Source organism: Sulfitobacter sp. 1A13368 (assembly GCF_043557275.1).
Lineage (GTDB): Bacteria > Pseudomonadota > Alphaproteobacteria > Rhodobacterales > Rhodobacteraceae > Sulfitobacter > Sulfitobacter faviae.
Genome location: NZ_JBIFFR010000002.1, coordinates 1 through 55376, shown reverse-complemented (window position 1 = coordinate 55376; position 55376 = coordinate 1). Strand labels below are relative to the sequence as shown.

The 55376-nt window shown below is 63.9% G+C and carries 52 protein-coding genes and 1 tRNA gene (1 of these 53 running past the window's edge); 25 read left to right on the top strand and 28 right to left on the bottom strand.

What is annotated here, in order from left to right; all coding sequences use genetic code 11:
• The 4 genes in view from ACGYK4_RS03800 to ACGYK4_RS03785 are tightly spaced (at most 46 nt apart) and all read right to left on the bottom strand, a layout consistent with a single transcriptional unit that may run on beyond the window.
• Positions 1-367 carry the 5' portion of a periplasmic heavy metal sensor gene (locus ACGYK4_RS03800; protein ID WP_394455166.1) on the bottom strand. It extends 152 nt beyond the left edge of the window, so only the first 367 of its 519 coding nucleotides appear in the window; its start codon is at positions 365-367; its stop codon lies beyond the left edge, outside the window.
• A gap of 1 nt (position 368) precedes the next feature.
• Positions 369-725: a hypothetical protein gene (locus tag ACGYK4_RS03795; protein WP_271691757.1), complete on the bottom strand. Its 357-nt coding sequence runs from the start codon at positions 723-725 to the stop codon at positions 369-371.
• A complete protein-coding gene (locus ACGYK4_RS03790) occupies positions 718-1314 on the bottom strand; it encodes an RNA polymerase sigma factor (RefSeq protein ID WP_394455164.1) in 597 nt (198 codons plus the stop codon). The genes ACGYK4_RS03795 and ACGYK4_RS03790 overlap by 8 nt, the downstream gene beginning before the upstream one ends.
• A 46-nt stretch (positions 1315-1360) precedes the next feature.
• The gene (locus tag ACGYK4_RS03785; protein WP_394455163.1) at positions 1361-1972 is read right to left on the bottom strand and encodes a calcium sensor EFh; all 612 of its coding nucleotides are present in this window, start codon (positions 1970-1972) and stop codon (positions 1361-1363) included.
• Positions 1973-2190: 218 nt separating this feature from the next.
• Here ACGYK4_RS03785 and ACGYK4_RS03780 point away from each other — a divergent pair, with 218 nt between their 5' ends.
• Both ACGYK4_RS03780 and ACGYK4_RS03775 read left to right on the top strand, forming a co-directional pair.
• Positions 2191-2607, top strand: coding sequence for a DUF983 domain-containing protein (locus ACGYK4_RS03780; RefSeq protein ID WP_067264746.1), 417 nt, complete (start codon positions 2191-2193; stop codon positions 2605-2607).
• A 42-nt stretch (positions 2608-2649) separates the two neighbouring features.
• Complete coding sequence (locus tag ACGYK4_RS03775) at positions 2650-3345, top strand: DNA mismatch repair protein MutT (RefSeq protein WP_394433393.1); 696 nt, start codon at positions 2650-2652, stop codon at positions 3343-3345.
• Here ACGYK4_RS03775 and ACGYK4_RS03770 read toward each other — a convergent pair.
• The 3 genes from ACGYK4_RS03770 to ACGYK4_RS03760 are packed head-to-tail and all read right to left on the bottom strand — an operon-like array spanning position 3342 to position 5891.
• Positions 3342-4262: an EamA family transporter gene (locus tag ACGYK4_RS03770; protein ID WP_394433391.1), complete on the bottom strand. Its 921-nt coding sequence runs from the start codon at positions 4260-4262 to the stop codon at positions 3342-3344. The genes ACGYK4_RS03775 and ACGYK4_RS03770 overlap by 4 nt on opposite strands.
• 40 nt (positions 4263-4302) lie before the next feature.
• Positions 4303-4809 (bottom strand): lipocalin family protein, encoded by a 507-nt coding sequence (locus tag ACGYK4_RS03765; RefSeq protein WP_394433389.1) that lies wholly within the window; start codon positions 4807-4809, stop codon positions 4303-4305.
• Positions 4810-4847: 38 nt separating this feature from the next.
• On the bottom strand, positions 4848-5891 hold the full coding sequence (locus ACGYK4_RS03760; protein ID WP_394433387.1) for an aldo/keto reductase: 1044 nt from the start codon (positions 5889-5891) through the stop codon (positions 4848-4850).
• Positions 5892-6045: 154 nt separating this feature from the next.
• On the opposite strand from ACGYK4_RS03760, the gene ACGYK4_RS03755 reads away from it, so the two are divergent.
• Together ACGYK4_RS03755 and metG are read left to right on the top strand one after the other, a co-directional pair.
• Positions 6046-7269 carry an MFS transporter gene (locus ACGYK4_RS03755; protein ID WP_394455161.1) on the top strand — a complete coding sequence of 408 codons (1224 nt, stop codon included), beginning with the start codon at positions 6046-6048 and terminating at the stop codon, positions 7267-7269.
• A gap of 70 nt (positions 7270-7339) precedes the next feature.
• Positions 7340-9052: a methionine--tRNA ligase gene (metG, locus tag ACGYK4_RS03750; protein WP_394455159.1), complete on the top strand. Its 1713-nt coding sequence runs from the start codon at positions 7340-7342 to the stop codon at positions 9050-9052.
• 66 nt (positions 9053-9118) lie between these two features.
• Here metG and ACGYK4_RS03745 read toward each other — a convergent pair whose 3' ends face one another.
• Complete coding sequence (locus ACGYK4_RS03745; RefSeq protein WP_394455158.1) at positions 9119-9709, bottom strand: PAS domain-containing protein; 591 nt, start codon at positions 9707-9709, stop codon at positions 9119-9121.
• 311 nt (positions 9710-10020) lie between these two features.
• Here ACGYK4_RS03745 and ACGYK4_RS03740 point away from each other — a divergent pair, with 311 nt between their 5' ends.
• Positions 10021-11562, top strand: coding sequence for an MHYT domain-containing protein (locus tag ACGYK4_RS03740; RefSeq protein ID WP_394433379.1), 1542 nt, complete (start codon positions 10021-10023; stop codon positions 11560-11562).
• 14 nt (positions 11563-11576) lie between these two features.
• Here the strand turns inward: ACGYK4_RS03740 and ACGYK4_RS03735 are convergent.
• A tRNA-Leu gene (locus ACGYK4_RS03735) sits at positions 11577-11663 on the bottom strand.
• Between the two features lie 78 nt (positions 11664-11741).
• Entirely contained in the window at positions 11742-12218 is a 477-nt protein-coding gene (locus tag ACGYK4_RS03730) for an Lrp/AsnC family transcriptional regulator (protein ID WP_067267484.1), read from the bottom strand.
• A 107-nt stretch (positions 12219-12325) separates the two neighbouring features.
• Here ACGYK4_RS03730 and putA point away from each other — a divergent pair, with 107 nt between their 5' ends.
• The 4 genes from putA to ACGYK4_RS03710 all read left to right on the top strand — a co-directional run bounded on the left by putA (position 12326) and on the right by ACGYK4_RS03710 (position 18130).
• Positions 12326-15742 (top strand): bifunctional proline dehydrogenase/L-glutamate gamma-semialdehyde dehydrogenase PutA, encoded by a 3417-nt coding sequence (gene putA / locus ACGYK4_RS03725; RefSeq protein ID WP_394455157.1) that lies wholly within the window; start codon positions 12326-12328, stop codon positions 15740-15742.
• 27 nt (positions 15743-15769) lie between these two features.
• Positions 15770-16921 carry an amidohydrolase gene (locus ACGYK4_RS03720; protein WP_394433375.1) on the top strand — a complete coding sequence of 384 codons (1152 nt, stop codon included), beginning with the start codon at positions 15770-15772 and terminating at the stop codon, positions 16919-16921.
• Positions 16922-17003: 82 nt separating this feature from the next.
• Positions 17004-17747, top strand: coding sequence for a rhomboid family intramembrane serine protease (locus tag ACGYK4_RS03715; RefSeq protein ID WP_394455155.1), 744 nt, complete (start codon positions 17004-17006; stop codon positions 17745-17747).
• The gene (locus tag ACGYK4_RS03710) at positions 17744-18130 is read left to right on the top strand and encodes a GFA family protein (RefSeq protein ID WP_394455154.1); all 387 of its coding nucleotides are present in this window, start codon (positions 17744-17746) and stop codon (positions 18128-18130) included. Before ACGYK4_RS03715 ends, ACGYK4_RS03710 begins: the two co-directional genes overlap by 4 nt.
• Here ACGYK4_RS03710 and ACGYK4_RS03705 read toward each other — a convergent pair.
• The 3 genes from ACGYK4_RS03705 to ACGYK4_RS03695 form a co-directional block, all read right to left on the bottom strand.
• Entirely contained in the window at positions 18103-19218 is a 1116-nt protein-coding gene (locus tag ACGYK4_RS03705) for a DUF2235 domain-containing protein (RefSeq protein WP_394455153.1), read from the bottom strand. The genes ACGYK4_RS03710 and ACGYK4_RS03705 overlap by 28 nt on opposite strands.
• Positions 19196-21493, bottom strand: a complete 2298-nt coding sequence (locus ACGYK4_RS03700) for a xanthine dehydrogenase family protein molybdopterin-binding subunit (RefSeq protein ID WP_394455151.1) — start codon at positions 21491-21493, stop codon at positions 19196-19198. Before ACGYK4_RS03700 ends, ACGYK4_RS03705 begins: the two co-directional genes overlap by 23 nt.
• A gap of 70 nt (positions 21494-21563) precedes the next feature.
• On the bottom strand, positions 21564-22724 hold the full coding sequence (locus ACGYK4_RS03695) for a type III PLP-dependent enzyme (protein ID WP_394455149.1): 1161 nt from the start codon (positions 22722-22724) through the stop codon (positions 21564-21566).
• 100 nt (positions 22725-22824) lie between these two features.
• Here ACGYK4_RS03695 and ACGYK4_RS03690 point away from each other — a divergent pair, with 100 nt between their 5' ends.
• Together ACGYK4_RS03690 and ACGYK4_RS03685 are read left to right on the top strand one after the other, a co-directional pair.
• The gene (locus ACGYK4_RS03690) at positions 22825-23265 is read left to right on the top strand and encodes an Lrp/AsnC family transcriptional regulator (RefSeq protein ID WP_394455147.1); all 441 of its coding nucleotides are present in this window, start codon (positions 22825-22827) and stop codon (positions 23263-23265) included.
• Between the two features lie 89 nt (positions 23266-23354).
• Positions 23355-26540, top strand: coding sequence for a valine--tRNA ligase (locus ACGYK4_RS03685; RefSeq protein WP_394455145.1), 3186 nt, complete (start codon positions 23355-23357; stop codon positions 26538-26540).
• 199 nt (positions 26541-26739) lie between these two features.
• On the opposite strand, the gene ACGYK4_RS03680 is transcribed toward ACGYK4_RS03685, so the two are convergent.
• Complete coding sequence (locus ACGYK4_RS03680; RefSeq protein ID WP_394455144.1) at positions 26740-27531, bottom strand: crotonase/enoyl-CoA hydratase family protein; 792 nt, start codon at positions 27529-27531, stop codon at positions 26740-26742.
• Positions 27532-27650: 119 nt separating this feature from the next.
• Here ACGYK4_RS03680 and ACGYK4_RS03675 point away from each other — a divergent pair, with 119 nt between their 5' ends.
• Positions 27651-28754 (top strand): pyridoxal phosphate-dependent aminotransferase, encoded by a 1104-nt coding sequence (locus ACGYK4_RS03675; RefSeq protein ID WP_394455142.1) that lies wholly within the window; start codon positions 27651-27653, stop codon positions 28752-28754.
• Here the strand turns inward: ACGYK4_RS03675 and ACGYK4_RS03670 are convergent.
• Positions 28751-29959: a pyridoxal-phosphate-dependent aminotransferase family protein gene (locus tag ACGYK4_RS03670; protein WP_394433353.1), complete on the bottom strand. Its 1209-nt coding sequence runs from the start codon at positions 29957-29959 to the stop codon at positions 28751-28753. The genes ACGYK4_RS03675 and ACGYK4_RS03670 overlap by 4 nt on opposite strands.
• A gap of 233 nt (positions 29960-30192) precedes the next feature.
• Here ACGYK4_RS03670 and ACGYK4_RS03665 point away from each other — a divergent pair, with 233 nt between their 5' ends.
• Entirely contained in the window at positions 30193-32049 is a 1857-nt protein-coding gene (locus ACGYK4_RS03665) for an ABC transporter ATP-binding protein (protein ID WP_067265149.1), read from the top strand.
• Positions 32050-32081: 32 nt separating this feature from the next.
• On the opposite strand, the gene ACGYK4_RS03660 is transcribed toward ACGYK4_RS03665, so the two are convergent.
• Complete coding sequence (locus ACGYK4_RS03660; RefSeq protein ID WP_394433351.1) at positions 32082-32765, bottom strand: TIGR04283 family arsenosugar biosynthesis glycosyltransferase; 684 nt, start codon at positions 32763-32765, stop codon at positions 32082-32084.
• Positions 32766-32829: 64 nt separating this feature from the next.
• Here ACGYK4_RS03660 and ACGYK4_RS03655 point away from each other — a divergent pair, with 64 nt between their 5' ends.
• On the top strand, positions 32830-33576 hold the full coding sequence (locus ACGYK4_RS03655) for a YgfZ/GcvT domain-containing protein (protein ID WP_394433348.1): 747 nt from the start codon (positions 32830-32832) through the stop codon (positions 33574-33576).
• Positions 33577-33661: 85 nt separating this feature from the next.
• On the opposite strand, the gene efp is transcribed toward ACGYK4_RS03655, so the two are convergent.
• Positions 33662-34225, bottom strand: a complete 564-nt coding sequence (gene efp / locus ACGYK4_RS03650) for an elongation factor P (protein ID WP_067265157.1) — start codon at positions 34223-34225, stop codon at positions 33662-33664.
• A gap of 221 nt (positions 34226-34446) precedes the next feature.
• Here efp and ACGYK4_RS03645 point away from each other — a divergent pair, with 221 nt between their 5' ends.
• Together ACGYK4_RS03645 and ACGYK4_RS03640 are read left to right on the top strand one after the other, a co-directional pair.
• The gene (locus tag ACGYK4_RS03645; protein WP_007120494.1) at positions 34447-34767 is read left to right on the top strand and encodes a DUF6280 family protein; all 321 of its coding nucleotides are present in this window, start codon (positions 34447-34449) and stop codon (positions 34765-34767) included.
• 128 nt (positions 34768-34895) lie between these two features.
• Complete coding sequence (locus tag ACGYK4_RS03640) at positions 34896-36353, top strand: cobyric acid synthase (protein WP_394455140.1); 1458 nt, start codon at positions 34896-34898, stop codon at positions 36351-36353.
• A gap of 32 nt (positions 36354-36385) precedes the next feature.
• Here ACGYK4_RS03640 and ACGYK4_RS03635 read toward each other — a convergent pair whose 3' ends face one another.
• Together ACGYK4_RS03635 and ACGYK4_RS03630 are read right to left on the bottom strand one after the other, a co-directional pair.
• A complete protein-coding gene (locus ACGYK4_RS03635; protein WP_271689939.1) occupies positions 36386-37498 on the bottom strand; it encodes an S-(hydroxymethyl)glutathione dehydrogenase/class III alcohol dehydrogenase in 1113 nt (370 codons plus the stop codon).
• 90 nt (positions 37499-37588) lie between these two features.
• Positions 37589-38050: an Lrp/AsnC family transcriptional regulator gene (locus ACGYK4_RS03630; protein ID WP_067629340.1), complete on the bottom strand. Its 462-nt coding sequence runs from the start codon at positions 38048-38050 to the stop codon at positions 37589-37591.
• A gap of 124 nt (positions 38051-38174) precedes the next feature.
• Between ACGYK4_RS03630 and ACGYK4_RS03625 the strand changes: the two genes are divergently transcribed.
• Positions 38175-41576, top strand: a complete 3402-nt coding sequence (locus ACGYK4_RS03625) for an indolepyruvate ferredoxin oxidoreductase family protein (protein ID WP_394455139.1) — start codon at positions 38175-38177, stop codon at positions 41574-41576.
• Here ACGYK4_RS03625 and ACGYK4_RS03620 read toward each other — a convergent pair.
• A complete protein-coding gene (locus ACGYK4_RS03620) occupies positions 41568-42665 on the bottom strand; it encodes a cupin domain-containing protein (protein WP_394455137.1) in 1098 nt (365 codons plus the stop codon). The two genes, ACGYK4_RS03625 and ACGYK4_RS03620, sit on opposite strands and share 9 nt — an antisense overlap.
• 440 nt (positions 42666-43105) lie before the next feature.
• Here ACGYK4_RS03620 and ACGYK4_RS03615 point away from each other — a divergent pair, with 440 nt between their 5' ends.
• Positions 43106-44083, top strand: a complete 978-nt coding sequence (locus ACGYK4_RS03615) for a PleD family two-component system response regulator (RefSeq protein WP_394455136.1) — start codon at positions 43106-43108, stop codon at positions 44081-44083.
• 52 nt (positions 44084-44135) lie between these two features.
• Here the strand turns inward: ACGYK4_RS03615 and ACGYK4_RS03610 are convergent, their stop codons facing one another.
• Together ACGYK4_RS03610 and ACGYK4_RS03605 are read right to left on the bottom strand one after the other, a co-directional pair.
• Positions 44136-44504 (bottom strand): hypothetical protein, encoded by a 369-nt coding sequence (locus ACGYK4_RS03610; RefSeq protein WP_394455134.1) that lies wholly within the window; start codon positions 44502-44504, stop codon positions 44136-44138.
• A 1-nt stretch (position 44505) separates the two neighbouring features.
• Positions 44506-44745, bottom strand: a complete 240-nt coding sequence (locus ACGYK4_RS03605) for an Lrp/AsnC family transcriptional regulator (protein ID WP_007120503.1) — start codon at positions 44743-44745, stop codon at positions 44506-44508.
• Between the two features lie 159 nt (positions 44746-44904).
• On the opposite strand from ACGYK4_RS03605, the gene hisB reads away from it, so the two are divergent.
• Both hisB and hisH read left to right on the top strand, forming a co-directional pair.
• Positions 44905-45492 carry an imidazoleglycerol-phosphate dehydratase HisB gene (gene hisB, locus ACGYK4_RS03600; RefSeq protein ID WP_394433334.1) on the top strand — a complete coding sequence of 196 codons (588 nt, stop codon included), beginning with the start codon at positions 44905-44907 and terminating at the stop codon, positions 45490-45492.
• A gap of 4 nt (positions 45493-45496) precedes the next feature.
• Positions 45497-46135: an imidazole glycerol phosphate synthase subunit HisH gene (hisH, locus tag ACGYK4_RS03595; RefSeq protein WP_394433332.1), complete on the top strand. Its 639-nt coding sequence runs from the start codon at positions 45497-45499 to the stop codon at positions 46133-46135.
• Between the two features lie 180 nt (positions 46136-46315).
• Here the strand turns inward: hisH and ACGYK4_RS03590 are convergent, their stop codons facing one another.
• Positions 46316-46705 carry a DUF2147 domain-containing protein gene (locus ACGYK4_RS03590; protein ID WP_394433330.1) on the bottom strand — a complete coding sequence of 130 codons (390 nt, stop codon included), beginning with the start codon at positions 46703-46705 and terminating at the stop codon, positions 46316-46318.
• 129 nt (positions 46706-46834) lie between these two features.
• Here ACGYK4_RS03590 and hisA point away from each other — a divergent pair, with 129 nt between their 5' ends.
• The 3 genes from hisA to ACGYK4_RS03575 are packed head-to-tail and all read left to right on the top strand — an operon-like array spanning position 46835 to position 48624.
• Positions 46835-47554 (top strand): 1-(5-phosphoribosyl)-5-[(5-phosphoribosylamino)methylideneamino]imidazole-4-carboxamide isomerase, encoded by a 720-nt coding sequence (hisA, locus tag ACGYK4_RS03585; RefSeq protein WP_394433328.1) that lies wholly within the window; start codon positions 46835-46837, stop codon positions 47552-47554.
• Positions 47555-47557: 3 nt separating this feature from the next.
• A complete protein-coding gene (hisF, locus tag ACGYK4_RS03580) occupies positions 47558-48319 on the top strand; it encodes an imidazole glycerol phosphate synthase subunit HisF (protein ID WP_067265192.1) in 762 nt (253 codons plus the stop codon).
• Complete coding sequence (locus ACGYK4_RS03575; protein ID WP_394433326.1) at positions 48316-48624, top strand: phosphoribosyl-ATP diphosphatase; 309 nt, start codon at positions 48316-48318, stop codon at positions 48622-48624. Before hisF ends, ACGYK4_RS03575 begins: the two co-directional genes overlap by 4 nt.
• On the opposite strand, the gene ACGYK4_RS03570 is transcribed toward ACGYK4_RS03575, so the two are convergent.
• Positions 48625-49038, bottom strand: coding sequence for a CoA-binding protein (locus ACGYK4_RS03570; RefSeq protein WP_394419186.1), 414 nt, complete (start codon positions 49036-49038; stop codon positions 48625-48627).
• 173 nt (positions 49039-49211) lie between these two features.
• On the opposite strand from ACGYK4_RS03570, the gene ACGYK4_RS03565 reads away from it, so the two are divergent.
• Both ACGYK4_RS03565 and ACGYK4_RS03560 read left to right on the top strand, forming a co-directional pair.
• On the top strand, positions 49212-50486 hold the full coding sequence (locus ACGYK4_RS03565; RefSeq protein ID WP_394433324.1) for an acyl-CoA dehydrogenase family protein: 1275 nt from the start codon (positions 49212-49214) through the stop codon (positions 50484-50486).
• Position 50487: 1 nt separating this feature from the next.
• Positions 50488-51264, top strand: a complete 777-nt coding sequence (locus ACGYK4_RS03560) for an SDR family oxidoreductase (RefSeq protein WP_394455133.1) — start codon at positions 50488-50490, stop codon at positions 51262-51264.
• Between the two features lie 6 nt (positions 51265-51270).
• Here the strand turns inward: ACGYK4_RS03560 and ACGYK4_RS03555 are convergent, their stop codons facing one another.
• The 4 genes from ACGYK4_RS03555 to ACGYK4_RS03540 all read right to left on the bottom strand — a co-directional run bounded on the left by ACGYK4_RS03555 (position 51271) and on the right by ACGYK4_RS03540 (position 55107).
• Positions 51271-52146 carry an acyl-CoA thioesterase gene (locus ACGYK4_RS03555; protein WP_394455131.1) on the bottom strand — a complete coding sequence of 292 codons (876 nt, stop codon included), beginning with the start codon at positions 52144-52146 and terminating at the stop codon, positions 51271-51273.
• Between the two features lie 85 nt (positions 52147-52231).
• Positions 52232-53266, bottom strand: a complete 1035-nt coding sequence (locus ACGYK4_RS03550; protein ID WP_394455130.1) for a phosphotransferase family protein — start codon at positions 53264-53266, stop codon at positions 52232-52234.
• Entirely contained in the window at positions 53263-54255 is a 993-nt protein-coding gene (locus ACGYK4_RS03545) for an NAD(P)H-dependent flavin oxidoreductase (RefSeq protein WP_394455129.1), read from the bottom strand. Before ACGYK4_RS03545 ends, ACGYK4_RS03550 begins: the two co-directional genes overlap by 4 nt.
• A gap of 33 nt (positions 54256-54288) precedes the next feature.
• Positions 54289-55107: an SDR family oxidoreductase gene (locus ACGYK4_RS03540; RefSeq protein ID WP_394433316.1), complete on the bottom strand. Its 819-nt coding sequence runs from the start codon at positions 55105-55107 to the stop codon at positions 54289-54291.
• Positions 55108-55376: the final 269 nt, after the last annotated feature.

The window sequence follows — 55376 nt, the reverse complement described above, 5'->3', positions numbered from 1 at the left end:
TTGCTGCGGCCTCGCCTTGGGCGGCAAGCACCGCCGCGGCGACATCGGCCTGAAACGGCTCGGCCCGAAGCGCGGCGAGCATTTCGTCATAAAGCGCGCGGCGCGCATCCCGATCAAGGTGATGCGCTTTGCCGCTGGCGCGCATTTTGCCATGCAGCCCGCGCCGTGCCTCGGGCGGCAGCGCCTGCACATAGGGCGAGGCATAGCTGCGCAGCCCCGGCAAATCACCCCCGCCATGCGGCCCCGGCCCGCCATGACGCCACATCGCCCCGCCAAGCGCGCCGAGGATCATCACGTTCAGCGCCAGTGACAGGCCAAGGGCCACCCGCATGAGGCGCCTGCGCCGCGGTGTCGGTTCCTGTGTCATCTCAACTTTCCTCCATGTCCCAGCCAAATCCACCGAATTCGCTGCCTGTGTCAGCCGCCGTGAGGTCCGAAGTCTCGGTCTCCCATGTGCCGGTCACGAACTGCCCGGCCAAATCCGGCATGCCCTCGGGCGGTGCCACGCCGACCCAAACCCCGACAGCCGCAGCAGTGGCAAGACCGCTCAGCCCCGCCGCACCGCCCAAGAGTTGCCAGAGCGCTTGATGCCACGGCTGGCGCGGTGCTTTGGGCATATGCGCTTCGGCATCGGCCAGAACGCGGGCCTGCAAATCGGCCGAGACCTGTGGCGGATTGGCCCGGGCCGCGGCAAAGAAATCTTCCAGATCGTCGACGTCACTCATTTTCAAACCCCAATGCGTCCCGTTGTGCCGACAGTTGCGCGGCCAATGCCCGTTTGCCCCGCGCGGTCAGGCTTTCCACCGCTTCGACCCCGATGCCCAGCACCTCGGCGATCTCGGGATTGGCCATACCGTCGATATGGCGCAATACCACCGCTTGGCGCTGGCGGTCGGGCAAAGTGGCCAGCGCCTGTTGCAGGGCGTCCACACGGGCGGCCTGCTGCATCTGCTGCGCGGCACCGGGGGTCGGATCGGCAGGTTCCGCCACATCATCGAGCCCGGACACCCCCGAACCCCGGCGGCGCAGACGATCGGTGCAGAGGTTGGCCACGACACGGTAGAGCCAAGTGGTCACCTTGGCCTCGCCCGCGCGCCACTTCGGCGCCTGACGCCAGAGCCGCAGCATCGCCTCTTGGGCCACATCCTCGGCCTCGGCCCGGTCATCGAGCACCCGCAGCGCATGGCCGTGGAGGCGCGGCACCAGCCGCGCGGTCAGCAACCGCGCCGCCGCCGCATCGCCATTGGCATAGCGTTGCAACAACTCGGCATCCGCATCTTGCTGCGCGTTGGGCAAATCCTGCATCCCGTCCATGGCTAAGGTCCGGGCGCGCCATGATCAAGCGCGCCCAAAGCTTCATCTAGTCCTGCTGCAGCTTGTCATGGTGCATTTTGTGGCCCTTATGGTGCCGCTTGCCATGCATTTTTTCCGCCGCTTCGAACTCTTCGGCGCTGACGCTGCCGTTGCCGTCTTTGTCCAGACGCTCGAACATCTTAGCCGGATCGTGGCGCTGCGTCATCTCTTCCATCGAGAGTTTGCCGTCGTTATTGGCGTCCATACGCTCGATCATACGGGCGCCCTTATCACCGCCCTTATGACCGTGCTTGCCGCCCTCTTTGCCGCCGCGCTTGCCACCGTGTTTATCGCCCATGGCTTCCAATTCGGGAGCGTCGAGGCTGCCGTTGCCGTCGGTGTCGAAACGCTCAACCATCTTGGCGGCGCGATCGGCGCGGCGCGCATCGCCTGCGGCCTTCAGCTCTTCGCCGGTCACGAAACCGTCGCCATCGGCATCAACCTTGGCAAAACGCGTTTCGGCATGGGCCTGAAACTCTGCCTGCGTGATCGCACCGTTGCCATCTGCGTCAAGCTGCTGAAACCGGTCCTGCCCGTTTGGCTGGGCGGTGGCGGCCACGGCACCCACGGCCAACAATCCGCTGAGGGCTGCGATCTTCATATTGGTACGAATGGTCATCTTGATACTCCTCGTTTTTTAAAGATCGTCTCACGCTTTTGCGCCGCGATCACAGGGTCAAACGGCGGGGCCCGAAACTTCCGTCGCAGGTTTCCAAACTTTTTTCGAAAAAACCGGCAAAGCCCCGCCCTGCGCGACATGGCGCCGCAACGGCAACCTCCGGTCTTTTCATTTCACGCCCCAGACTGCATCTATCCCTCAACCAGAGGATCACCCCCATGTCACAGACCCAGCAATTGTCCCCCGACACCGCAGAGACCGACGCCAGCGAAGAGCGGCCCCGCCTGCCTGCCATGCTGCGCGGCTGGCGTGGCAAATGCCCCTCCTGCGGGGGCGGAGAGCTGCTGCATGGCTATCTGAAAGTGAACGACGACTGCGCGGTTTGCCGTCAGGAGTTCCACCACCACCGCGCCGATGACGGCCCGGCCTATCTGACCATTCTGCTGGTCGGTCACCTTTTGGCGCCGGGGCTGCACATCGCCTATGTGGTCTGGCGGCCCGAACCTCTGACCCTGTTCACCATTTTTGCGGTTGGCTGCACGGCGCTATCGCTTTACCTTCTGCCCAGACTGAAGGGGGCCATGATTGGCTTTCAATGGGCCAAGAGGATGGGCGGCTTCGGCCGGTCAAGCTGAGGCGGCCTGCCCTTCGGCCCCTGACTGCCGGAGCGCTACCGCATGACCATCGACAAGACCAAAATCCGCAACGCCGCCACGGTGATCGTGCTGCGTGACCGCCATGAGACCCCGCATATCCTGATGGGGCAACGCGGGGCCAAGGCGGCCTTCATGCCGAATAAATTCGTCTTTCCCGGCGGGGCGGTGGACGCGGGCGATGCCCATGTACCCCTTGCCGCCCCGGTGAACGCGCTTTGCCACGGCAGGCTTTGTGATGATGCCGAGCCGTCCCTCGCCCATGCCATCGCCGTTGCCGCCATTCGTGAGCTTTGGGAAGAGACCGGTCTGGTGCTGGGCCGCAAGGGCGCATGGCAGGGGGATGTGCCGCCCGACTGGCAGAGCTTTGCCGCCACGGGCCATTTGCCCGATGCCTCCGCCCTGCAATTCGTGTTTCGCGCCCTGACCCCGCCGGGCCGCCCGCGCCGTTTCGACGCGCGTTTCTTCCTGGTGGATGCCGACGACATCGCCAGCGACCCCGATGATTTCGACGCCGCCTGTGATGAGCTGTCACATCTGCAATGGGTGCCGCTAAGCCGGGCGCGGTCTTTCGACATGCCCTTCATCACCGAGGTCGTATTGGCCGAGGTCGCCGCCCGCGCGCGCGACACCAGCCCGCCTGCCTCGGTCCCGTTTTTCAAGAACAGCGACGAAGAAAGCCTGTTCCTGCGCCTGCATGGCCGCCCGATGACGGGTTAGGTCACCAAAACCAGCATCAGGATCGAGACCGCCAGCACCGCCATGCCCGCCCACTCCCGGCGCGAAATCCGCTCGCGAAAGAACAGGGTCGTGGCCGCAATGCTCAGCATCAGTTCGACCTGCCCCAAGGCTTTCACATAGGCCGCGTTTTGCAGGGTGAAGGCGATGAACCAACAGAGCGACCCGCCCATCGAGGTCAGCCCAATCCAAACCGCAACCCGCCGCGCGGCCCAGACCCGGCGCATCTGCCCCGGTTCGCGCAGGCGCAGCCAAAGGGCCATGATCAGCGTCTGCATCAGCACCACCGCCGCCAGCGTCACGCCCGCACGCAACAGCGGATCGCCCGAGGCCACGGCGAGCGAAGCGCCGCGATAACAGACTGCCGAGATCGCGAAGAGAAAGCCCGAAGCGATCCCCAGCCCCGCCGCGCGGTTGCGCAGATCGGCAAGACGTAGCCCCGTCGCTTCGGCCCCGCCGGACAGAAGCAGCAGCCCCAGCACGCCAAGGGCGATGGCCCCAAACCCCGCGCCCGAGACGCCCTCGCCCAGCACGATCCAGCCCATCAGAACAGTCTGGATGACTTCGGTTTTCTTGAAGGTGATGCCCACGGCAAAGTTGCGCTGCTTGAACAACAGCACCACGCAGACCGTCGCCATGATCTGCGCCGTGCCACCCATCGCCCCGTACAGCCAGAAGCCCGCCTCAAGCGGCGGCACTCCCTGCCCGCTCAGCGCCAGATAGAGCGGCAGCAACAGCGCCACGAAGGGCGCGGAATAGAGAAACCGCGAAAAGGTCGCCCCGCCTGCCGAAAGCGTATCAGTCGCCAGATGTTTTTGCAGCATGAAGCGCCCGGTCTGAAAGACGGCGGCGGCGAGGGTGACGAGGATCCACAGATCGGGGGCGAAAGCACTGTCCATAACAGCCTATAGGCCGAAGGCGGGCGGCAGGGCCAGTGTCTTAGGGTCTCATCTCTAGGGCGCCGAGGTCATAGCCGTTGAAGGCCAAGATCTCCTGCGCGGCGGCGATCCGGTCCGCCCCGCCTGTCGCCTGATGGTCAAGGATCCAGCCATATCCGCCATCGGGGCTGCCGATGACCGCCGTGCGGAAGCCTTCGTCGACCCAGAGCACCCAGAAAGGCCGCTCGGCCCCGCCGACGGCGGCGCGCATCGTGTAACGGCCCGGCCCCTCTGCGCTTAGCGCCCAAAGGGTACGGGTGTTGCGGCATCCGGCGCTGTCGCAGGTCTGGCGCTGTTCGATCAGGGTCGGCCCTTCCGGCGCAAAGGTCACGGCTTGCAGGTCGGCGTCACCGGGGAATGCGGCCCGGACCTGCCAATCGCCGCCAAAGCGCGCCGCGTCATAGCGGCTGGTGGCCCCGATCAAAGCCTCCGCATCGCGAAACCCAGTCTGCGCGGGCGGCGCTTCGCCGCCGCTACACGCCGCGAGGGCGCCCAAGAGCAGCAACATGCCCCCCCGCCGCGCCAAATGCATCCCGAGGCGGCCCATCAATAGGGCATCGGATGGGCTTTATGCGCTGCATCAAGGTCGGCCATCACCTCATCGCTCAAGGTCAGCTCCGCCCCGCCAAGCGCCACGTCAAGCTGCTCAAGGCTGGTCGCGCCAAAGATGACCGAGCCCATGAAGGGCCGTGTCGCACACCATGCCAGCGCCATCCGCCCCGGGTCGAGCCCGTGTTTCTCGGCCACGTCAAGATAGGCCGCGACTGCTTCAAAGGCGCGGGGGGTGACCCGACCGCCGAGGTCTTCGTTCAGCGACAGGCGCGACCCAGCAGGAACTTTCCCGCCCTGATATTTCCCGGTCAGCAAGCCCGCGGCCAGCGGAGAGAAGGCCAGCATGTCAATCTGCTCATTGATGCAGGTCTCGGACACATCGGTATCGGCCAGTCGGCACATCAGCGAATATTCGTTCTGCACCGAGATCGGCCGCGGCCCGCCCACCCGTTCGGCCACGGCAGCCCATTGGGTCAACCCCCAAGCGCTTTCGTTGCTGAGGCCAAAGGCGCGGATTGTCCCGCGTTCGACCTCACGTTGCAGCGCGCCGAGCGTGTCCTCCATATGCGCAATGGTCTCGGCCCGGTTTTGGCTCGACGGGTCGTAGTGCCAATTCTTGCGGAACATATAGCTACCGCGGTTCGGCCAGTGGAATTGGTAAAGGTCGATGTAATCCGTCTGCAAGCGCTTAAGCGAGCCTTCAATGGCGCCGGGGATCGTGTCGGAGGAAATCGGCGCGCCGTCGCGGGCGTGCTGCATCCCCTCGCCGGAGTGTTTGCTGGCCAGAACCACCTCGTCCCGGCGCTTGTCGCTGGCGAACCATTGGCCGATGATCTCTTCCGTCCGGCCAATCGTCTCGGCGCTGATCGGGTTCACGGGGTACATCTCGGCAGTGTCGATGAAGTTGATCCCGGCCTCCAGCGCGCGGTCGATCTGCGCATGGCCCTCCTCGGCGGTGTTCTGGGTGCCCCATGTCATGGAGCCCAAACAGAAATGCGAGACCTCGATATCGCTTGAGCCGAGCTTTTTCATCTTCATCTTTTGGTCCTCGCTTGTGATTTGCCCGCAACCTAGCCGCCTGCCCGGCCTTCGCAAGGGCAATTGCCCCGCGCCGATCCTAGCTCCCCGACAAAAGCGCAGCCTCGGTGCTTTCGGCCTTCCGTTTGGGCAGCAATGGACGCAATCTGCGCCCATGCGCCTGCTCATATCCTTCGCCGCCCTGTTCTTCTCGGTCATCCTTCTGCAACTCTCCACCGGAGGTGTGGGGCCGATCGACGTGCTGTCGGGCGCGCAGCTGGGGTTCAGCCGACAGGAAATCGGTATGCTCGGCTCGGCGCATTTTCTGGGGTTCTTCATCGGCTGCTGGTGGGCGCCTCGGTTGATGGGCAGCGTCGGCCACAGCCGCGCCTTTGCCGCCTTCACCGCCGCCGGATCAATCGGCCTGATGGCGCATATGATGGTGGTGGACCCCTACGCATGGGGGCTGATGCGTGTCGCGTCAGGCATGTGCGTGGCGGGCTGCTATACGGTGATCGAAGCATGGATGCAGGCCAAGGTCACCAATGAGACCCGCGGGCGCACCATGGGCGTTTACCGGGTGGTGGACATGAGCGGCTCGCTCGCAGCGCAGTTGATCGTGGGCGTGCTCGCCCCGGCGTCTTACGTCTCTTACAACCTGCTGGCCATCGGCTGTTGTGCTGCCCTCTTGCCGCTGACGCTGACCAAGGTCCGCCCGCCCGAAACACCCAGCCAACCACGGCTGCGCCCGCGCCTTGCCTTTGACCGCTCGCCACTGGCGGCGGCAGGGGTCATCGTGGCCGCCGTCTCCAGCGCGTCTTTCCGCATGGTCGGGCCGATCTACGGCCAAGAAGTCGGCCTTAGCGCGCCGCAGATCGCGTGGTTCCTTGCCGCTTTCGTGCTGGGTGGCGCGCTCGCGCAATATCCCATGGGAATGCTGGCCGATAAATACGACCGCCGCTGGGTACTGATCTGGCTCTCGGTCGCCGCGATGGGCGGCTGTGCGGTCACCGTGATGGGCGCGGGCTATGGCACGGCGGGGATCATGCTCTCGGCCGGGCTCTTTGGGGCCACGACCTTTCCGATCTATTCGGTTTCTGCCGCCCATGCCCATGACTTTGCCAGTTCCGACGAGCGGGTAGAGCTTTCCGCCGCCCTGATGTTCTTTTTCGCTCTGGGAGCCATCGGCGCGCCCTATCTCGCCTCGGTCCTGATCGACAATTTCGGCGCGGCGGCGCTTTTCGCGATGATCGCGGCGGCGCATGGGGGGTTGGTGGTCTTTGGCCTTGCCCGGATGCGTGCGCGCCCCACCTTGGCCGAGCGAACGCCCTACGTCTACGCCCCACGGACCAGCTTTCTCATCGGGCGGCTCTTGGGCCGCGCGCGGGACCGCGATTGACCGGTCCCGTCTTTTGCTGGAACTGGCGCAGCCCTTGCGATAAGGCTGCGCCAAGCACGGGAATATTTATATGACACGCCACCTCATCACCTCCGCCATTCCTTACATCAACGGGATCAAACATCTGGGTAACCTTGTGGGCAGCCAGCTGCCTGCGGACCTCTACGCGCGCTACCAACGTGGCCGGGGGCAGGATGTTCTGTTCCTCTGCGCCACGGACGAGCACGGCACCCCTGCCGAACTCGCGGCCGCCAAGGCGAGCAAGCCGGTCGAGGAATACTGCGCCGAGATGTATGAAACGCAGGCCCGCATCGCCGAAGGGTTCGGCCTGTCTTTCGATCACTTTGGCCGTTCCTCCAGCCCGCAGAACCGCAAGCTGACGCAGCATTTCGCCGGTGCCTTGGCCGATCAGGGGCTCATCGAAGAAGTATCCCAACGGCAGATTTATTCCCCGACCGACGGGCGTTTCCTGCCCGACCGCTATGTCGAAGGCACCTGCCCCAACTGTGGTTTCGAGGATGCGCGCGGCGACCAGTGTGACAACTGCACTAAACAGCTCGACCCCGAAGACCTGATCAACCCGCGCTCCACCATCTCGGGCGCCACCGATCTGGAAATGCGCGAGACCAAGCATCTGTTCCTCAAGCAAAGCAAGCTTAAGGACGAGTTGGACGCTTGGATCGACAGCAAGACCGACTGGCCCGTCCTGACCACCTCCATCGCCAAGAAATGGCTGCATGACGGCGACGGTCTGCAAGACCGGGGCATCACCCGCGACCTAAGCTGGGGCGTACCGGTGAAGCGCGGCGATCAGGATTGGCCGGGGATGGAGGGCAAGGTCTTCTACGTCTGGTTCGACGCGCCCATCGAATACATCGCCTGCGCGCAGGAATGGGTCGATGCGGGCAAGGGCACCGATTGGGAAAGCTGGTGGCGCACCGACAAGGGCGCTGAAGACGTGCGCTACACCCAGTTCATGGGCAAGGACAATGTCCCCTTCCACACGCTCAGCTTCCCCGCCACGATCAAGGGCTCGGGCGAGCCGTGGAAGCTGGTGGATTACATCAAGTCCTTCAATTACCTCAATTATGACGGCGGTCAGTTCTCCACCTCGCGCGGGCGCGGCGTCTTCATGGATCAGGCGTTGGAAATCCTGCCGGCGGATTACTGGCGCTGGTGGCTCTTGAGCCACGCGCCCGAGACCTCGGATGCTGAATTCACTTGGGAAAACTTTCAAGCCTCGGTGAACAAGGACTTGGCCGACGTGCTGGGCAACTTCGTCAGCCGGATCACCAAATTCTGCCGCTCGAAGTTCGGCGAAGCGGTGCCCGAGGCCGGTGAATACGGCGAGGCGGAGCAGGCGCTGATCGAAGACATCACCGCCCGCGTCGCCCGTTACGAGACGTTGATGGAGGCGATGGAGGTCCGCAAATCCGCCGCCGAACTGCGCGGCATTTGGGCGGCGGGCAACGAATATCTGCAAGCCCAAGCGCCTTGGACCACCTTCAAGACCGACCCCGACCGCGCGGCGGCGCAGGTGCGGCTGGCGCTGAACCTGATCCCGCTCTACGCCGTGCTTTCCGCACCCTTCATCCCCACGGCCTCGGCCTCGATGCTGGAGGCGATGAAAGTCGAAGACATGCCTTGGCCCGACGATGTGCCCGCGGCCTTGGGCAAGCTTGCCCAAGGCCACGGCTTTGAAGTGCCCGAGGTGCTTTTTGCCAAGATCAGCGATGAGGACCGCGAAAGCTGGGCGGAACGTTTCGCCGGTAAGCGCGGCTGATCAGAAATCTAGGAACAGCGGCGCGTGTTATGCGCCGCTGGTTCACTTTGCGGCACGGGCATTGCGCTAACCGCGCCGCGCGCGCTTTCCCACTGAGACCGCGCGCACCGGTCCCACGCCATTCGCCGCCGCCTCCACACCCCGAAACCGGACGCCATGCCCCCGCCCCTCGGGATCCCGCTCCGCCGTGAGCCAACCGTGGACAATCCGGGCCGTCTCCTCCCCCGGGTGCATCTGAAAGCCGCCCTGCGGCACCAGCCCCTCAAGCGCCTGCGCCCAAAGCGTGCCGATCTCAGCCCCATCGCAGAGCCGCGGCCCGAACAGATCGCTGATATGCTGCCCGATCAGACAATCCCCCAGCCCATAGGTGACACCGCAGGCCGCCTCATTGGCATGGCAAACGCGCCCATCGGGAGTGAATACCACGTCGATTTCGGCCATATCGGCTTTCACGGGGGATAGGATGGCCTCACCCGCGGCCCCCTTCCCGCCCGCGAGGCCGGGAGAGGGCATAAGCGCCCCGCGAAGCCCTCCCTTGGGCCGACCATCAAGGTTCTGCCTAAACATGCGCCGCTCTGCCGCGAAAACGATGGAGATGAGCGGGAGTTGCCCTGAGGTAAGGCTGTCCTCCCCAGCAGTGGTATCTCCGTCTGACATCCTCCCCCTCTCACGCGGCCCGTTGGGCCCCGACGCGCCGCACCGCACAGCGGAGCCCAGCATCCGAGCAACATAGCCCCGCAGGCAAAAAACCATGCGCCGTAAGAGGTTAAACGATCGCCCTCCTTTCCCTGAACCTGCCATCTGCCGCCTCTGCTTCATCCCGCCCCACTGCCGACCTTGGGGGAGGATTAGCGGCAAGGTCTTACCACGGAGTTAAAAAATGTAGGCACAGTGTGAACTTGCGAGAGACTTATTTTCGCCCTATTACGACAGCAATTAACCAAGTGTTAATATCAGATAGGATAAAGATGTTCCGGGTCGCCCATACAATTCATCACGATCACGACCTCGGGCTCGTGCTGCTTGCAGCACTTCTTTGTATCTTCGGCAGCTGGGTGGTGGCACGGCTCTATCGGCATGTGCTTGAACAGCCGCGTCGCCAAGCGTTGATTTGGTGCTATCTGACCGCGATGACAGCGGGGGTGACGATCTGGTGCACCCATTTCATCGCGATCCTTGCCTATCAACTCGACGCGCCGGCGACGTTCCATTTCTCGCTCACCTTCCTGTCGCTGATCATCGCCATCGTCGGCTCGATTCTGGGCGTCGTCATCGCCGGGCTGCTCAAATCCCGGCGGGCCACAGTTCTGGGCGGGACGATCTTTGGGCTGGCGATTTCGGCCATGCATTATACCGGCATGGTGGCCTATCGCGTGCAGGGCGCGATCCATTGGGACATGGGCTATCTGACCGCCTCTGTCATCATCGCGGTTGTCCTTGCAACCCTCGCGCTTGGCGCAGCTGGCCGTGGGGGCAAGGGCAGCGTGCTGTGGATGACCGCGCTTTTGGCGCTGGCGATCATCCTGCTCCATTTCACCGGCATGGCTGCCTTTCAGGTCACCCCGGTCGCCGCGCAGCCGCTCTATGCCAACCCGGTTGAATATAGATTAATCGCGCTGATCATCGCCGGCACCGCCGCCATCATCGCGCTGGCCGCGCTCTTTAGCTATGTTGTCGAAAACCGCACCCGCAACGAAAGCGTCCAGGAACTGCGAAAGGCCCGCGATGCCGCCGAAAGCGCCAGCCGGGCGAAATCGGAATTCATGAGCGTGCTGAGCCACGAATTGCGCACCCCGCTGACCATCGTGATCGGCTACGCCAGCTTCCTGTCGGAACTCAAACGCCACAACCTCGCCAAGCTCGGCCCGGATGAAAAACCGGAGACCGAGCATTTCACCAAGATGGGCGATCAGGCGGAACTCTACGGCCAGCGCATCAAATTCGCGGGCGGGCAATTGTTGACCATTATCAACGACATCCTCGACTATACGAATATGGAGTTGAACGACCTCGCGCTCGACAAGACCGCCTTCGACACCCGCACGCTTTTGGAGGAAGTGGTCGAAGAGCACCACGGCGCCGCGCATGACAAGACCGCCACGCTGCATATCGACACCCCGCCGCTTACCGTCACCGCTGACCGCCGCCGCAGCCTGCAACTGCTGGGCCATATCGTCGGCAATGCGCTGAAATTCTCCAAGGCGCGGGACATCTATCTGCGTGCGCGCCTGCACGCGGGCGGGTTTGTTCTCGAGGTCGAAGACAATGGCGTTGGCATCGCCGCACAGGATCTGGACCGCATTTTCGAAGCTTTCACCCAGATCGAAGATGCCGATGACCGCGCCGAGGGCGGCACCGGGCTGGGGCTCGCGATCTGCAAGAAACTGGCCCTTGCCCATGGCGGCGACATTACGGTCAAAAGCACGCTCGGTCAGGGCACGACCTTTACCGTGTTTATCCCCGGCGCCACGCAATTGGCAGAGCCTGCGACGCTGGCGAAGGCAAGCTAAGTCTTTGAAAACAGTGGTGCGGGCGGTGGGACTCGAACCCACACGGGGCTACGCCCCAACAGATTTTAAGTCTGGTATGTCTACCATTCCATCACGCCCGCATCGGGGCGCACAATAAGCATCACGCGGGCGGTGTAAATGGGCGAATGCCCCCGGCCCCATGGTTCTGGCACGATGCTTCAGGCTGTATCGGCCAGCATGGTTTCCTTCACCGCCTCCATCGCCACATAGGTCGAGGTGCTGGCCACATGCGGCAGGGTTGAGATGACCTCCCCCAGAAAGCGGCGATATTCCGACATGTTCCGCGTGCGCACCTTGATCAGATAGTCGAAATGGCTCGCGATCATATGGGCTTGTTCGATCTCAGGCACCTTGGCCACGGCGAGGTTGAAGGCCCGCAAGGCCGCCTCGCGCGTGTCGTTCAGGCGCACCTCGACAAAGGCGACGTGATCCAGCCCCAGCCGGATCGGGTCCAAAAGGGCGCGATAGCCAAGGATCACGCCACTTTCCTCCAACCGGCGCAGACGCGCTTGGGTGGGGGATTTCGACAGGCCGATGCGGCGGGCAAGATCGGTGATGCTGATGCGCCCGTCCTCGGCCAACACCGATAGAATCGCACTGTCGAACCGGTCCAGATTGAAAAGTTCATTTGACATGCGATTCCCCGCTAGTTCGGCCATAACGACCATGATAAAATACATATTAAGTCGATTAGCCTTCTCAACATGCGGTATTCTGGTCCAAACATCAACTGGAGCTTGCCATGGCCCTCGATCACGCCCCCGCCCTTCGCCAAACCATCGACGCGCGCACCTATGCCGAGCCTGACGCGCTGCTGACCGAGCTCAAGGCACAGGCCGATCTTTCGCCCGAGGACCGCGCCAAGATCACCGCCGATGCGGCGGGTCTGGTGCGTGACATCCGCGGCACCTCGGCCCCCGGCATGATGGAAGTCTTCCTTGCCGAATACGGGCTCAGCACCGAGGAAGGCGTGGCGCTCATGTGTCTGGCCGAAGCGCTGCTGCGCGTGCCGGATGCCGAGACCATCGACGCGCTGATCGAAGACAAGATCGCGCCCTCCGATTGGGGCCGTCACATGGGGCATTCGACCTCCAGCCTCGTCAACGCGTCGACATGGGCGCTGATGCTGACGGGCCGCGTGCTCGACGACGACCAGCCCGGCCCGGTGCGCCACCTGCGGGCGGCGATCAAACGTCTGGGCGAGCCGGTGATCCGCACCGCCGTCAGTCGCGCCATGCGCGAGATGGGCCGCCAGTTCGTTCTGGGTGAGGACATTCAGGCGGCGATGAAACGCGCGAAGGGCATGGAGAAAAAGGGCTTCACCTATAGCTACGACATGCTGGGCGAAGCCGCACGGACCGAGGCCGATGCCAAGCGCTATCACCTCAGCTACTCCCGCGCGATCTCGGCCATTGCAGATGCCTGCACCCATGACGACATCCGCAAGAACCCCGGCATTTCGGTAAAACTCTCGGCCCTGCACCCGCGTTACGAGCTGGCGCAGGAAGAGGCCGTGATGCGCGATCTGGTGCCGCGCCTTCGGGCGCTGGCGCTCTTGGCGAAATCCGCCGGAATGGGCCTCAACATCGACGCCGAGGAGGCCGACCGCCTCGCGCTCTCGCTCGAGGTGATCGACACGGTGATGGGCGAGCCTGCGCTGGCCGGCTGGGACGGTTTCGGCGTGGTCGTGCAGGCCTACGGCCCGCGCGCGGGCGTGGTGATCGACACGCTTTACGACATGGCGCAGCGTCATGACCGCCGCATCATGGTGCGGCTGGTGAAAGGTGCCTATTGGGACACCGAGATCAAGCAAGCGCAGGTCGAGGGGATCGACGGATTCCCGGTCTTCACCCGCAAGGCCGCGACGGATGTGAGCTACATCGCCAATGCCCGTAAGCTCTTGGGCATGACCGACCGCATCTACCCGCAGTTCGCCACCCATAACGCCCATACCGTCGCCGCGGTGCTGCATATGGCCGACGATCCCGAGGCTTACGAGTTCCAACGCCTGCACGGCATGGGCGAGACCCTGCATGACATCGTGATGCAGAAACACGGTACCCGCTGCCGCATCTACGCCCCCGTCGGCGCGCACCGTGATCTACTGGCCTATCTTGTCCGGCGTCTTTTGGAGAACGGGGCGAACTCCAGCTTCGTGAACCAGATCGTTGACGAGGACGTGCCGCCCGAAGTCGTGGCCGCCGATCCCTTCGATCAGTTGAACGACAGCGTCCCCACGATTCCGAAAGGCCCGGAGGTGTTCCAGCCGCAGCGCGCCAATGCGCGCGGCTTCGATCTGGCGCATACCCCAACCCTCGCTGCGATCGAAGAAGCCCGTGCGCCCTTTGCGGACGCCACATGGGAAGCCGCACCGCTACTGGCGGGCGAAGCTGCGCCGGAGGCGGCTGAAACCGTCGCCAATCCCACCGGGGGTGCCTCCCCTGGGACCGTACGCCCTGCCTCCAAGGCCGATGTGGCCACGGCGCTCGACACTGCCGCGCCTTGGGACGCGCCTCTCAACACCCGCCGCGCCACGCTTTTGCGCGCCGCTGACATGCTTGAGGACCGCTACGGCGAGATCTTCGCCATCCTCGCCCGCGAGGCTGGCAAGGGTCTGCCCGACTGCGTGGCCGAGCTGCGCGAGGCGGTGGATTTCCTGCGCTACTACGCCGGACAGGCCACCAACGAGCCGCCCGCGGGCATCTTCACCTGCATCTCGCCGTGGAACTTCCCGCTGGCGATCTTCTGTGGGCAGGTCACGGCAGCACTGGCCGCTGGCAATGCCGTACTGGCCAAACCTGCCGAGCAGACCCCGCTCATCGCGCAGCTTGCCGTCAAGGTGCTGCATGAAGCCGGCGTGCCGCGTGCCGCACTGCAACTGCTGCCCGGCGGCGGCGAGGTGGGCGCGGAGCTGACCGGCGACGCCCGCGTCAACGGCGTGGCCTTCACCGGCTCCACCGCCACCGCCCTGCGCATCCGCGCCAACATGGCCGAACACTGCGCCCCCGGCACCCCGCTGATTGCCGAGACCGGTGGCCTCAACGCCATGATCGTCGACAGCACCGCCCTGCCCGAACAGGCCGTGCAGGCCATCGTCGAAAGCGCCTTCCAATCCGCGGGCCAGCGCTGCTCCGCCGTGCGCTGCCTCTACGTGCAAGAGGACATCGCCGAGGACCTGATCACCATGCTCAAGGGCGCAATGCAGGCGCTGCGCATGGGCGATCCGTGGCATCTGTCGACCGACGTGGGTCCGGTGATCGATGATGCCGCGCGCCAGACCATCGTCGATCATGTCGAGGCCGCCCGCGCGGAGGGCCGGCTGATCGCCGAGATGAAGGCCCCCGAAGGCGGCACCTTCGTCGGCCCCGCGATCCTGCGGGTGAACGGGATCAGCGACATGAAGCGGGAAATCTTCGGCCCGGTACTGCATGTGGCAACCTTCAAGAGCCATGAACTCGACGCCGTGATCGACGCGATCAATGCCACCGGCAACGGCCTCACCTTCGGCCTGCACACGCGGATCGACGACCGGGTGCAGCATGTGTCCGAGCGGATCGAGGCGGGCAACATCTACGTGAACCGCAACCAGATCGGCGCCATCGTCGGCAGCCAGCCCTTCGGCGGCGAGGGGCTTTCGGGCACCGGGCCGAAGGCGGGCGGGCCGAACTACCTGCCGCGTTTCGCCGCGCCCGACCATCAGGAGGCCTCGGGCACATGGGACAGCGAACAGACCACGCTGCCCGCCCTGCCCGCGCATACCCCGACCGTGCTGGAGACCCAGACGATGCCCGGGCCGACCGGCGAGAGCAACCGCCTGTCGACCCTGCCCCGGCCTGCGCTTCTCTGCATGGGTCCGGGGGCCGAGGCGGCCACCGCACAGGCCAAGGCGGTGCGCGCCCTCGGCGGTGTCGCGGTTGAGGCCACAGGCCCCATCGACCCCGAATCGCTCACCACCGGCCCGGCCTATGGCGGCGTGCTCTGGTGGGGCGATGAGGAGACGGCGCGGCAAATCGACAAGTCGCTGGCGGCCCGCGAGGGGGCGATCATCCCGCTTCTGCGCGGCAAGCCCGACACCGCGCGCGTCCGCGCCGAGCGCCATGTCTGTGTTGACACCACCGCCTCGGGCGGCAATGCACAGCTCTTGGGAATGATGGCCTGAACGGGCCGCGCAATTAGGGGGAGCGCCATGCTGACGAACCGCGATATCGAAGAGTTGACGCAGTTTCGCAGGGCGCTCCACCAATACCCCGAGATCTCGGGCGAGGAAGTGGAAACCGCCCGGACCATCGCGGCGGAACTGGAAAAGCTCCCCCCTACGCGCATCCTCACCGGCCTTGGCGGGCATGGGGTAGCGGCGGTTTTCGACAGCGGCAGCCCCGGCCCCACGGTGCTCTTCCGCGCGGAACTCGACGCCCTGCCGATCCCCGAGGAACATGACATTCCTTGGGTCTCCAAAGTGCCGGGCAAGTCCCACGTCTGCGGCCACGACGGCCATATGACCATGCTCTTGGCGCTCGGTCGGATGATCGCGCGCCGCCCCGTCGCGAAGGGCCGCGTGGTGCTGATGTTCCAACCGGCCGAGGAAGACGGCAGCGGCGCGCGGGCGGTGGTGAACGACCCCAGCTATGCCGAGATCGCTGCCGATTACGCCTTTGCCATCCATGTCGAGCCGGGCCGCCCCTTTGGCCATGTCGACACCGCGCCCGCGCTGATCAACTGCGCCTCGAAAGGCATCTCCGTCACCCTGCACGGCAAGACCGCCCATGCCGCCAGCCCCGAGGACGGCACCTCCCCCGCCCTCGCGCTGGCCGAGTTGATCCCGACGCTGCAAGCGCTCGGCCCCGGCGGGGCGCTGGACGATGACTTCCGCCTCGTTACCCTCACCCACCTGCGCATGGGCGAGCCGACCTTTGGCGTCGCCCCGGGCGAAGCGGCGCTTTACGCAACCCTGCGCAGCACCCGCGACGATGCTTTGGCTGAGATCGAAGCCGCCCTGCGCGCAGAGGTCGCTCGTGCCTCCAACGCCCATGGTTTGACGGCGACATTCGCCGAGTCCGATCATTTCGCCGCCTCCATCAACCACCCCGAGGCTTACGAGATCGCCGCCGCGGCGATGGATGCGCTCGGCGTGTCGCATGGGCAAATACACCTGCCGATGCGCGCCTCCGAGGATTTCGGCCTGTTCGGGCGCGATGCCAAGGCCGCGATGCTCTGCCTCGGCCCCGGCGAGGGCTATGCCGCCCTGCACAACCCCGATTACGATTTCCCCGATGATCTGATCCCCGTGGGCGCCGGTATTTTTGAGCGGATCGCGCGGGATTTGCTCGGTTCCGCTTGACAGATGCCCCGGCGGGCGCAGCTAACTGCGCTGATCCCTCCGCCGCTTGACGCTGCGGACGACTTGGCAAAGGCTGGCCCGCATGTTCCCGATCCGCGATCACAACCCCTCGGGCCGAACGCCCTTCGTCACCTATGCGCTGATGGCGCTCAACATCGGGGTGTTCCTGTCTTCCCTATCGCTGATGGCGGATGAGCGCGCCTTGGCCGAGTTTTACTACAGCTACGCCCTGCTGCCCGCGCGGCTGAGCCATGGGGAGGGGCATTTCGGCCTCATCACCTCGCAATTCCTGCATGGCGGCTGGATGCATCTGGCGGGTAACATGCTGTTTTTGTGGATATTCGGCGACAATGTCGAAGATGAGATGGGCCATGGGCGCTATCTGCTGTTCTACCTTGCCTGTGGCATCGCCGCCGGGCTGGGCCAAGTGATGACAGAACCGCTGTCATGGGTGCCCATGGTCGGGGCCTCGGGCGCGATCGCTGGGGTGATGGGAGGCTACCTGCTGCTCTTCCCGCGTGCCAAGGTCGACATTCTGGTGATCTTCATCGTTTTCTTCCGCATCTTCGCCATCCCGGCGTGGATCATGCTGGGCCTGTGGTTCGGCATGCAGTTCATCGGCGGGATCGGGGCCACGCCGGGCACCGGCGGGGTGGCCTATTGGGCCCATGCGGGCGGGTTCATCGCGGGGCTGCTGCTGACCTTGCCGCTCTGGCTGCGGCGGGGCGGCTTTGCCTTTTGGCGGCAGACCCACGGCCATCCGCCCCATACCGCCGCCGACTATGACCTGAGCGAAAGTCGCATTCCGAAAGTGAGACGCAAATGACCGAAACCTCCGAAACCCGCCGCGCCTCTTGCCACTGCGGGGCCGTGGTGATCGAAGCGCTGTTTCCGCGCGGTCTGGCCTCGGCCGCGCGTTGCACCTGCTCCTTTTGCCGCCGCCGCGCCGCCGCCACGGTAACGGCTCCGGTCGAGACGGTGACCGTGTTAAAAGGGGCCGAGAACCTCACGCTTTACACTTGGGGCACGCATACCGCACAGCACTACTTCTGTAAGACCTGCGGCATCTATACCCACCACCGCCGCCGCTCGAACCCCGATGAATGCGGCGTGAACCTTGGTGCGATCGAAGGGGTCTTGCCGTGGGAGATGGAGCCGCTGCCCTATAGCGATGGCATCAATCACCCCTCGGACCGCGACCCCGGCTGAAGGCCGGAGATCACACCCTGCATCCGGGCCAGCAGCCCCGGTTGCGGCGCGGCTTGTTCGCGGCGCTGCTCCACGCTTTCGTGCAACCGCTCGGACGGATCCGCGCCCACCACCCGGCGGCGGCGGGTCACCAGCATCTTGCCATAGCCGCGCCAGCGCCCGATGGAGGGTGCGGCGGGGTCTTGATCGAACCGCGTGGCCCAGCCTGCGGGCAGCGGCAGGCCGCTTTCCTCCATCCGCGACAGCAGCCAGACCAGCGGGATATTGGCCAAGGGGCGCGCGGCCTCATGCCCGCCCAACTGGCCGCCCACGTCGCCATGGGTGCCGGGGAACCAGACCTGTTCCAGCCGCCCGTCATAGCCCTCGGGCGTGGTCCATAGCACCGGGGCATAGGCGACGCGGGTCTCGTTCAGGGCCAGCGCCTGAAAGCCGTTCTTCACGTTACGGCTCAGGTCATGGTTGTGAAACATGTGCAGCGGCTGCGAGAACCGCCAGAACAACGGCGCGTTGAGGCCCAGCGATTTGACCGTGTCCCAAACGCCGATTGCCTCGATCTCCACCTCGGGGTGGCAGTTGGCCCGTGCAAAGAGTTCGCCCGCCTTACTCAGATGATGCGCCTCGTAATGGCGGTAGACATCGCGGATGTTGCGCTCCGTCGCCACCTCGGCGCGCAGAAGCCCCACACGCTCGATCACCCCGGCGAGCGAACGCACCGCATAGCCACCGCGCGAATAGCCCATCAGGAAAATCCGATCTCCGGGACGGTAGCGCGAGGCGAGATAGCCATAGGCGCGCCGAATTTGCCGGTTGATCCCGCGCCCAAGGATCACATCCAACGCGCTGCGCCAATCGCGCCATTGCAGCCCCGGCTCGTAATAGATCGACAGGGCGCTGCCCATCTCGCGGCAGAGGCCATAGGCGATGCCCGCGTTGGTCTCGCGCCCTAGGTCGAGCGAGGACATGGTCCCGTCAAGGATGATGACATGGGTCACTGCCCCCCGGCGCGGGCCGAAATCGCTCTCAGGCCGCCGCCAGAACCGCCCGAAGAGCCGTTGGAACAGGGTTTTACTCGGCTGCGATTGCGGCACCTTGCAGCATCTCCCAGACCCGGTGCGGGGTGAACGGCATATCCGCCTGCCGCACGCCGCGTTCCCATAGGGCATCCAGCACCGCATTCGACACCGCTGCCAAGGCACCAACGGTGCCCGCCTCCCCGCAGCCCTTCATGCCCATGACATTGGCCGTGGAGGGCACCGGTTCGGAGGTGAAGGAGATCATCGGCAGGTCCGCCGCGCGGGGCATGGCGTAGTCCATGAAGGTGGCGGTCAAAAGCTGGCCGTCCTCGTCATACACCACCCGCTCCTGCACCGCTTGGCCGATGCCCTGCGCCACGCCACCATGGACCTGCCCCTCCGCCAGCATCGGGTTGATCAGATTGCCGAAATCATCGACCACCGTGTATCGGTCGAGCGTCACCACCCCGGTCTCGGGGTCGATCACCACCTCGGCCACATGCGCCCCGTTGGGATAGCTGCGCCCCGGCAGGCTGGCGCGTTCGTGGTGGCTCAGCAGATCGTCGCGGCTCTTGGCGCGGGCCATCTCGGCCACCTCCAGCATGGTCGGGCTGATGTTCGACCCTTCCGCGCGAAAGCGTTCGTCGTCAAAGGTGATATCCGCATCAGCGACGCCCAACTCTTCGGCCAGAAAGGCGGTGAAGACTTCGGTGATCTTCGCCACGGTGGCCAAGGTCGCCGTGTTCTGCGTGGTGACCGAGCGCGAGCCGCCGGTGCCGCCACCCTTCTTGATCAGATCACTGTCGCCCTGTACCACGTCGATCCGCTCGGCGGGGATGCCGGTCTGATCCGAGAGGAACTGCGCATAGACCGTCTCATGCCCCTGTCCGTTGCTTTGGGTGCCGACATATATCGTCACCCGGCCATCGCCCTCGAAAACCACTTTGGCCGCTTCGGAGGGATCGCCCAAAATGCTCTCGATATAGTAACACAGCCCCTGCCCGCGCAGCAGGCCGCGTTTGGCATCCGCCGCCCGCCGCGCGGCAAAACCATCGCGGTCAGCCTCTTGCCCCACACGGGCCAGCAGCCGCGCGAAATCGCCCACGTCGTAAAGCTCGCCCGTGGCAGTGGTATAGGGGAATTGCTCAGGCTTGATGAAGTTGATCCGCCGCAACTCCCAAGGATCGACGCCCAACTCACGCGCCGCGCGGTCCATCAGCCGCTCCAGCACATAAATCGCCTCGGGCCGCCCGGCCCCGCGATAGGCGTCGACCTGCACGGTGTTGGTGTAGAACCCTTCGACATGCAGATAGGTGTCTTGCACGTCATAGACGCCCATCAAGACCTTGGAGAAGAGCTGCGACTGGATCGGCTGGCCGAACTGGCTGTTGTAAGCCCCAAGGTTGCAGCGCGTATCGACACGGTAGGCGGTGATCTTGTGGTTTTCGTCAAAAGCAAACTCGGCCCAAGACACCAGATCGCGCCCCCCGTTGTCGGTGAGCATGGCTTCGGTTCGCTCTGACATCCAGCGCACCGGACGGCCCAGCGCCCGCGCGGCTTGGGCCACGCAGAAATACTCCGGGTAGGTCATCGCCTTCATGCCGAAACCGCCGCCGACATCGGGATTGGTGACGCGCACCGCGTCTTCGGGCAGGCCGAAGGCTTTGGTCAGAAACCCCTTATGCGCCCAGACGCCCTGCCCGCCCAGCGCCACATGCAAGCGGCCCTCGGTCCATTCGGCATAGCAGCCACGCGGCTCCATGGAGTTGACGATGATGCGGTTGTCCCCGATCTCCAGCTTGACGCGATGGGCGGCCTTGGCAAAAGCCGCCTCGACCTTGGCCTCATCGCCCATATGCCAGTCAAAGGCGCGGTTGTCGGGGGCCTCTGCGTGCAGGGTCTCACCGCCCGGGGCGACATCCATCTTGGCGGGCAGATCGTCAGCGTCGAAAAGGATCATCTCAGCCGCGTCGCGGGCCTGTTGCAAACTCTCGGCCACCACCAGCGCCACCGGCTCGCCCACATAGCGCACGCGGTCCTTGGCCAGCATCGGGCGCAGCGGCGCCGCCCCTTTGCTGCCATCACGGTTGTCGACGACCGTATGCGGCAGAGCGATATTCATCCCCGCCGCTTCCAGATCGGCGCAGGTCAGCACCAGATGCACGCCATCCGCCGCGCGGGCATCGTCTACGTCCAACTCAGTGATCACCCCATGGGCGACGGGCGCGCGGAAAAAGACGCCATGCAGCGCCTCGGCGGGGGCGATATCATCGACATAGCGGCCCGCACCGGTCAGAAAGCGGTGGTCTTCCACCCGTTTGACCGGTTGGCTTTTCCCGAACTTTTCCATTTGACACCGCCCTTGCTGCCCTGCCTCTTTCAGCGCAACAGTAGCGGGCGCGCCGCCAGTGTCCAGAGGCTCAGGCCGCCTTGCGGGTAAGCGCGCCTTCAAGGCTTGAGACCAGTGTCACCCCTGCCAACCCATAGCCATTAAAGGCGGTCGACATGGCGATGGAATAGGCCCCCATGCCGCCGAACAGGAGGTAATCCCCGGTCTGCGCATCTTCGGGCAGCGGCAGGCCATCGGGCAGACGGTCCAGCGAATCGCAAGTCGGGCCGAAGACCACGCGCGGCTTGACTGCCCCCTGACGCCGCATGCCATCGGGGCCAACCACATCGACCAATCCGGACAGCCCCATATCGCGCAGATCAGGCAGCCCCCCATAGATACCGTCGTTCAGAAAGACAGTCCGCCCGTCGTTGCGCATCCCTTTGATGCGGGTGGCCAGCACGGCGGCATCGGCCACCATCGCCCGGCCCGGCTCGCAAAGCAGCGCAGGCGCATCCGCACCAAAGCTCTCGGCCAGCGCCGCTTTGACGGCGGCAAAGACGGCTCGGTGGTCTGGCGCGTCAAATCCGCGGTCCACAGCGAAGCCCCCGCCGATGTTCAACCGGTCGATCGAAACACCGGCCATGCGCAGAATATCCGCCGCCGCATGGACATATTGAACCCAAGCCTGCGGATCGTTGCACTGCGTGCCGGGGTGGAAACACATGGACGGCGTGAACCCCATCTCGACCACAGCGCGCAACAGCACCGCCGCCTCTTCAGGGGCCGCGCCGAATTTCGAGCCGAAATCATAGGCCGCGCCCTTCACCGGCAAGGCGAAACGCACCGCCACCTCATTGTCGCGTGGCACGTCGCGCAGCTTGGCCAGTTCCGACATATCGTCGACCGACCAGCTATAGACCCGCGCCGCGATCCCGGCCTCCACCTCGGAGGCCGAGCGCACGGGGTTGTTGTAATGCAGCACCGCCTGCGGGCAGACCGCCCGCACCGCCGCCATCTCTGCCGGGGAGGCGACATCGAAGGTGGTGATCCCCGCCGCGACAAGGTTCGACAGCACCTCCGCCCGGTCGTTGGCCTTGACCGCATAGGTCACCAGCCCGTCGAAATCCGCCTGAAACCGCCGCGCGGTGGCTTGCAGCACCGAAGGGGCCAGAAACAACACCGGCGCGTCGGGGCTGTGTTTCGCCAGATAGGCTGCGGGACTGTCGGAAAGGGGGGCGATATGCTGCATGGAGGCCTCTTTACTGCTTTTCTCCAGTGAAGCGTGAATTTCGGTCGATTCATCGTGTCATACCGCCTAAAGTGATGCGAACTTTGGGCGAAGTGACGACATGACAGCACAACTTGACGATACCGACCGCGCTTTGATCGCGGCGCTGCAATCCAATGCCCGCCAGCCGGTCGCCGATCTGGCGCGCGGTCTGGGCCTTGCCCGCACCACCGTTCAAGCCCGGCTAGAACGGTTGGAACGCTGCGGCGCCATCCTCGGCTATACGCTGCGTTTAGGCGAGAGGGCCCGCGCGCCGCTGCATGCCACGGCTCTGGTCAATATCGAGTTGCGCGCGGGCCCCGCGGTCTTGGCGCGGCTGCGCAGCCTGCCTGCGGTGCAAGTGGTACACACCACCTCGGGCCGCTTTGACCTGCTGGTGCAGATCGCGGCGCAAACCACGCAGGAGTTGGACGAGACCCTTGACCGCATTGGCGAGACCCGCGGCGTCAAGGGCAGTGAGAGCCTTATCCACCTCAGCACCAAGATCGACCGCAGCGGCTAAGCCCTGCCCCCGCGCCTCACCCCCTGTCAGGGGTCTTTCCCTTACCGCGCCAGAGCGCTAAACGGGGCGCAACAAAAGGGATCATGACCATGGCACTCGAAAAGACCTTCAACGCCGCCGAGGCGGAAAGCCGCATCTACGCCGATTGGGAGACCAAGGGCGCTTTCAAGGCCGGCGCGAACGCGCAGCGGGATGAGCATTTCTCGGTGATGATCCCGCCGCCGAATGTCACCGGCTCGCTGCACATGGGGCACGCCTTCAACAACACGTTGCAGGACATCCTCGTGCGCTGGCACCGGATGCAGGGGTTCGACACGCTGTGGCAGCCGGGTCAGGACCACGCGGGGATTGCCACGCAGATGGTGGTGGAACGCGAACTGGCCGCCACCGGCCAGCCGGGCCGTCGCGAGCTGGGCCGCGAGGCCTTCACCGCCAAGGTCTGGGAGCAAAAGCAGAAATCCGGCGGCACGATCATCGATCAGCTGCGCCGACTGGGCGCCTCCTGCGACTGGTCGCGCAACGCCTTCACCATGTCCGGCGCGCCGGGTGCCCCCGAGGGGGAAGAGGGCAACTTTCACGACGCCGTGATCAAGGTCTTCGTGGACATGTACAACAAGGGGCTGATCTACCGCGGCAAGCGGCTGGTCAACTGGGATCCGCATTTCGAGACTGCGATCTCTGACCTCGAGGTCGAGAGCACCGAGGTCGACGGCCACATGTGGCACTTCAAATACCCCCTCGCGGGCGGTGAAACCTATACCTATGTGGAGAAGGACGAGGACGGCAACGTGCTCTTCGAGGAAGAGCGCGACTATATCTCCATCGCCACCACCCGGCCCGAGACCATGCTGGGCGACGGTGCCGTTGCAGTTCATCCATCGGATGAGCGTTACGCCTCAATCATCGGGAAACTCTGCGAAATTCCCGTTGGCCCAAAAGAGCAGCGCCGCCTCATTCCGATCATCACCGACGAATATCCGGACAAGAACTTCGGCTCGGGCGCGGTGAAGATCACCGGCGCGCATGACTTCAACGACTACGGCGTGGCCAAGCGCAACAACATCCCGCTTTACGCGCTGATGGACACCCAAGGCCGGATGCGCGCCGATGGCCTGCCCTACGATGAAGCCGCCGCGCGCGCGCAGGCCATCGCCGATGGTTCCGAAGCCGCGCCCGAGGACGCGACCGAGATCAACCTCGTGCCGGACGCCTACCGCGGCCTCGACCGTTTTGAGGCCCGCAAGCGCGTGGTCGAGGACGTGACCGCCGAGGGCCTCGCCGTGATGACCGAGGCGACCGATCCCCGCCTTGGCCGCGCCGCCAAGAAGGCCCCGGTCGAGCCCGGCGAAGGCGGCGAGATGCGCACCGAGGAAGAGAACCTTGTGCCGCTCGTCGAGGCCAAGAAGATCATGCAGCCCTTCGGCGACCGCTCCAAGGTGGTGATCGAGCCGATGCTGACCGACCAGTGGTTCGTCGCCACTGATAAAATCGTACAGCCTGCCATCGACGCCGTGCGCTCCGGCGAAGTCACGATCCTGCCCGAGCAGGACCGCAAGGTGTATTTCCACTGGCTGGAGAACATCGAGCCGTGGTGCATCTCGCGCCAGCTTTGGTGGGGCCATCAGATCCCGGTGTGGTATGGCCTCGCGCCCCAATCCCATAATGACAAAACTTTAGAGTTTAAAAGCTTCTGCGGTGCTGATTTTGAAGCAGTTAAAGCACAAGCAATTGAGCTCTATGAGGCACGCTTTCCTAACGACAAAATCATAATCGAGGAGATGTTTGGGGATCCCGAGCAAGTATGGCCCCAAACCAAGGAAGAGTTTGATGTATATAATGAGTTTGCGCGCCTGAATGGGCTGGAAGAACAGGTTTACGTCGAGAAGATTGGCAGCAGCCGCAAGACTCGGTTCAAAATTCAGAACGATAGGAAGACTGGTCAGCGAGAGTTAACGTTCTTTCTACGCCGCGACCCCGATGTACTCGACACATGGTTCTCCTCCGGCCTTTGGCCCATCGGCACGCTGGGCTGGCCCGAGCAAACGGCGGAGCTGGAAAAATACTTCCCCACCTCCGTGCTGGTCACCGGTTTCGACATCATCTTCTTCTGGGTCGCCCGGATGATGATGATGCAATATGCCGTGGTCGACCAAAAACCCTTCGACACCGTCTATGTCCACGCGCTGGTGCGCGATGAGAAGGGCAAGAAGATGTCGAAGAGCTTGGGCAACGTGCTCGACCCGCTGGAGCTGATCGACGACTACGGCGCCGACGCCGTGCGCTTCACTCTGACCTCCATGGCCGCCATGGGACGCGACCTGAAGCTCTCGACGCAGCGCATCGCGGGCTATCGCAACTTTGGCACCAAGCTGTGGAACGCGCATCGCTTCGCCGAGATGAACGGCGTGTTTGAGGCCATGCCCGCTGGGATGCCGCAGCCCACCGCCACGCTGAACAAGTGGATCGTGGGCGAGACCGCACGGGTGCGCGAGGAAGTTGACGCCGCACTCGGCAACTTCCGCTTCAACGACGCGGCCAATGCGCTTTACGCCTTTGTCTGGGGCAAGGTCTGCGACTGGTACGTGGAGCTTTCCAAGCCACTGTTGCAGGACGACGCCCCCGAGGCCGAGGAGACCCGCGCCACCATGGCCTGGGTGCTGGAGCAATGCCTGATCCTGCTGCACCCGATCATGCCCTTCATCACCGAGGAGCTCTGGCAGACCACCGCCAAGCGCGAAGAGCTGCTGGCCCTCACCGATTGGCCCGCCTACACCACCGCCGATCTGCTCGATGCCGACGCGGACCGGGAGCTCAATTGGGTGATCGGCCTGATCGAGAGCATCCGCTCCGCGCGTCAGCAGATGCATGTGCCCGCCGGGCTGAAGGTGCCGATGCTGGTGACCGATATGGACGACGCCGCTCAGGGCGCATGGGACCGGAACGAGGTGATGATCAAGCGTTTGGCGCGGGTCGAAAGCCTTGAGAAGGCCGAGAGCTTCCCGAAAGGCACCGTCTCGATCGCCGCCCCGGGGGCGAGCTTCGGCCTGCCCTTGGCCGGTCTCATCGACATTGATGCCGAGAAGGCGCGTCTGCAGAAATCGCTCGACAAGCTGGGTAAGGAGATCGGTGGGCTGAGGGGGCGGTTGAATAACCCCAAGTTCGCGGCATCTGCGCCGGAAGAGGTGGTGGCCGAAGCGCAGGCGAACCTCGCGGCGCGTCAGGAAGAGGCGGACCAGTTGCAGGCCGCACTGGACCGGCTGGCGGAACTGGGCTGAGACCAACAAGCCGGGCAGCGCCAGACCGCGGGATGGCGCTGCAAAGGGGGCAGTTTATCTCTCCACGTTTATGCCAAGTTCGCAGGAATGTACTGCGTTAGCCAAAGCGCCAGCCCGTCCGGGCGGTCTGGCGCTGCCCGGCGGCCTGCGGCCTTGATTCCGGGCTGTTTCGTTCAACGTGACCGGTTCGCAAGCCGGCTTACTTAAACACCGCAGGTCGCTTGCCGAACTCCGCCGCGATCACCTCCATCTGCTCGGGCTTGCCCAACAGCGCCGCCTGCTCACGCGACTCGGCCAAGAGCACATCCGCATCCGATGCGCCCGTCTCCGCATATCCGATCAACCGCTTCGCCGTGCGGATCGCATTCGGCCCCTTGCCCGTGATCACCTGCGCCAGTTCCAGCGCCGCCGCCTGCGGGTCTTCGGCGACTTCCGTCACCAGCCCCCAACGCTCGGCCTGCGCGGCATCCACGGGCGCGGCGGTATAGGTCAACCGCCGCAACACGTCCGAGCGTACCAGCCGCGGCAGCAGCACCATACCGCCCATATCCGGCACGATGCCCCATTTCATCTCCATCACCGCGAGCTTCGTATCCGGCGCGGCAATCCGAATATCTGCCCCAAGCGCCAGTTGCATCCCGGCGCCATAGACCACCCCATGCAGCGCCGCGATGACCGGGATTTCCAAACGGTGCCAAACCATCGACACCTCTTGCCATTTGTTCGTCGTGCCTTCGCCATGGCTGCGGGGCATGATTAACGCCTCGACATCCTGCCCCAGCATCCCCGAGAGCCCGCCGATATCAATGCCCGCGCAAAAGCCTTTGCCCTCGCCCGAGAGCAACACCACCCGGGCGTCCGAAGCCGCAACCTCCTGCCCTGCCGCGATGATCGCTTCGATCATCTCATCATCCACCGCGTTCATCTTGTCGGCGCGGGTGAGAGTCACATAGGCGATATGGTCTTCGATCCGGGTGGTGACGCGGGGCATGGCTGTTCTCCTGAATGTTTGGCGCAATTCAGCGCAGATCATCGCGCGGCACCAGCAAAACGTGGCGGCAGGTGCTGCGGCACTTGCCCTCTTACGGGCCCGCCCCTACACCTTGGCGCATGACAAATGCACGCCTCACCCCCCTCGCCCAACGCCTGCCCGCCAATGTCCCCTTCGTGGGCCCCGAAGCGCAGGAGCGCAGCCTTGGCCGCCCGTTCAAAGCGCGGCTTGGCGCCAATGAAAACGTCTTTGGCCCCTCGCCCCGCGCCATCGCGGCAATGGCAGAGACCGAAATGTGGAAATACGGCGATTCCGAAAGCGTAGAGTTGCGCGCGGCGCTGGCCGAACTGCACGGCATCGCGCCCGAGAACATCATCGTCGGCGAAGGCATTGACGGGCTGCTGGGCTACCTCGTCCGTCTGCTGGTGGGCGAAGGCGATGCGGTGGTGACCTCCGAAGGCGCCTACCCTACCTTCAACTACCACGTCACGGGCTTCGGCGGCGTGCTGCACAAGGTGCCCTACCGCGACGATCACGAAGACCCGGCGGCGCTTTTCGCCAAGGCGGCGGAGGTCGACGCCAAGCTCGTCTACCTCGCCAATCCCGACAACCCGATGGGCACTTGGCATGAGGGCGCGGCACTGGCACGCGCGCTCGACGACCTGCCCCAAGGCAGCCTGCTGTTGCTGGATGAAGCCTATATCGAATGCGCCCCCGAAGGCACCGCGCCCGAACTTTCCGCCAAAGACCCACGGGTGATCCGGATGCGCACCTTCTCCAAAGCCTACGGCCTTGCCGGGGCGCGGATCGGCTATGCCATCGCCGCGCCCGCGTTGATCACCGCCTTTCACAAGGTCCGCAATCACTTTGGCCTGAACCGCGCGGCGCAGGCGGGGGCTTTGGCGGCGGTGCAGGATCAGAGCTACCTGAAAGAGGTTCAGACCAAGATCGCCGAGGCGCGCCGCCGGATCGCCCAAATCGCCGAAGAAAACGGGCTGAGCACCCTCCCCTCTGCCGCCAATTTCGTCGCCGTCGACTGTGGCCGCGATGGTGCCTTCGCCAAGGCGGTTCTCGACGCGCTGGTGGCGCGGGGGATCTTCGTGCGGATGCCCTTTGCCGCCCCGCAAAACCGCTGCATCCGCATCAGTTGCAGCACGGCGGAGGAGCTGGATCACTTCGCCGCCGCCTTGCCCGAGGCCTTAACGGACGCGCGCGGGGCTTAAGCCCCGCCGATCACCTCCGCCGCCGCTTGCAAGGCGCCCGGGCCGTGGTCGATCTTCAGCGCCGAAAGCCCGGCTTCGATCCCGCCAAGCAGCCCCATGATCATATGGCCGTTCACATGGCCCATATGGCCAAGGCGGAAGAACCCGTGCCACGCAGGCTCCCCCGGCAGGGCCATGCCCAGCCCCACGCCCAGTGTCAGCCCCAGATTGCCCTGCACCCAGTCGCGTAACTCGGTCGCATGGGGCGCTTGCAGCCGCAGCGCGGTGACGGCATGGCTCCGCAGGGCGCGGTCTTCGATGTTGAAGCGCAGGCTGCCTTCCGCCGACCACGCCTCGCAGGCCGCCCAAACCGCACGGGCCAGCGTTTCATGGCGCTGCCAGACCTGCTCGATCCCTTCTTCATGGATGATGTCGAGGGCGGCGCGCAGGCCGTAGAGGTGATGCGTCGGCGCCGTGCCCCCGTGGTATTGATAAAACTCCTGCGCATGGGCGCGCGGCGACCAGTCCCAATAGCGGCTCACGCGGGGCAGACGCGCACGGGCTTCCTCGGCCCGGTCGTTGAAAAAGACGAAGGCCATGCCCGGCGGCACCATCAGCCCCTTTTGCGAAGCGGTGACCATGACATCGACACCCCAAGCGTCCATCTCAAAGCGCTCACAACCCAATGACGCGATGCAATCCGCCATCAAGAGCGCGGGATGGCCCGCCTCATCCAACAGGCGGCGCAGGCCCGGCACATCGTTGCGGACCGAGCTTGAGGTGTCCACATGCACCGCCATCACCGCTTTGATCTGATGGCCGCTATCGGCCTTCAAACGCTCGGCCACCTGCGTCAGATCGACGGGCGCGTTGCGGCCAAAGTCGAGGATATCCACCTCCGCCCCCAGCCCCGTCGCCATTTCGGCCCAGCCATGGCCGAAACGCCCCGTGGCCAGCACCAGCACCCGGTCGCCGGAGGCTATGACATTGCTCAGCGCAGCTTCCCAAGCGCCGTGGCCGTTGCTGATATACATCGCCACATGACGATCTGTACGCGCCACGCGCTTCAGGTCAGCGGCCAGCGCAGGCATCATTTCGACCAACTCGCCTTCATAGATATTGGGAGCCGCGCGGTGCATCGCGCTCAGCACCGCGTCGGGCATGACCGAGGGGCCGGGAATGGCGAGGTACGAACGACCGGGGGCGAGTTTATTCTGCTTTGTCATGATATTGGCTGCCGTTTTGAAAATGCGTGACCGGGGGACGGTCGGGCGCAGCTTACTGCCCGGCAGGCCGGGGTCAACACGCGATCGGACCTTAGGTAAGGCGCGCCCCCGCGCCGCCCTTCCACCCGCTCAGGCCACCCCCTGCCCGCCTTGCCCGACCTGCGCGACGGCTTGCCCTGCCTGCGCGGCTTTCGTACACGGGATCCGACTGCCCAAAAGGATCAGGCACCGGTATGAATGATGACAGTTACACCTCCGCGCAGTTGATGCGCTGGCTTTGGCGGGACTATCTAAAGAAACACACCGGTCTGATGGCCATCGCGGTGATCTTCATGATCATCGAAGGCTCGACCTTGGGCGTGCTGGCGAAACTGATGGAGCCGATGTTTGACCGCGTCTTCGTCGGTGGTGACCGCGGGGCGCTGGTTTGGGTCGGGCTGGTGCTGGTGGCGATCTTTGCGCTGCGGGCGCTCGCCACGGTGGTGCAAAAGGTGCTGCTGACCCGCGTGGCACAGCGCACGGCAGCGGACCTGCGCATCGACCTGCTCGACCGGATGATGCAGCAAGACGGTGCCTTTCACCAAAGCCACCCGCCCGGCTTTCTTGTCCAGCGCGTGCAATCGGATGTGAATGCGGTCAGCGATGTCTGGCGCGCGGTAATCACCGGCGCGGGGCGCGATCTGGTGGGGCTGGTGATCCTCATGGGCGTGGCCATCGCGATTGACCCGATTTGGGCACTTTTGGCGATGGTCGGCGTGCCGCTGATGGTGCTGCCCGCCGCCATCGCCCAGCGTTTCGTCCGCGCCCGCTCCCGCGAGGCGCGCGATATCGGGGCCAGCCTTTCGACCCGGCTGGACGAGGTTTTCCACGGCATCGTGCAGATCAAGCTCAACGCGCTAGAGGACTACCAAGCCCGGCAATACCGCGAGTTGACGCGCACCTTTATTCGCACCGAAGTCCGTGCCGCCTTTGGCAACTCCGCGATCCCGGCGATGATCGACATCATGTCGGGCATCGGCTTCATGGCCGTGATCGTCTACGGCGGGTCCGAGATCATCGCGGGCAACAAAACCATTGGCGAGTTCATGACCTTCTTTACCTCGCTGGGGTTCATGTTCTCCCCCCTGCGCCGCCTTGGTGCGATCAGCGGCCTATGGCAGATGGCCGCCGCCGCGCTGGAACGTATCAAGGAATTGCTCGATGCGCCCCTGCACCTGCGCAGCCCCGACAAAGCGCAGGCCGCGCCCGATGGCCCGCCCGATGTGACCCTGACAGATGTCTCGCTCTCCTACGGCGACACGAAGGTGTTGAACGGCTTGGACCTGACCGCGAAAGCGGGCCAGACGACCGCACTGGTCGGCGCCTCGGGGGCGGGGAAATCGACCATCTTCAACCTGCTCACCCGGCTGGTGGATCCACAAAGCGGCAGCGTGCGGATCGGCGGGGTCGACACCAGCGCGATGACCATACCGGACCTGCGCGGCCTCTTCTCTGTCGTGACGCAGGAAGCGCTCTTGTTCGATGAAACCCTGCGCGAGAACATCGTGCTGGGCCGCGAGAATGTCACCGACGAAGAGCTCGACCGTGTGCTGAAAGCCGCCCATGTGGCGGACTTCCTGCCGCAGTTGGAACAGGGGCTGGAAACCCGCGTCGGCCCACGCGGCTCAGCCCTGTCGGGCGGGCAGCGCCAGCGCGTGGTGATCGCCCGCGCCCTGCTGCGCGACACGCCGATCCTGCTGCTGGATGAGGCCACCAGCGCCTTGGACGCGCAATCGGAACAGGTCGTGCAGGATGCGCTTGATCGCCTCGCCAAGGGCCGCACCACCATCGTCATCGCGCACCGGCTGTCGACCATCCGCAGCGCGGATAAGATCGTGGTGATGGACCGGGGCCGCGTCACCGATGAGGGCACCCATGACGAGCTGATGGAACGCGGCGGCATCTATGCCGACCTCTACCGCCTGCAATATCGCGACGGAAAGACCGTATCGGACGCCCGCGGCCTCAGCGCCCTCTCCGCGAAGAAACGCCGCGAAAGGGCGCGCCAGCCCAATCTGCTCCAACGGATCGGGGCGGCGTTCTTTAACTGAATGCGCGGGGCGTGGGCAAACCCGCGCCCCTTTCACGAACGCCGGTAGCTTTCGGCGAGCGCCTCGGGGCTGGCCCCCATCGCATAGCGGGTCAGTGTCCAGAGATTGCGCCCCCCGCGCCGCAGCCAGCCCTGACGGCGGTATTTCTCAGCACTGGTCACGGCGACGCCATTGAGCCGGCTCAAGCGACCGCGCAGGGCGCGGGCCAGTGCTACGTCCTCCATCAGCGGCTGATCGGGATAGCCGCCCACCGCGTCATAAAGCGCGCGGGGCAACAGCAACCCCTGATCTCCATAGGGCAGGCCAAGACCACTGCGCAGGTTCGCCCAGCCCGCCACCAAGCGCGGCGCCAGACCGCGCTGATCGAAGCGCAGGCGGAACCACCCCGCGCCTTCGGCCCTGTGCGCCATGTGATCCTGCACCGCATCGCTCCAGCCCGGGGCCAGCACCGTGTCGGCGTGCAGCACCAAGAGCCATGCGCCCTGCGCCGCGTCGCACCCACGCCGCAACTGCCCCCCCCGCGAAGGCGCGCCCGAGACGACCTCAGCCCCCCAGCCGTCGGCCAGCGCGCGCGTGCCATCCGTGGAGCCGCCATCGCTCAAGATCACCTCGCGGATCAGCCCGGCCTGCAAGCCTTCGACCAGAGCGGCGAGGCAAGCGGGCAGCGCCGTGGCCGCGTTAAGGCTGGGAATGACTACAGAGATCGGCGCGCGCATGGTTGCCCCTTTTGGATGGCTTTGACAGGTTATATGTCATGGCCAGCAATCGAAGGACACCCGCATGACCCCGCGCCGCATTCTGCGCCTCTCCGGCCCCGACACCCGCGACTTTTTGCAAGGAATCGTGACCAATGACGTCGGCAAACTGGACCAAGGCCCGGTCTATGCCGCCCTGCTGACGCCGCAGGGCAAATATATGGCCGATTTCTTTCTGATCGCCGATGGCGATAACGTCCTGCTGGACGTGGACGAAAGGCTCGGTGATATGCTGACCCAGCGGCTGTCGATGTACAAGCTGCGGGCGAAGGTGACCATTGAGTCCACGGGCCTACACCTGCACCGTGGCACCGGCCCCGCGCCCGATGATGCCGTGGCCGATCCGCGTCATCCTGAAATGGGCTGGCGCGCCTATCGCGACACGCCGCAGACCGAAGACACGACCGATTGGGACGCTCTGCGCGTGGCGCATCTGATCCCCGAGGCGGGGATCGAACTCACCCCCGATACCTTTATCCTTGAGGCGGGGTTCGATCGGATCAACGGGCTGGATTTCCGCAAAGGCTGCTATGTCGGCCAAGAGGTGACCGCCCGGATGAAACACAAGACCGAGTTGCGCAAAGGGCTGACCCGGGTCGAGGTCAGCGGCAGCGCCGCCCCCGGCACGGCAATCACGGCAGAGGGGAAACCCGCGGGCACGCTTTACACCCAAGCGGGCGGTCAGGCTTTGGCGCATTTGCGGTTCGACCGCGCCAAAGGCCCGATGCAAGCCGAAGGTGCAGAGGTCACTTGGCCCGGCCCTGCGACCTGAGCACCGCGCGCCGCTGAAAGGCCCCACGAAACAAAAAGCCCCGGCAAAACCGGGGCTGATCTCCTTTACCAAAGATGACGTCGCGTCAGGCCCGTTCGACATATTCCATGGTTTCCGTGTTCACGACGATGTCTTCGTCTTGGCCCACGAAGGGCGGCACGGTGATCTTCACACCGTTGTCGAGCACAGCAGGCTTGAAGGAATTCGCCGCCGTCTGGCCCTTCACCACCGGCTCGGTCTCGGCCACTTTGCAGGTCACCTTCTGCGGCAGCGAGGCGTTCAGCGCCTCTTCCTCGTGATATTCGACCACGATCATCATGCCGTCCTGCAAGAAGGGGCGGCGCTCTCCCAAAAGCTCGGCAGGCAGCTGCACCTGCTCATAGGTTTCGGTGTCCATCACCACCAGCATACCATCGTCTTCATACAGAAATTGCTGGTCTTTTTGCTCCAAACGCACCCGCTCGACCTTGTCGGCGGAACGGAAGCGTTCGTTCAATTTGGAGCCGTTGCGCAGGTTGCGCATCTCGACTTGGGCAAAGGCGCCGCCCTTGCCGGGCTTCACGTGATCGACCTTCACAGCCGCCCAGAGGCCACCGTTATGTTCAAGGACGTTTCCGGGGCGGATCTCGTTTCCGTTAATCTTGGGCATGTGACAAAACCACGACATAAGGTTGATGATATGATGTTCGGGTCTATATCGGGAGGGATGGTCCCCTGCAAGCAGGCGTTATTCTCTGCTGCCACACCAACTAGATATGCGCAAGCTGCATGGGAGATATGCTAAATAGAGGTATCCGAATCAAAAGATATCCGTCATAAGGGCCTCCACGCCCGAATGACAAGAGCAAGAATAATCGAAAGGACGACGAGATGAAAGATTTCGTTGATGGCACCGCTTTCAACAACGAGCAAGGCAACCGCGCACGCAAGCTCTTTGCTGCTGTGGTGCTAGCTGCTTTGGATGACGCAATTGCCGATGACAAGAAATATGGCAACGGCCCTGAACAGATCGCCCGCTGGGCCCGCTCGCGCGATGGCCGCGAGGTTCTGAGCTGTGCCGGTATCGACCCCAACGAGCGGGTCGTCGAAGGTTTGATGGAATTCGTCGGCAAAGGCGTGCGGACATCCGTCGCCCTGTCGCGTGAAGAATCCGAGCGCCGCAATGCCGCGCTTCAGGCCGAAGCCGCCTAAGACATATTCGCCAAGCGGCGCAATTGACGCAGCCTTCGGGCTGCGTTTTTTTGTGTCTGCCCCTCGGCGATGGGCTTTCCCCTGCCCCTGATTTGCGCCAATTTGCGCGAAACCAAGGGCGAGCAGACATGACCAAAGCCATCATGATCCAAGGCACCGGCAGCAATGTCGGCAAGTCGATGATCGTCGCCGGATTGATCCGCGCCTGCGCCCGGCGTGGCCTGCGGGTGCGCCCTTTCAAACCGCAGAACATGTCCAACAACGCCGCCGTCACCGAAGACGGGGGCGAGATTGGCCGCGCGCAGGCGTTGCAGGCCCGCGCGGCGGGCGTGGCCCCGCATACGGATATGAACCCGGTGCTGCTGAAACCCCAGAGCGCCACCGGCGCGCAGGTGGTGGTGCAAGGCAGGATCGCAGGCCAGCAAGAGGCGCGGGAATTTGGCCGCAACAAAGCCAGCCTGATGCCCGCGGTGCTGCAATCCTTTCACCGTTTGGCCGAAAGCTGCGACCTGATCGTGATCGAGGGCGCGGGCTCTCCGGCTGAGACGAACCTGCGGGCGGGCGACATCGCCAATATGGGCTTTGCCCGCGCCGCCGGGGTGTCGGTGGTGCTGATGGGCGATATCGACCGCGGCGGGGTGATCGCGCAGATCGTCGGCACACAGGCCGTGCTTGGTGCCGAAGACAACGCGCTGATCCGCGGCTTTGCGGTGAACAAATTCCGCGGTGACCGCAGCCTCTTTGACGCAGGGCGCGATGACATCGCCGCGCGTACCGGCTGGCCGAGCCTTGGGGTAATTCCGTGGTTCGATGCCGCCCACCGCCTGCCCGCCGAAGACGTGATGGACCTGCCCGCCCGCGCCCGCTCTGGCGGGTCGGGCTGTGTCATCGCTGTGCCACGCCTGCCCCGGATCGCCAATTTCGATGACCTCGACCCTTTGGCGGCTGAGCCGGGCGTTGATCTGCGCATGATCATGCCCGGCACGCCCCTGCCCGCTGACGCCGATCTTGTGCTGATGGTCGGCAGCAAGTCCACAATTTCCGACCTCGAAGCCTTCCGGGCCGAAGGATGGGACATCGACCTTGCCGCCCATATCCGGCGCGGCGGCCATGTGCTGGGTCTTTGCGGTGGCTATCAGATGTTGGGCAAGACCATTACCGACCCGCAGGGGATCGAAGGCCCGGCGGCGCGGGTCGCAGGGCTGGGGCATTTGGACGTGGAAACCACGATGGCCCCGCTGAAACATCTGTCGGAAAAGCGCGGCCAGCACCCGGCCAGCGGCACCGCCCTCACCGGCTATGAGATCCATATCGGAGAGACCACCGGCCCCGACTGCGCCCGCGCGTGGCTGACTTTCGACGGCACGCCCGAGGGCGCGGCCTCCCCTTCGGGCCGGGTGCAGGGCTGCTATATGCATGGGATTTTCAGCTCGGATGCCTTCCGCCGCGCCTATCTTGGCGGCTTCGGCGTCTCCTCATCGCTGGACTTTGAAACCGGCGTCGAAGAGGCGCTGGACGCGCTGGCCGATCATGTCGAGACCTATATGGATGTCGATCTGTTCCTCTCCCTCGCGGCAGAGGTCTAGGCTGGAGCGCGCGCAGCCCTCCAGCCCAACGCTCAAAACTCGACGACCGCGCGGATCGATTCACCCTTGTGCATCAAATCGAAGCCTTCGTTGATCTGATCCAAAGTCAGTTTGTGGGTGATCATCGGGTCGATCTCGATCTTGCCGTTCATATACCAATCGACGATCTTCGGCACATCCGTCCGCCCCTTGGCCCCGCCAAAGGCGGTGCCGCGCCAGACCCGACCGGTGACCAGCTGGAAAGGCCGCGTCGAAATCTCGGCCCCCGCGGGTGCCACGCCGATGATGATGCTCTCGCCCCAGCCCTTATGCGCGCATTCCAGCGCGTCGCGCATGACTTTGGTGTTGCCCGTGGCGTCAAAAGAGTAATCAGCGCCGCCCTTGGTCAGCTCAACCAGATGACCCACCAGATCGCCGTCAACTTTCGAGGGGTTCACGAAATCGGTCATGCCGAAGTAACGCGCGGCCTCTTCCTTGTCGTCGTTCAGGTCGACGCCCACGATCTGATCCGCCCCGGCCATGCGCAGGCCCTGAATGACGTTCAGACCGATGCCGCCCAGCCCAAAGACCACGCAACGCGCGCCCAACTCGACCTTGGCGGTGTTAATGACGGCACCGATGCCCGTGGTGACGCCACAACCGATGTAGCAAATCTTGTCAAAAGGCGCGTCCTTGCGCACCTTGGCCAGCGCGATTTCGGGCACCACGGTGTGATTGGCGAAGGTCGAACAGCCCATGTAGTGGTGGATCGGCGTGCCATCCAGCATGGAGAACCGCGTCGTGCCGTCGGGCAGCTTGCCTTGGCCTTGGGTCACGCGGATCGCCTGACACAGGTTGGTCTTACCGCTCAGGCAATATTCGCACTCGCGGCATTCGGGGGTGTAGAGCGGGATGACGTGATCGCCCGGCTCCAGCGTGGTGACGCCCTCGCCCACTTCCAGCACGACGCCTGCGCCCTCATGGCCGAGGATGGCAGGAAAAATGCCTTCGGGATCGTCGCCCGAGCGGGTGAACTCATCGGTATGGCACAGGCCGGTCGCCTTGATCTCGACCAAGACCTCCCCCCGTTTCGGGCCTTCGAGGTTCACCTCCATGATTTCAAGCGGTTTGCCGGCTTCCACGGCAACGGCGGCACGGGTTCTCATCATGGGTCTCTCCTTCGGGTGTGATCTTTGCTGCTTTATGAAGCACGCATGCGGCAAATGTCCAACGCAGAAAACGCTGCCCTGATCGCCTCAACCAGTAATCGGCGCGTCGGATTTGATTTGCCGCAGGATCACATTCGTCGTGGCCGAATTGACTGCGGGATGCAGGAACAAAAAGCTCTCCAAAAAGGCGTTATAGGCGTCGATATCGCGGCACAGCACGCGCAGGTGATAATCCGCTTGGCCCGTGGTGGCGAAACATTCCGTCACCTCTGTCCGACTTTGGATCGCGCGGATAAAACTGGCGAGGGCCGAGGCATCATGCCGGGTCAGATGCACATGCACCATCGCCTCGAACCCCAGCCCCATCGCCTTGGGGTCGACCACGGCGGCGTAGCGTTTGATCACCCCCGCCTGCTCCAACGCCTTGACCCGCCGCCAGCAGGCAGAAGCGGATATGTTCAGCTTTTCGGCCAGCTGTGCGTTGGGCAGGCGCGAATCCTGCTGGAGCAGGAAGACAAGCTGCCGGTCAGTCGCATCCATTTCACTCATCGGATAAATCTTTCATTCTGAAAAGTTATTTCGGATAATTTATCCGTGCAACCGCGACAAAGCCAGCAGAATGGGTGCAAAAATTCGCGCATCCTGCGGTATACTTCCCAGTGAGGAGTACCCCATGACAGAACAACCGCGCGAATTTACCACTTATAAACTTGATGACCGCTATGATCAGACCGAAGGCCGCGTCTTTCTGACCGGGACGCAGGCGCTGGTGCGCATTATGCTGGATCAGGCCCGGCGTGATCGCGCAGCGGGGTTGAACACCGCCGGTTTCGTCTCAGGCTACCGTGGCTCGCCTCTGGGCGGGCTCGATCTGGAATACTGGCGCATCAAGGACCGCGTGGCCGAGGCGGGCGTGAAATTCCTTCCCGCGGTGAACGAAGACCTCGGCGCCACCGCGGTCTTGGGCGCGCAGCAGGCCCATCTCGACCCGCAGGCGGATGTCGAGGGCGTCTTCTCCATGTGGTACGGCAAGGGCCCGGGAGTGGACCGCTCGGGCGACGCGCTGAAACACGGCAACGCCTATGGCTCCGCGCCCAAGGGCGGTGTGCTGGTGGTGGCGGGCGACGACCACGGCTGCGTGTCGTCGTCGATGCCGCACCAGTCAGACGTGGGCTTCATGTCGTGGTTCATGCCAACGCTGAACCCGGCTTCCGTCGCCGAATACCAAGCCTTCGGCGAATACGGCATCGCGCTGTCGCGTTTCTCGGGCACATGGGTCGGCTTCAAGGCGATCTCGGAAACCGTGGAGAGCGGCGCCTCGGTCGAGCTGACCCCGGACCGGGTGTTCAAGCAACCTGACTACACCGCCCCTCCGGGCGGGCTGCATGTGCGCTTAGGCGATCTCCCCTCCCCCGAGATCGAGACGCGGCTGCACCATAAGCTCGACGCGGTGCAGGCCTTCATGCGCGCCAACCCGATCGACCGGCATATCTACGAGACGCAGGACGCTTCCTTTGGCATCGTCACCACCGGCAAGGGCCATCTCGACACGATGGAGGCGCTGCGGCTTCTGGGCCTCGACGAGGCCGCCTGCCGCCGTCTGGGCATCGACATCTACAAGATCGGCATGGTCTGGCCGCTGGCGCTGGACGACGCGCTCGACTTCGTGAAGGGCAAGCGCGAAGTGCTTGTGATCGAAGAGAAACGCGGCATCATCGAGAGCCAGTTCAAAGAGGCTTTCTACGACTGGCCCGGCTCCAAACCCGCGCGGATGGTCGGCAAGCACGACGAGAACCTAGAGGAACTGGTGCCCTGGACCGGGGAGCTGTCGCCGCTGAAGCTGGTGCCGATCATCGCCGCGCGCCTCGATGCCTTCTTCCCCGAAGAGAAGTTGCTCGAAAAAGCCCGCACGCTGACCGACCAGCCGCCCGTGCTGCTGAACGTCGAGGGCGCCACCCGCACCCCTTATTTCTGCTCCGGCTGCCCGCATAACTCCTCCACCAAGCTGCCGGTGGGGTCGAAGGCCAACTCCGGCATTGGCTGCCATGTCATGGCCTCCTGGATGGACCGCGAGACGGCGGGTTTCGCCCAGATGGGCGGCGAAGGCGTGCCGTGGATCGCGACTTCGATGTTTAACGGCGGCAAACACGTCTTCCAGAACCTCGGCGAGGGCACGTGGTATCACTCCGGCTCGCTGGCGATCCGGCAGGCGGTCGCGGCGAAGACCAACATCACCTACAAGATTCTTTACAACGACGCGGTCGCGATGACCGGCGGCCAGCCGGTGGACGGCCCCGTCTCCGTCGCCGCCATCGCGCAGGCCTGCCGTGCCGAGGGTGTGGAACGCATCGCGCTGGTCTCGGACCGGCCCGAACTGCTGCCAAAGGGCGACTTCCCAGAGGGCACCACCTTCGACCATCGCGGAGATCTGGACCGTGTGCAGCGCGAGCTGCGCGAGATCCCGGGCGTCACCGTGCTGATCTACGAACAGACCTGCGCCACCGAGAAGCGCCGCAAGCGCAAGCGCGGGCTGATGGACGACCCGAAGAAATTCGTGATGATCAACGATCTGGTCTGCGAAGGCTGCGGCGATTGCAGCCTCGAGTCGAACTGCCTCAGCGTCGAGCCCAAGAAAACCGAGTTTGGCGCCAAGCGGCAGATCAACCAATCGACCTGCAACAAAGACTACTCCTGCCTCAACGGCTTCTGCCCCTCCTTCGTGACGGTCGAAGGCGGCAGCCGCCGCAAGCGCTCCGGCGCGGGGCTGGATGTGGCGGGGCTCTCGGCGCAGCTTCCGATGCCCGAACTGCCCAAGCTCGACCAGCCCTTCAACCTGCTGGTGACCGGCGTCGGCGGCACCGGCGTGGTGACCGTGGGCGCGCTCATCACCATGGCCGCGCATCTCGAGGGGCTGGGCTCTAGCGTCCTCGACTTCACGGGTTTCGCGCAGAAGTTCGGCACCGTGCTGGGCTATGTCCGTCTGGCGAAACGGCCCGAGGAGGTGCATCAGGTGCGCATCGATCAGGGCGGCGCCGACGCGGTGATCGGCTGCGACATGGTTGTGAGTTCTGCGCCGAAGGCATCCGCCCACTACCGGCGCGGGACGCAGATCGTGCTGAACCGCGCCGAGATGCCCACCGGCGATCTGGTGCTGAACCGCGACGCCGAGTTGCGCATCGACGACCGCGAGGCGGTGATCGCGCAGGCCGTGGGGGCCGAGAACCTCGCGGCCTTCGACGCCAACGCCATGGCCGAGAAGCTGATGGGCGACGCGGTGTTCGCCAATGTGATGATGCTCGGTTTCGCTTGGCAGAAGGGTCTCGTGCCGGTCTCGCTCACAGCGCTTGAGCAGGCAATCGAATTGAACGGTGTTGTTCCGGACAAGAACCGCGCCGCCTTTGGCTTTGGCCGGGTCATGGCGGGCAACCCGCAGGCGATCAAGGCGCATTTCGCCCCCGCGCCTGCACCCGACGACAGTGTCGAAGGCCTGATCGCGCGGCGGATGGAATTCCTCACCGGCTACCAGAACGCCGCCTATGCCCAGCGCTACAAGGCCAAGCTCGATGCGCTGGAGGGCAAGCTGCCCGAAGGCTCCGACGACCTGATGCGCGCGGCGGCGAAATCGCTGTTCAAGCTGATGGCCTACAAGGACGAATACGAGGTCGCACGCCTGCACCGGCAAAGCGGTTTCGAGGAGCGCATCGCCGATACGTTCGAGGGCGACTACAAGGTGCATTATCACCTTGCCCCGCCCGCTTGGCCCACTGGCACGGATGGCCGCGGACGCCCCAACAAGCGCAAGTTCGGCCCGTGGATGGGCCGCGCCTTTGACCTTCTGGCGGCGATGAAACCGCTGCGCGGCACATGGGCCGACCCGTTCAGCTACGGCGCCGACCGCAAGCTCGAGGTCGGCCTGATCGGCTGGTACGAGGAGGTCATGGAAAAGGCCCCCGCCCTGCCCCATGACGCGGCGCTGGCGGTGCTTTCCGCACCGATGGAAATCCGCGGCTACGGCCCCGTGAAAGAGGCCGCAGCCGAGAAGGTGCAGGCCGAAGTGGCCGCGCGCCTAGGCTAAGAGCGTCGTCGAGAAATCACCGCGCAGCCCGGCCTCGAGCAATTCGAGGTCGGGCGAGCAGTCGCTATATTGCGCCACCATGCCCGGCGGGATGACGAAGGCATCGCCTGCCTCCAATTGGCGCGGCTCCTGCCCTTCGGTGTTCAGGGTCATGCTGCCTTCCATCACGAAGCTGAAGTGAATGTCCGCGTCGTGCTTCGCGGGCGGCGGCGTGCCGCCGTCGAAACGCGCCACCTGAATGCCGGCCACGCCCTTGGTGCCCTTGGTGATCCCGGTGTCGCGCGCGACGAAGCCCGGGATGCGGAAGGGCTGCCACGCGGCCCCTTCCTTCACGTGATGCACGAAGGTCTGGCCCTCCCATTCGCGGGCCGGATCGCCTTTGCCGTTGGGCAGGGTCATCTCGTGGTCGATGGTGGTGACATGTTCCGCAGGCACGCCGATCTCGATTACCTCGATCGAGGGCGAGGCCTCGACCACGCGATGGCGGATGCCCGGCGGCTGGGTCACGCAATCCCCGGCATGGAGCCGGATCACATCGCCCTGATCCTCGTAGAGCACATCAACCCAGCCCCGGTAGCAATAGATCAGCTGGAAGCCCACGGTATGGTAATGCACCATATCCGGCACCGGCCCGCCGTCGGGGATGCGAATATGGCTGGCGATGATCGAGCCGCCGAGGCGCGAGGGGATGAGATCGCGGTAGTGCATCCCCGCGCGACCAATCACCCATGGGGCCTCATCCGCCAGCCGCCGCACGGCAAACTCATGCTGCGTCTGGGGCTGGTCCACGCGGGGGCTACGCGGCAGGATCTCGATCTTCGTGCCATTGGGCGCAGTGAGTTCCCGCTGGCCCTCTGCGATACTGTCGGGCGCATCGGTCAGCAGGCGCAGATGCCCCGGCGCCACATCCGCCCCCCGCTCAAGCCTCACGCGCACCCCATGACCCGAAAAACTGGCCACCGAAGGATCATCCGCGGGAAAGATCGTCTCAAGCCGCATGCCCAGCACTTTGGTGAAGAAAGGCAGATCCTCCCTAAGCTCCCGCGTGGGCAACAAGAATTCCGCCAAAACATCATCGGGCAAACGCATTTAACTCATCCTCTTCACGTATCGCGCCGCAGTTGAGCGCGCGACAGGCAAAGCGTCAACTGGGCGTTACGCACCACAGCCGATAAAGTTCCCCCGCTCGCTCATTTTCGGCTCGCGAGTCGCAGCGTGAAATTCGCGCGATCACAAGAACCGCAAATTCTCGCCCCGATTTCGCACCCTCACGCGCCCAATAGCGCCTGAAAGCCTGCACAATTTCCACGCAATCACCTCCCGTAATGCGGGAAAGCAAGGGGCCACGGCCATCTCTCTTCGCCAATTCAATGGTTTCGCGAGGCTTCAAAATATGGTTAATAATTTATGCAACGGCACAAGGTATTGGTGCAGAAGCGTCACAATTTCGCCGGGTTTATACGACTAGATATGAACAGATTATAAAGACACCCGGACTGCCCGTCTGCCCCACGAAAGAGGTGCCAAAAATGAAAATTCTTGCTGTCGACGATGACCCATTTATCCGCGAATTGCTGCCCGTTGTTTTCCGCGAAGCCGAGTACCCCCATTTGACATTGGCCGCCTCCGGCGCTGCCGCTCTGGAACTGCTCGAAACCACCAAAGAACACTTCGACTGCCTGCTCTTGGACATCGAGATGCCCGAGATGGACGGCATCACCCTATGCCGCCGCATTCGCACGCTGGAAGCCTATCAAGACACGCCAATCCTAATGGTGACCTCGCGCGCCGACGCGACTGCGATCGAAAGCGCCTTTGCCGCCGGGGCCAACGACTATGTGACCAAACCTTTTGACGTGAAGGACATTGCAACCCGCGTGCATATCGCCGAGCGCATGTTGGAGAACACCCAACGCGCCCCGCGCCTTGACCCGCAGCATTTGAAAGACGCGGGCGAGCCCGGTGTCCACGACTTCGCGCTGGCCGATCCTGTGCATATCAATGGGGTCGATCAATTGGTGCTGCCCTTCTCCTTGGGCAATTACCTGTCGCAGCTTTCACGCCAACACCTTGATATATGTCAGGTTTTCGCGGCAAAAATCGAACACATCGATGAGCTTTACGCGACCTGCAACACCGCCGAATTCGCCCGCGCCATCGCCGCTGCGGCCGAGGCCATCGCGCGCGTGGTCGATTGCCCCCAACTGCTGATGACCCATAACGGATCTGGCACGCTCTTGTGCATCGTGACAGGTGACAGCCTGCCCGCGTGGCCCGAGATCGAGGTGCTCATCCAAGGGGAGCTGGACGGCATGGACCTGCGCCATGGCGACAACAGCCCGATGGCGGTGATGCTCTCCGTCGGTGGCCCGATCCAGCCCAATGCCAGCCGCACTCAGCGGGTCAGAAAGACATTCGACCGTGCCATTCGCCGCGTGGCGATGCGGCAGAAGGTCAAGCTCGACACCCCCCCGACCGAGAAACCCTCCGTCTCCGCCGCCCATTGACGACAAGGCAATTGCCTCAGGAAAAACCCGCCTCATGGGCGGGTTTTCGCATTCAGTTGATGGGGAATTGCACCAAACAGCGTTCGGCGATGCGGCGGTAATCCTCAAGCGTGTCAGGCACGCTGCGCCGATCGCGCATCACCTCCATCGCCGCGCGTTTCTGCGCCCAGGTCCCCTCAACATGGCGGTCGAGAATGCGCACGGTCACGCCCAGCATCACATTCTTCTCCCCCTCGCCAATCAACTCCGCCGCGGAAAGTGCCACGGCCGTCAGCGCCAACGTATTGGCGCAGCGCAGCGCCGCGGCTTCGCGCCCCTCATAGACCCGCGTGCCCGCCTCGGCCGCGCCAGAAGAGGCCACGAGCGAAGAGGTCGACAAAACGGAACAGACGGCTGCTGTCAGAACGAACCGGCGCGCCACCTCAAAAGACCTTGAAGGTCATCGTGGTCAAAGACCGCTCGATGCCTTCGATGTCCAACAGATTGTCATTGATGTAGACGCCCACATCTTCGCCCTTCGGAATATAAAGCTTCATCAAAAGATCATATTCGCCTGAGGTGGAATAAAGTTCGGAATGGATTTCGCGCAGGGCGATCTCTTCGGCCACACGATAGGTCGTGCCCGGTCGGCAGCGGATCTGGATGAATACGCAGGTGGTCATGTCGCGCCTCTTTCTGGGATTTGGTTCAAGCTGACATATGGGCCCTGCCCCCGCAATCCCCGATCGCGCTGTCCCTGCTCAAAGGCGTTTCACCGCTTGGGCTTGGCGCGGCGGCAGGCCCTGCTATAAGGGCGCAGCAATTGCCTTCGGAGATGCCCCATGCGTCGCAGCACCCTGACCCGCACCACTGCCGAAACCGACATCACGGTCGAGATCAACCTCGACGGCACCGGCAGCTATGACAATGAAACCGGCGTCGGTTTCTTTGACCATATGCTCGACCAACTCTCGCGCCACTCGCTGATCGACATCAAGGTGCGTGCCAAGGGCGATCTGCACATCGACGATCACCACACCGTCGAAGACGTCGGCATCACGCTGGGCCAAGCACTGACCCAAGCGCTCGGCGACAAACGCGGCATCCGCCGCTACGGATCCTGCCTGCTGGCGATGGACGACGCACAAATCCGCTGCGCGCTCGACCTCTCCGCGCGGCCCTTTCTGATTTGGAACGTGGATTTCCCCACCAGCAGCATCGGCAAGTTCGACACCGAACTGGTCCGCGAGTTCTTCCAGGCGTTCAGCACCCATGGCGGCATCACCTTACATGTCGACGCGCTCCACGGGTTCAACAGCCACCACATCGCCGAAGCCGCTTTCAAATCCGTTGCCCGCGCCCTGCGCGAAGCGGTCGAGACCGACCCGCGCAAAGCGGACGCCATCCCCTCGACCAAGGGTGCCTTGTAAACCAATGCTGACAGCAATCATCGACTACGAATCCGGCAACCTGCACTCCGCGCATAAAGCCTTCGAGCGTATGGCCCGCGAGCATGACGCAGGCAAAGTCACGGTGACCTCGGATGCCGAGGTCGTAGCCCGCGCTGACCGTCTGGTTCTTCCCGGCGATGGCGCTTTCCCGGCCTGTATGGCCGCCCTGAAAGGGGCCGGCGGCCTCTATGACGCGATGGTCGAGGCGGTCGAGGAAAAAGGCCGCCCCTTCCTCGGCATCTGCGTCGGCATGCAGCTGATGGCCAGCATGGGCCGCGAATATGAAGACACCCCCGGTTTGGGCTGGATCGGTGGCGAGGTGACCCAGATCACCCCGAAAGACCCGAAGCTCAAAGTCCCCCATATGGGCTGGAACGACTTGGTGATTGATCACGACCACGCGGTCTTCGACGGGCTGCAAACCAGCGATCACACCTATTTCGTGCACAGCTACCATATGGCCGTCGCCAACCCCGCCGAACGTCTGGCCCATGTCGACTACGGCAGCGAAGTCACGGCGATCATCGGCCGCGACACGATGCTGGGCATGCAGTTTCACCCAGAGAAAAGCCAAACCACCGGCCTGCGGCTGATCTCGAACTTCCTGACTTGGGCGCCTTAACCCGCGCCGCGCCTGTTGAAACGTCGGAAGGTATTTAAGAAAGGATGAAGATGAAGAAAGACCCTCTTCATCTTCATCCTTTCTTAAATACCTCTGCGCTGCGCTTTCCTCACGCAAAACGCAAGGAAGGCGCGAAGTTCTGGCTCCGCGCCTTCTAACCTTGGCAGAGGTGAACTGCGCTTACTTGATGCGCGCCCAGGTCTGTTTCGAGCAGATCAGCCCACCCGCGACGCAGCCCGAGAGTTTCAGCGAGTTGCCTGAGACGTCCATCTTCCCAATGTAGATTTTGCCGTTTGACGGGCGCCAAACCTTACCGGCGTATTTGCCGCCGCCCTGAGGCTTCATGTCGATTACAAGCGTCTTGCCGATATTGGGGGATTTGTATTCGCCGCTGTCGTTGAAGGTGCGCGCGATGGTGCCGCAGATCGCCCCGCCGCAGGGGGCCATTTTGACGTGGGCATAGGCGCCGTCATCCACTTGGGTTTTCCACGTGCCGACTGCCGGATCCGCGGCATGGGCGGCGCCGGTCAGGCCAAGGCCCAGAAGAGCCGCTGCAAAAAGCTGTTTCATGATCTCTCCTCCCGATCTGGCTTTAGTGTTAGCCACAACTTTCAATCGGGCAAGACTGACCTAGGGTCGCGTTGCAAAATCCCTGGCGACGTGCAAAAGGAAAGCGACTTCTCTAACAAGGGCCCGGCCATGATCCTTTACCCCGCTATCGATCTCAAAGACGGTCAGGCCGTGCGCCTTGTGCATGGCGACATGGACCGTGCCACCGTTTTTAACGACGATCCCGCCGCACAGGCGCTTAGCTTTGTCGAAGCGGGCTGTGATTGGCTGCATCTCGTTGACCTCAATGGCGCTTTTTCCGGGACCCCGGTGAACGCCGCCCCGGTGGAGGCGATTTTGAAAGCCTGCAAAGTGCCTGCGCAATTGGGCGGGGGCATTCGCGATATGGCGACGATCGAGGGCTGGTTGGATAAGGGGCTCGCGCGGGTCATTCTGGGCACCGTCGCGGTTGAGAACCCCGAACTGGTCCGCGAGGCGGCGCGCGCCTTTCCCGGGCAAGTTGCTGTGGGGATCGACGCACGGAATGGAAAGGTCGCGACCAAGGGTTGGGCGACGGAGACCGATGTGATGGCCACCGACCTCGCGAAATCCTTTGAGGACGCGGGCGTGGCCGCAATCATCTACACTGACATCATGCGCGATGGCGCGATGGGCGGGCCGAATGTAGAAGCGACAGCCGATCTGGCGCGGGCCGTTTCGATCCCGGTGATTGCCTCGGGCGGGGTGTCATCGCTCGAAGACTTGGGCGCGTTGCGGGACACCGGGGTCATCGAGGGCGCGATCTCGGGGCGCGCGCTTTATGATGGCGCGATTGATCTGGCCGAAGCCATGAAGATGTTGAAGGGCTGAGCCATGCTAAAGACCCGCATCATCCCCTGTCTCGACGTGGCCGATGGCCGTGTGGTCAAGGGTGTGAACTTCGTCGGCCTGCGTGATGCGGGCGATCCGGTGGATGCCGCGATTGCCTATGATGCGGCGGGGGCGGATGAGCTTTGTTTTCTCGACATCCACGCCACCCATGAGAACCGCGGCACGATGTTCGATCTGGTTACCCGCACCGCTGAGCATTGCTATATCCCGCTGACCGTGGGCGGCGGCGTGCGGACCGTGGCGGATGTGCGGGCCTTGCTGCTGGCGGGGGCCGATAAGGTCAGCTTCAACTCCGCCGCCGTGGCGAACCCGGATGTGATCGCCGAAGCGGCGGATCACTTTGGCAGCCAGTGCATCGTCTGCGCGATTGACGCCAAGACCGTAAGCCCCGGCAAATGGGAGATTTTCACCCATGGCGGGCGTAAGCCCACGGGCATCGATGCCGTGGAATTTGCCCGCACCGTGGCCGCCAAGGGCGCCGGGGAAATCCTGCTGACCTCGATGGACCGCGATGGCACCAAACAGGGGTTCAACCTGCCCCTGACCCGCGCCATTTCCGATGCCGTATCGGTGCCGGTGATCGCCTCCGGTGGGGTCGGTAATTTGGATCATCTCGTGGACGGGGTGATCGAAGGGGGTGCCTCGGCGGTGCTGGCAGCCTCGATCTTTCACTTTGGCGAATATACCGTGCAGGAGGCCAAACAGCATATGGCCGCCGCTGGCATTCCAATGAGGCTTTCATGACGCTTGATGACCTTTACGCCACCATTCTGAGCCGCAAAAGCGCCGATCCGTCAAGCAGTTGGACCGCGCAACTGCTGGCCAACGGGCCAGAGAAATGCGCCGAAAAGTTCGGCGAAGAGGCGGTCGAAGCGATCATTGAGGCGGTGAAGGATGACCGCAAAGGTCTGACCTCGGAAGCCGCCGATGTGCTCTACCACCTGTTGGTGATGCTGGCCGCGCGGGATGTGCCGCTAGGCGATGTGCTGAATGAGTTGGCGCGGCGGCAATCGACCTCCGGCATTGCCGAAAAGGCCGCGCGGAAATAATCAGCCCATAAGGCGTGGGATTTCCACCTTGGGGCAGCGGTCTTGGATCACATCCACGCCGCGTGCTTCGGCCTTGGCCGCCGCTTCAGCATTGGTGATGCCCATTTGCATCCAGATGGTCTCAAGCTCGGGAAAAGCCTCCAGCGCTTCGTCCACGACGGGGGGCACATCCTCGGACCGGCGGAAAATATCGACCATTTGCACCGGCGGGTCGATTTCGGCCAGAGTGGCGACAATAGTCTTGCCAAAGACCTCCTTGCCCGCGTGCACCGGGTTTACCGGCACCACGTCATACCCTTTTTGCGCAAGGTATTCAGCCACATAGTGGCTGGGCCGCGCAGGGTTGGGGGAGACACCGACCACCGCGATGCGGCGGGTGCGGGTGAGGACGTCTTTGATCAATGCATCTGTCATAGGCTGAACTTAAGCGCCTGCGCGCGGGTTTCAACGGCTTAATGACGTGGCGTCAAGCCTGCCGCCCCCTGCCCGCGATTGGCAAGGCCGCGGCGATTGCATAGGCTCGCCCCAAAGGGCCGCCTGCGGAGGAACCGGGCGGCACCGCAAACCATCATCACCGGGAGCATAGGATGATCGATCAGACCTTGGATATGAACAATCTCGAAATGTCGGAGAAGGCCAAGCCACTGCTGGCGGCGGTCATCAAGCACATCCGCGAGAATGTCGATCCGATCACCGAGGAGTTCTTTCGCCTTGGCGAAGGCCGCGCCGACCGCTGGTCCTATGCGCCCGGTCAGTTGGAATTGCTCGACGGGGCCAAGCAAAAAGCGCGGGAGGCGGGATTGTGGAACTTCTTCCTGCCCAATGCCGAAACCGGTGAAGGGCTGGCGAACCTTGATTACGCCTATATCGCCGCCGAATTGGGCAAAAGCCCGCTGGCGCCGGAAAGCCTGAACTGCTCCGCCCCGGATACCGGCAATATGGAGGTGTTGGAACGCGTCGGCACGCCTGAACAGAAAGAGCGCTGGCTGAAGCCGCTGCTGGCCGGCGAAATCCGCTCGGCCTTTGCCATGACAGAGCCTGATGTCGCTTCTTCGGATGCGCGCAACATCTCCACCAGTGCTGTGCTGGATGGCGACGATTGGGTGATCAATGGCGAGAAATTCTATATCTCCGGCGCGGGCGATCCGCGTTGCAAAATCATGATCGTCATGGTGAAAACCTCACCCGAGGCCGAGACTTTCCGCCAGCAGAGCCAAATTCTTGTGCCCATGGACACGCCGGGGGTGGAAATCCTCGGCCCGATGCATGTCTTTGGGCATGACGACGCCCCGCATGGGCATATGCATATCCGTTTCACCGATGTGCGCGTGCCGCGCGAAAACGTGCTTTGGGGCGAAGGGCGTGGGTTCGAGATCAGTCAGGTGCGGCTTGGGCCGGGGCGGATTCACCACTGCATGCGCTCGATCGGGGCGGCGGAAAAGGCGCTGGACCTGCTGATCGAACGCGGGCTGGGGCGCGAGGCTTTTGGCAAGAAGATCATCGACCTTGGCAAGAACATGGAAACGATCAGCCGCGCGCGGATCGACATCGAAGCCATGCGCCTGATGGTGCTGAAAGCGGCCAAGGCGATGGATGTCTTGGGCAATAAAGAGGCGCGCATCTGGGTCAGCATGATCAAGGCGCTGGTGCCGGAAAAGGCCTGCGAGATCATCGACGCCTCTATGCAGGTGCATGGGGCGACGGGGATGAGCCAGTGGAGCCCGCTTTCGGGCATGTACACATGGCAGCGTGCGCTGCGCTTTGCCGACGGGCCGGATGAAGTGCACCATCAGGTGATCGCCCGGGCCGAGGTGAAGGCCTTTCAGGCGTCGAACGCGCGCGGCTCTGGCAGCGACAGCTGATATGGATCTCGCGGGCCGCGTCATCGTCATCAGCGGGGCCGCCAGCGGCATCGGGCGGGCCTTGGCGCTGCGCTTTGCCAAGGAAGCACCTGCGCATATCATCTGCGTGGACATCGACAGCGCGGGGGCCGAGGCGACGGCGGCTGAGGTCGGCGGCACGGCCTTCCGCGTCGATGTCGCGCGGGAGGCGGAGATCGCCGCGCTGATCGCCACCGTCGAGCGTGACATCGGGCCGATTGATCTTTTCTGCTCTAACGCCGGTATCTCGGTCGAGGGCGGCGTCGAGGTGCCGGATGCCGAGTGGCAGCGCATTTGGGAGATCAACGTGATGAGCCATGTGCGCGCGGCGCGCCATCTGGTGCCGCTGATGCGGGCGCGCGGGGGTGGCTATCTGCTCAACACCGCCTCAGCGGCGGGGCTGCTCAATCAGGTCGGCGCGGCGCCCTATGGGGTGACAAAACACGCCGCCGTCGGCCTCGCCGAATGGCTGGCGATGAGCTATGGCGACGACGGAATCAAGGTCTCTGTGCTCTGCCCGCAGGCAGTCCGGACTGAGATGATGCGCGGGTTGGAGGACCATGTCGCCGCGATTGACGGCATGTTGGAGCCTGAGCCGGTGGCCGAAGCCTGCGTGCAGGCGATCCGCGATGAGGTCTTTCTGGTGCTGCCGCATCCGCAGGTGCGCGACTATATGCAAGGCAAGGCGCAGGATTACGACCGCTGGATCGGCGGAATGCGCAAGCTGAACCGGCGCTTTGGGGCGGCGAAAGACAGCTAGCGGCCCCTAGCTCTCCCCCTTGGGCCGGATCGGGCGCAGCAGCCCCTCCTGCGCCACGCTCGCCACCAACTGCCCGTTTTGATTGTAGATCATCCCACGATTGAACCCCCGCGCGCCGCCGGTGAACGGCGCGTCGAGCGCATAGACGTGCCATTCGTCAAAGCGGATCGGCGCGTGAAACCACATGGCGTGATCAAGGCTGGCCGTCATTACCTTGCCCTGAAACCACGTCAGCCCATGAGGCCGCAGAGAGGAGCCGAGCAGGTTCATGTCCGAGGCATAGGCCAGCAACGCGTGCTGCATCACCGGGTTCTGCCCTTCGGCGGCCCCCATGCGGAACCACAGATAGTTGCGGTCGCTGACCTTTTCCGGCGTCATGAAATCGCGCGGCTCAACCTCGCGGATCTCGATGGGGCGCTCGCGCAGGAAATCTCCGCGGTATTTCTCGGGCAGTTTTTCGGCAAAAGCCTCGCGCAATTCAGGCCGGTCGGGCCAGTTCTCAGGGGCCGAAACCTGCGGCATCTCGTGCTGCCAATCGAACCCCTCCTCTTCGACCTGAAAAGAGGCGGAGAGGTTCAGGATCTGCTTGCCATGCTGGATCGCCACCACGCGCCGGGTCGTGAAACTGCCCCCGTCGCGGGCGCGGTCGACCTGATAGATCACCGGAATTTTCGGGTCGCCGGGCCGTATGAAATAGGCATGAAGCGAATGACACGCCCGGTCTGGTACCGTCCGGTAAGCCGCCATCAGCGCCTGCGCGATGACGTGACCGCCGAAAATCCGCATTGAGGTCTCACCGCCAGCACCCGTGCCCCGAAACAGATCGACCTCAAGCTGTTCGATATCCAACAGATCAAGCAGTTGCCGCGCAGCATTGGTCATGGGTCATCCTTTCGGGCCGGGGTGTTCCGGCCCTAGCAACAGGTTTTCACCGCAAAGCTCAAGCGCCAAACGCCCCGCCGCCCGCTCAGCGGTCGCGATCCAGCGCCTCCAGCCCGTGGCGCGCAAAAACCGGGACATATTGCCCTAATTTCAACCCGTATTCGGGGTTTGAAGCATTGCCCTCCAAAGCGCGTTTCAACACACCTTGGATGATCGCCGCCATGCGGAAAAAGCAAAAGGCGAGGTAATAGCCGAAGTTGTCGATGCCCTTAAGCCCGCGCCTGCGGCAATAGGCGGCGATGAATTCGGCATCGCTGGGCAGACCAAGCGCCCTGCGGTCCACCCCGGCCAAGCCGCGCCCCTCGGCCCCCACGGGCATCTGCCACTGCATGATAACGGCGGCCAGATCGGCAAAGGGATGGCCGATGGTCGACAGTTCCCAATCCAAAACCGCACGGCAGGCGGTGCCATGGGTGTCGAAGATCATATTGTCGATCCGGTAGTCGCCATGCACCAGCGTCCGCTGCCCGTCGTCCTTGGGCAGCTCGGCGCTGAGACGCTGCATCAGCCTATCCATATCCGGCTGCGGCTCGGTCTCCGACGCGCGGTATTGTTTCGACCAGCGCGCCACCTGTCGCTCGAAATAGTTGCCGGGCGGGCCATAGTCTGGCAGCCCCGCCGCGTCGATATTAACCTCATGCAGCGCGGCCAGCACGCCATTCATCTCATCCATGACCGCGCCACGCTCTGCCGGGGTAAGCTCCGGCAGCGTGGGATCGTTGAAGTTGCGCCCCGGGACATGGTCCATGACATAGAACATCGAGCCGATGACGCTCTCGTCTTCGCAAAGCAGATGCATCCGAGCGACAGGCACCTGACTGCCCGCCAAAGCCTTCTGCACCCGAAACTCCCGATCTACTGCATGGGCCGATTTCAACAGCACCCCCGGCGGTTTGCGGCGCAGCACATAGTCATGCGCCGGGGTCGAAAGCAGGAATGTCGGGTTGGACTGCCCGGCCTGAAACTTCGTGACCTCCAGCGGCCCGGCAAAGCCCGGCAGGTTCGCCTCCAACCAGCGGCAAACGGCGTCTTCGTCTAGGGTTTGGGTATCCGTGCTCACCGTGCGAACTCCGCTGCCAACTTTGCGCCAGCGGCGCGATACTCCGCCTCGATACGGTCCACCAAGTCGGCCGCGCCGCCAATCTCTTTGACAGCGCCAATCCCCTGCCCCGCGCCCCAAATTTCCTTCCACGCCTTGGGCTTGGACGAGCCCGAGCCGAAGTTCATCGAAGAGGCATCCGCCGATGGCAGGTTGTCCGGGTCGAGCCCCGCCGCCTCAATCGATGGGCGCAGATAGTTGCCCGACACCCCGGTGAAGAGCGAAGAGGTCACAATGTCATCCGCCCCGCCCGAGACGATCATATCCTTGTAGCCCGGCACGGCGTTCGCCTCTCGCGTGGCGATGAAGGCCGAGCCCATATAGCCCAGATCGGCCCCCATGGCGCGGGCCGCCAACAGCCCCTCACCCGTGGCCAAGGCCCCGGAAAGCAGAAGCGGCCCGTCGAACCATTCGCGGATTTCGCGGATCAGCGCGAAGGGCGATTGCGGCCCCGCATGGCCCCCGGCCCCCGCCGCCACGGCAATCAGCCCATCCGCGCCCTTCTCAATCGCCTTGCGCGCGAAACGGTTGTTGATGACGTCATGCAGCGTCACGCCGCCACAGGAATGTGCGGCCTCATTCACCTCAACCCGCGCGCCGAGCGAGGTGATCCAGATCGGCACCTTATGTTTGACGCAGATCTCAAGATCCCGCTCCAACCGCGCGTTCGACCGATGCACGATCTGGTTCACCGCGAAAGGGGCCGCGGGCCGATCGGGGTTCTCCTGATTGTGCTTGTCCAAGGCTTCGGTGATCTGGGTCAACCAAGCATCCAACAACGGCGGCTCCCCCTCGGCCTCCCGCGCGTTCAGCGCCGGGAAAGACCCGACGATCCCCGCCTTGCACTGCGCGATGACCAGCTCGGGCCCCGAGAGAATAAACATCGGCGAGGCGACCAGCGGCAGGCGCAGGCCGCGCAGGGCTTGGGGTAGATGGCTGTCGTCACGCATATGGGGTCTCCGTTCGGGGTCTATCGTTCGGCATCACAGTGCCTTTTCAAAAATATTCGGTCCCGACATCACATTGATGCCGCCGCTGACCGGGATCACGGCCCCGGTGACATAGGCGCCGCCGCGTCCGCAGAGAAACAGCATGCAGCCCGCGATATCTTCATCCCGCCCAACACGGCCAAGCGGAACATCCTGCCCCACCGCGGCCCGCGTCTTCTCATCGCCCGTGGCGAATGCCGTCATATGCGAAACGAAGGGCCCCGGCGCCAGGGCGTTCACGGTGATCCCTTCCCCGGCTAATTCCTTGGCAAGGATTTTACTCAAATGAATGACCGCCGCTTTGGACGCGGCATAGCTATAGGCGCCGTCGCCCATCTCGCGCTCCCCCATGACCGACCCGACATTGACGATCCGCGCGGGATCATCCGCCGTGGCCCCGGCGCTAAGAAGCGGCAACAGCTTTTGCGTAAGATCGAAAAGCCCGGCGACGTTGACGCCCATGACCTTATCCCAAGCCCGGTAAGGGAACTGCCCCAAGGGCGCACCCCAAGTCACGCCCGCGTTGTTCATCAAGATATGCAGCCGATCGCTACGCGCCTGAACCTCAGCCACGAGCGCATCCACACCAGCCTCAGTCCCCACATCGCCCACGAACCCTTCGGCGCTGCCCCGCGCGCCAAGCGCATTCAGCTCATCGGCTACCGCCGCGCAGACCTCTCCGTTCCGGCTGGCCAAGAAGACCCGCGCCCCGGCCCGCACCAAAGCCTCCGCCGCCATCCGCCCGATTCCTGTGGCCCCGCCGGTGATCAAAGCGGTCTTTCCCTCCAAGCCAAAGAGCGTCTCAATATCCATGCCCCGCCTCCCAACGTCGACTGCCGCCGCTACTGTGACAGGGCTTCGGGCAGCGTCAAGCGGATGCCCAACACAGGCTCGGATAACCGGGCGTCATATGGTTCTTGCTGGTCGGGAGATTACCCCCCCCTCAAACACAAAACCGCCGCAGCTATGGGCTGCGGCGGTTTTGTTAATCTGATCATCGTAGATAGATACTGTAGTCTAGGAACTTATTAGGTTTGGCGATGACCTACTCTCCCACGTCTTAAGACGCAGTACCATCGGCG

Coding starts and splice junctions, on each gene's coding strand:
- ACGYK4_RS03680 (WP_394455144.1), bottom strand. CDS start 27,531: ATGCCCCGCGTCACCACCCGGATCGAAGACCATATCGCCTATGTGACT.
- ACGYK4_RS03540 (WP_394433316.1), bottom strand. CDS start 55,107: ATGGATATTGAGACGCTCTTTGGCTTGGAGGGAAAGACCGCTTTGATC.
- ACGYK4_RS03760 (WP_394433387.1), bottom strand. CDS start 5,891: ATGAAGATGAAAAAGCTCGGCTCAAGCGATATCGAGGTCTCGCATTTC.
- ACGYK4_RS03765 (WP_394433389.1), bottom strand. CDS start 4,809: ATGTTGCTGCTCTTGGGCGCCCTCGCGGCGTGTAGCGGCGGCGAAGCG.
- ACGYK4_RS03625 (WP_394455139.1), top strand. CDS start 38,175: ATGACAGAACAACCGCGCGAATTTACCACTTATAAACTTGATGACCGC.
- ACGYK4_RS03665 (WP_067265149.1), top strand. CDS start 30,193: ATGAATGATGACAGTTACACCTCCGCGCAGTTGATGCGCTGGCTTTGG.
- hisF (WP_067265192.1), top strand. CDS start 47,558: ATGCTAAAGACCCGCATCATCCCCTGTCTCGACGTGGCCGATGGCCGT.
- ACGYK4_RS03790 (WP_394455164.1), bottom strand. CDS start 1,314: ATGGACGGGATGCAGGATTTGCCCAACGCGCAGCAAGATGCGGATGCC.
- ACGYK4_RS03635 (WP_271689939.1), bottom strand. CDS start 37,498: ATGAGAACCCGTGCCGCCGTTGCCGTGGAAGCCGGCAAACCGCTTGAA.
- ACGYK4_RS03740 (WP_394433379.1), top strand. CDS start 10,021: ATGTTCCGGGTCGCCCATACAATTCATCACGATCACGACCTCGGGCTC.
- ACGYK4_RS03715 (WP_394455155.1), top strand. CDS start 17,004: ATGTTCCCGATCCGCGATCACAACCCCTCGGGCCGAACGCCCTTCGTC.
- ACGYK4_RS03570 (WP_394419186.1), bottom strand. CDS start 49,038: ATGACAGATGCATTGATCAAAGACGTCCTCACCCGCACCCGCCGCATC.
- hisB (WP_394433334.1), top strand. CDS start 44,905: ATGCGTCGCAGCACCCTGACCCGCACCACTGCCGAAACCGACATCACG.
- ACGYK4_RS03690 (WP_394455147.1), top strand. CDS start 22,825: ATGACAGCACAACTTGACGATACCGACCGCGCTTTGATCGCGGCGCTG.
- hisH (WP_394433332.1), top strand. CDS start 45,497: ATGCTGACAGCAATCATCGACTACGAATCCGGCAACCTGCACTCCGCG.
- ACGYK4_RS03675 (WP_394455142.1), top strand. CDS start 27,651: ATGACAAATGCACGCCTCACCCCCCTCGCCCAACGCCTGCCCGCCAAT.
- ACGYK4_RS03775 (WP_394433393.1), top strand. CDS start 2,650: ATGACCATCGACAAGACCAAAATCCGCAACGCCGCCACGGTGATCGTG.
- ACGYK4_RS03660 (WP_394433351.1), bottom strand. CDS start 32,765: ATGCGCGCGCCGATCTCTGTAGTCATTCCCAGCCTTAACGCGGCCACG.
- ACGYK4_RS03730 (WP_067267484.1), bottom strand. CDS start 12,218: ATGTCAAATGAACTTTTCAATCTGGACCGGTTCGACAGTGCGATTCTA.
- ACGYK4_RS03590 (WP_394433330.1), bottom strand. CDS start 46,705: ATGAAACAGCTTTTTGCAGCGGCTCTTCTGGGCCTTGGCCTGACCGGC.
- ACGYK4_RS03560 (WP_394455133.1), top strand. CDS start 50,488: ATGGATCTCGCGGGCCGCGTCATCGTCATCAGCGGGGCCGCCAGCGGC.
- ACGYK4_RS03620 (WP_394455137.1), bottom strand. CDS start 42,665: ATGCGTTTGCCCGATGATGTTTTGGCGGAATTCTTGTTGCCCACGCGG.
- ACGYK4_RS03605 (WP_007120503.1), bottom strand. CDS start 44,745: ATGACCACCTGCGTATTCATCCAGATCCGCTGCCGACCGGGCACGACC.
- ACGYK4_RS03670 (WP_394433353.1), bottom strand. CDS start 29,959: ATGACAAAGCAGAATAAACTCGCCCCCGGTCGTTCGTACCTCGCCATT.
- efp (WP_067265157.1), bottom strand. CDS start 34,225: ATGCCCAAGATTAACGGAAACGAGATCCGCCCCGGAAACGTCCTTGAA.
- ACGYK4_RS03795 (WP_271691757.1), bottom strand. CDS start 725: ATGAGTGACGTCGACGATCTGGAAGATTTCTTTGCCGCGGCCCGGGCC.
- ACGYK4_RS03555 (WP_394455131.1), bottom strand. CDS start 52,146: ATGACCAATGCTGCGCGGCAACTGCTTGATCTGTTGGATATCGAACAG.
- ACGYK4_RS03770 (WP_394433391.1), bottom strand. CDS start 4,262: ATGGACAGTGCTTTCGCCCCCGATCTGTGGATCCTCGTCACCCTCGCC.
- putA (WP_394455157.1), top strand. CDS start 12,326: ATGGCCCTCGATCACGCCCCCGCCCTTCGCCAAACCATCGACGCGCGC.
- ACGYK4_RS03785 (WP_394455163.1), bottom strand. CDS start 1,972: ATGACCATTCGTACCAATATGAAGATCGCAGCCCTCAGCGGATTGTTG.
- metG (WP_394455159.1), top strand. CDS start 7,340: ATGACACGCCACCTCATCACCTCCGCCATTCCTTACATCAACGGGATC.
- ACGYK4_RS03575 (WP_394433326.1), top strand. CDS start 48,316: ATGACGCTTGATGACCTTTACGCCACCATTCTGAGCCGCAAAAGCGCC.
- ACGYK4_RS03565 (WP_394433324.1), top strand. CDS start 49,212: ATGATCGATCAGACCTTGGATATGAACAATCTCGAAATGTCGGAGAAG.
- ACGYK4_RS03685 (WP_394455145.1), top strand. CDS start 23,355: ATGGCACTCGAAAAGACCTTCAACGCCGCCGAGGCGGAAAGCCGCATC.
- ACGYK4_RS03720 (WP_394433375.1), top strand. CDS start 15,770: ATGCTGACGAACCGCGATATCGAAGAGTTGACGCAGTTTCGCAGGGCG.
- ACGYK4_RS03780 (WP_067264746.1), top strand. CDS start 2,191: ATGTCACAGACCCAGCAATTGTCCCCCGACACCGCAGAGACCGACGCC.
- ACGYK4_RS03745 (WP_394455158.1), bottom strand. CDS start 9,709: ATGTCAGACGGAGATACCACTGCTGGGGAGGACAGCCTTACCTCAGGG.
- ACGYK4_RS03630 (WP_067629340.1), bottom strand. CDS start 38,050: ATGAGTGAAATGGATGCGACTGACCGGCAGCTTGTCTTCCTGCTCCAG.
- ACGYK4_RS03710 (WP_394455154.1), top strand. CDS start 17,744: ATGACCGAAACCTCCGAAACCCGCCGCGCCTCTTGCCACTGCGGGGCC.
- hisA (WP_394433328.1), top strand. CDS start 46,835: ATGATCCTTTACCCCGCTATCGATCTCAAAGACGGTCAGGCCGTGCGC.
- ACGYK4_RS03655 (WP_394433348.1), top strand. CDS start 32,830: ATGACCCCGCGCCGCATTCTGCGCCTCTCCGGCCCCGACACCCGCGAC.
- ACGYK4_RS03545 (WP_394455129.1), bottom strand. CDS start 54,255: ATGCGTGACGACAGCCATCTACCCCAAGCCCTGCGCGGCCTGCGCCTG.
- ACGYK4_RS03755 (WP_394455161.1), top strand. CDS start 6,046: ATGCGCCTGCTCATATCCTTCGCCGCCCTGTTCTTCTCGGTCATCCTT.
- ACGYK4_RS03615 (WP_394455136.1), top strand. CDS start 43,106: ATGAAAATTCTTGCTGTCGACGATGACCCATTTATCCGCGAATTGCTG.
- ACGYK4_RS03700 (WP_394455151.1), bottom strand. CDS start 21,493: ATGGAAAAGTTCGGGAAAAGCCAACCGGTCAAACGGGTGGAAGACCAC.
- ACGYK4_RS03645 (WP_007120494.1), top strand. CDS start 34,447: ATGAAAGATTTCGTTGATGGCACCGCTTTCAACAACGAGCAAGGCAAC.
- ACGYK4_RS03695 (WP_394455149.1), bottom strand. CDS start 22,724: ATGCAGCATATCGCCCCCCTTTCCGACAGTCCCGCAGCCTATCTGGCG.
- ACGYK4_RS03640 (WP_394455140.1), top strand. CDS start 34,896: ATGACCAAAGCCATCATGATCCAAGGCACCGGCAGCAATGTCGGCAAG.